Raw genomic sequence first — 57,671 nt, 5'->3', positions numbered from 1 at the left:
ACTGATTCAAGTTGTACCATGAATTGTCCCATTCTGTCACCACTCTCTTTAAGTGGACCATCCCAGAGAAGATCTTTGTCATCAAGTGCAAGAAGACCAGTTGCAAGAGCACCCCAGAGACCTGCTAAGAAGTGGATACCAAATGCATCAAGAGAATCATCATAACCAAGTTTTTTCTTAAGTGTTACAACACCGAAGAATGCAATGATAGCACCAACGATACCTACAATAAATGCTCCACCAACGCTTACAAAACCAGCAGCAGGTGTAATCGCAACAAGACCGGCAATGATACCTGAAGCAATACCAAGAAGTGTTGGCTTTTTAAAGACAAACCACTCAAGTAGCATCCAAGTTACAGCAGCTGCAGCAGTTGCAACCGTTGTTGTCATTACAGCAAGACCAGCGATAGCGTTTGCACCAAATGCAGAACCACCATTAAATCCATACCAACCGAACCATAATAATGCTGCACCTACAGCAGTAAGAAGGATACTATATGGTTTCATAGCTACTTTAGGGTAACCAGCTCTTTTACCTACTAAGATCGCAAGTACGAGACCAGCTAAACCACCATTCATATGCACAACAGTACCACCGGCAAAATCAAGTGCACCCGCATCAAAAAGAAGTGCACCGTCACCACCCCATACCATGTGTGTTATTGGTGCATAAACAAGAAGACCCCATAGAGCAACTATCACCATCCATGTTGAGAACTTCATACGTCCGATAACAGAACCTGAAGCGATAGCTACAGTAATAGCAGCAAATGTACCTTGGAATGCTATAAATACATAAGTAGGGTATGTACCAGAAAGATCAGTCCACTTAATACCACTAAGCATCACATCACCAAATCCACCAAATACATTTTGAAGCATAGCGCTTTCATTGGTTCCAAATGCGATAGAGTAACCTGCGATGACCCATACTACAAATGCAAGTACAAATGCACCCATTACCATTGCATAGGTATTCAATACGTTTTTACTTCTTGTCATACCACCATAGAAAAGTGCCAATCCTGCTGGTGTCATAAGAAGTACAAATGCTGTTGATACCATCATCCATGCTGTATCACCTGTGTCCAGTTTATCTTCTGCGAAAGCGAAGATTGGCAAAAACATTGCCATTAGAGCTGAAAGTTTTAATTTCATGCTATTTCCTTTTAAATTAATTTTTTACAAGACAATAGTAACATGATTGGGTTTTTTTTATCGCAACCGGATTGATTAATTTTTAATCAATCCGGTTGCTTATTGAACAAGAGGTATTTCAAGTTTAATAGAGTGTTCTTTAAGAATACATTTGATCTGACTTATTTCTGCATGCGTACATATCTCCTCATCTGTATCTGCGTAACGTCCATTGGCAAGTATGGCAAGTTGTGCGATGGCTACTTTATTATCTTCTATCATGACATGCTGACCAAAGAGTAGTTTAAGAGAAATATCAATGGAGTCAGAAGCTCTAAATGCATTCAGTGTTTTTCTTATAAGTTTGGAAAAATTATTTTGGTCTATTTTAAATGCAGGTAAATCCTGATCGGTTAAAAGCTTAATGGGATTGGAATTCTTTGTTCTAAAAAGTGCTATGTTCGCTTCAAGTAAGGTGTTGATATCTGTGGTTATGAGTTTGTCTTTTTCTATTTTACGCGCTGATTTAATACGCGGAGTGTTGTATAAGCGTAAGGAAATTTGCTCTTCATTCTCATATCCTACTGTAATAGCGTGAAATATGTAAGTATCATAATTCAGTGCCAGTGCAGTAGTCTTATAACCAAAAGTCTGAGGCGCATAAGATAAAGCAATATCATAAAGCTCTTTTTTAGTGACATATCCAAACAAGATCTCTGCAGCGTTATTGAGGTAGAGTATTTTCCCCTGATCACTGAAAAGTATGAAAGGATTGCTGTCCCATTCTATAAAAGATTTAAAATCAATCGATGTTGTGCTCATGTATCTTCTTTCTAAGTGTGTTTCTGTTTATACCTAAAACCTGTGAAAGTTGCAGTTGTGAACCAAATTTTTGAAGCCCCGCTTCTATAAGAGGCCTCTCATACAAGCCAAGATGTTCCCTGTATGCATCATTACCATCAAGGTGTTTCAGTAAATAGTGGTAAAGTATCTCTTCTATGTCTTGGGTATCCATACTTTGTTTCATCAGGTGTATATAGACAGATCTTTTGAGACTTTTAGTATTTTTTGTGAGGTTTAGTGGGATGTACTCAGGTTCAAATGTATTCTCTTCTATCATTAAAGTAGAACATGCCTCTTTAATGAACAGCTCTTTTAAATACTCGATGTCTTCAGGACGCTCTTGCAGTGATGGCATAGCATAAATAAAAGCAAAAAGATCATCAATGAGCTCTGAGTTACCCATATAATCTGCTGTAGCAATAATACGTTTATTGGTAAAATCAAGAGAGTTTTGATTACTGAGCTTTTCAAAATTTGTGATGATAAGCTCATCATTATGTTCAAGTGCATCTTCAACTTCTTTTTGATCATTACCCGAAACTACAGGGGTGTCTGGGAAAAGGTATCGTGCAAGTGATTTTTTACCAGTATGCGCTTCACCGATGATGATGGATGAAACAAAAAGTGTCTTTGTGAGGGTAAAACTCTTGATGATATGTTGTATCTTATCTGATTTGCTAAAAAATGTTTCCATAATACTCTTTGGTGTTGTTTAATTATTAATCATACAAAAATTCAAATAAAAGTATGTTAAAATAATTTAATTTATGTACAAAGGGACTTCATCAAAGCATCATTTCAAAGGTTTTACCGACATTTTTCTTACTTGGAGCTGGAACAGGCTGTTGAGTATTTTTCTATTTTGGGCGGTATTGGTAAAAATATAGAACTAGACTATTTTGATGATGTTTTTTCCATGGTAGAGTCAAATTTTGTGCAAAATTTCTCAAAATTTCAAGCACTTGTTTCTCCCTCATACCTTTTAGAAAGTCCGTATCGTGAAATACTTATGGCAGTGGCCAGAGGGGATGGAAAACTATATTCTGTACTGAGAAAAGCAAAAGTAAGTGAGGCTTTGGGAGAGAAGATCGTCCAAGAGTTGGTCGATTTAAATGTGCTGAGAATCGAAGCCTCAAGAGAATCTCCGTTGCGTAACCATCCCAAACATAAACTCAAAAAAGAGCAGCGTTCTTACCGTGTACAGGATAAACTGCGTTTTGTACAGCCATTTATGCGTTTCTGGTTCGGTTTTGTGATGTATTATAAAAAAGACTTGGCTGTAGGGAAAGGTGATGCATTTTTAAAGAACTTTGAGAAACACTATGAGCGTTTACGTTCTTTGGTCTATGAACAACTTTGTGATGCACTTTTAATACAGCATTATGCAGAGCATAATACGATAGTGGATAGTGGAAGTTTTTGGAATATTCACAGTGAATTTGACATTCTGGCAGTCAGTCAGGATAAAAAGATCATCTTGGGAGAGTGTAAGTATAAAGAGCGTAAAGTGTGTAAGAACGAATTGACCAAGCTCAAAGCCAAAGCCTTGGAATCTGGTATAAACGTAGATGTCTATGCACTGTTTTCCAAGAGCGGGTTTTCAAATGAACTGTTACAAACACAGGACAATGATCTGCTGTTGTTTGATCTGAATGATCTGAAAGCACTTACGTCTTAGTACTCTCAACTTTTTCCTCACTTATGACCTCTTCATTATAGACTTTCACGCCTTCTAGGTAACCTGTTATTTCGGGCTCTTTATAGACTATACCCTCAGGTACGGCTTCTGAGTGTAGTTGTACCGCACACTGTTTATAATTGGGTTCAAAGGATTTGGCATCAAATTCCGGGATGGTAACGTTGTTAATAAGCTGTTCGTTGAAATGAAAAGGAACAAAGACATGGCCTTCTTTGACTGTTTCACTTACTTTTACGATGACATCTTCGACACGGCCGCGTGACCCTGAAAGTGCGATGCGGTCACCGCTGTTGACTTGGAGCTTATGTGCATCTTTTGGACTCAATTCTACCCATGCTTCGGGCGCTAGAGCATCAAGTATACCTACGGTTCCTGTTTTTGTTCTTGTATGGAACTGTTCTACGGTTCTTCCTGTGTTGAGCATAAAAGGTAAGCCCTCACATGCCATTTCTGAGAGTGGTTTCCAGTCTACAGCCAGAAGGTTTGCTTTCCCATCAGCTGTGTTACAGGCCATCTCTTCAGAATAAAGACGTTTGGTCCCATCGGGTGCTTTATCATTACAAGGCCATTGTATACCGCCTAACTCTTCTATACGTTCGTAGTCCATACCGCTATAGTCACAAAGTTGACCCTTACTCACTTCTTTAATCTCATTAAATACATCTCTAGGTGTATGAAGATCTTTAAAAAGAAGATCGTACTTGCCGTCAAAGTATTTTGAAAATTCTTTGACGATGTCAAGATCGGCTTTACTTTCAGCCAAAGGTTCTACAGCTTTTTTAGCATAGTTACAACGTCTTTCAGAGTTGGTATAACACCCCTCTTTTTCGCTCCAGGTGGCCGCAGCAAAAAACACATCAGCGATTTGGGCAGTGTCTGACATAAAGGCATCTTGAACGACAAGAATATCCAGTTTTTTTAGTGCTGAACGTAAAGCATTTTGGTCAGGATAAGAGACTAAAGGATTGGTTGCAACCACCCATAAAGCTTTGATCTCACCGCGATTGATGGCATCTATGATTTGAGGATACGCATAGCCTCTAGCTGTAGGTATAAGATCTTCAGGTACATTGATAATATCTGCAAAGGCTTTCCTATCACTTTGACTCGCATAATTCCTATACCCAGGGATAGAAGAGGTAAATCCGAATTCCCTTGTACCCATAGCATTACATTGACCTGTAATGGACATGGGTGTAGCACCTTCACGACCTAGATTCCCGGTGATCAAAGCAAGATTACAAATAGCAGATACTGTATCTGTACCAATACTGCTTTGATTGACGCCCATGGTCCATGCACTCATTGCTTTGTCAACCGTAGCGTAAACCTTTGCCAGGTGATAGAGTTCCTTGACCTCGATACCGGTGATCTGGGAAACTTCCTGAGGAGGGTAGTTCGCCAGTATATGTTTTTTAAATTCATTATATCCGTTGGTACGTGAGTGAATGAACTTCTCATCTTCCCAACCTTGTTCCATAATGATGTAACATAAACCATTGATCAGTGCCAGATCACTCCTTGGCGCCAAAGGGACAAAGATATCTGCCATCTGGGATGTTTTGGATTTACGCGGATCCACAACAATGATGGTTGGTTTTTTCCCAGTGACTGATTCATTTTTTGCGATATGAAGTTTCAAGATGGGATGATTGTCTGCGATATTTGCACCTATAAGCAGTATGACATCTGCTTTTTCAAAGTCTTCATAACAGCCGGTCGGGCCATCAGATCCAAAGGTCTGTTTATACCCCATGACGGCAGAAGCCATACAAAGTGTGGTATTTCCATCGTAATTATTGGTTTCGAGTCCGAGTTGAACAAATTTACCTAACGTATAGAACTCTTCGGTAAGTAATTGACCAGTGGAGATGACCGCTACAGCACCTTTTCCATGCTCTGCTTGTATACGCTTGAACGTCTCAGAGGTTTTTTGAAAAGTCTCTTCCCATGTTGCTGGTGTAAGCATTCCATTTTTTCTGATGAGGGGAGCATGTACACGAGAGTCCGCTCCGACCATCTTGTGCTCACTGAGACCTTTAGGACAAAGTGTACCCATATTCACAGGATGCAGCGGATCACCTTTTGAGTAAACGGCTTTACCGTTTTTTACACCGATGTACATACCACAGCCTACACCACAATATCCACAGGTTGAACGTACCCATTTATCCGGGGCTTTGTTTTTGGCTACTTTCCCAAAGATAGGATCATCGACCAAGGCATATTTATCCTCTTTGATATCTGTACCCAGAAAATCTTTTATCTTTTTTATGATGCTCATTGTGTATTCCTTTCTAGTGTCTCTGGTTACCGGCAAAGAAATTTCCTGCTAAACCTAAAGGCACCACTGTTCTATAAAAGAGGTATCTTCCTGCTAATTCACTTGTCAATGCACCGAGTGTTGCGACCATGAGTGTTGTGATCGCCAAACTTATTAAACCACTTGCAGTAAACAAAATGGACAAAAGAGGTAAACTCAGTGCAAAGAGTGCCAAAGAGTAGACCCTGAATGTTTTTATCGAACCAAAATGTTCTTGAAGCAGTATACGGCTTCTGTTGTATTGGTAATAGAGTGGATCCTCTTGATTTAAGTGACGGTAGAACATTATTTCTTCAAGTATCACTAAAGCCTGACCCATACCGGCAAGAAGGGTGATAGACAAGAGTACTATCGCTCCTTCTTCCCCGTTTGAAACAAGTAAAGCAGTGGAAATAAGTAAAAAACCTATATAGCTTGAACCAAAAAAACGTTTGGTCGTAGATTTTCTGTTCCATGCAGGACGCGCTTTGATACGGTATATCATCGACTGCGCATAGATACCGTAAATCCCTACAGCCAGCGTGATGGCTTCAAGAAGAAGCAAAATGAAACCTTTTACTTCGAAATAATAAAGCGCAGAGACCATCGTAGCCAGTCCTGTAAATGCACCCAGAGCAATGGCTTCACGCGAAAGCCAGGAAGTTCTCCAGTTCTTCATCGCTGACATTGCCTTAATGGGACGTCCCAAGTGCAAGGCAGAAAGCGGTAAACCTAGAGCGGATGGTAAAAAGGCAAGTAACGCCATGACCAATGTCGGTTCTGGAAGATTAAAGCCTAAAGAGAAGAGCAGTTGTCCCAAAAAGAGTGCTAGGAATGCGCCTAAAGAGACTTGCGTGAGTACGGTCATAAAAACAAGAGGAAGTTCAGCATGTGCAGGTTTGAGTAAATGTTCATCAGCCACACGTAGTTCCTCTTCCTCTTTGAGTACAGGCAGTGTGTATCTTGTAGTGGGTTTGGTGATCTCTATATCCGGGAGGTGAGGGGCTATGCCTTCTTTTTCCATATCCTCTTCAAGCCATTGTTTGACATTAAAAGCCTCTATCTCTATGGCATTACTCGGACAGGCTTGTACACAGGCAGGACTTTGGCCTGCTTCAAGTTTATCCGCACACATATGACACTTGGTTACGATGCCTCTGTCTGCATTAAAGGTAGGTACTTCGTAGGGACAGTTCCATGTACAATATTGACATCCAATGCATGAAGGATCATCATGCCAAACGATACCATTGTCAAATTTTATATATGAGTTTGTAGGACAGCCTATGAGACATTCCGGTTCTATACAGTGATTACAACTCATAGAGTTGAAAAGCTGAAGTGTGTCAGGGAATGTACCCATTTCCATCTCTCCGACCCTTCTCCATTTGATCTCATCGGGATTTGCATTTTGTTCATTACAGGCAACTTCACAGCAGTGACAGCCCACACAGGCCGTGGCGTCAAAGTGAAAACGGTACTGTTCCCCCGCACCAAGTTCTGGCAGATCGATACTGTAGTTACCACACTGCATACCGGCATTGGTTTTATGCTCGATGAAATTCTCTAAAGGGGTATGCTTACTGAGTGCTTCTACCATTAGATCTCTTTGAGTGCTACAATCAGTTCAGAGAAGACCTGTGCGCGTTCTCTTTTCTCTTGATGGGTCATAGTGTAGATGACCTCTGAGAGTTTTTCTGGGATTTTTGGATTTAGTTTAGTGACTTCATTTCTTGTGATGCTTCTAGGTTTGGTCAGTACAGGTTCAAAGTTTTCTACCGATTCATAACGCTTTTCACCAGTAAGCAGTTTAAAGAGTTTCAACCCGAAAGTAAACAGTTCAAACTCTTCTTTTCTAAATGTTTTGGGTTCATTTTCAAGTTCAAACCAAAGATCCAATCCCAGTTTTTCATTCAGGATATAGTTTATCTTTGTGTAAAAGCCAAGGGCTTGAAACGAGTAATTCGCCGATAAAAATCTATCATCAAAGGCTTCATAGGTTTCGCCTCTTTGTTTAAATGCAGCATAGGTTTTAAGTAGATATTTCACATGGTATTTAGCTTCCGTTAACGGTAGGGCTTTATGTAAGGTATGTGCTTCTTTTGCCACACGTGTGATCTTACCACCGAGAAAAATGTGTACACCGTCTACACGGTTACCTTCATCATCTTTAGCCTTACACCCTTCAAATCCTATATCAGCAATACCATGTACTCCACACCCCTTAGGACAGGCAGACCAGTTCATGCGTACGGTTGCATTTTCTATAGGTATTTCAGAATTGAGAAAGTGTGCCATCTCTATGGCATCGGGTTTATTAGGGATGACACCAAAACTGCATGTCTTGGTTCCTGCACAGGCGATCATATCATGAAAATAAAGGTTGTTGAATTTTGCATACGCTTTGATGACATCTTCAGACTCAAGATCTTCAATATCTGTTGTGTCGATGTTGACTATATAGATGTTTTGATCATAGGTCAATCTGACATCTCCTGATCCAAATCTCTGAGCTGTTTTTGCTACTTCTATCATATCGGTACCCGTGAATATACCAGAAGGTACGATGAGTTTATAGGCATATTTCCCGTTACGCCCCAGTACCTTGTCCGAACCCAGGGCAATAGACTGAGACTGTACCATCGTTGTACCGGCAGTACTAAATAGGCAGCCTGCTTCTTTTTGCAGTGCTTCTACAAAGTTTTCCATACCTACATCATTAAGAAGGAAAACCAAACGGTTTTTATTTCGGTTATCTCTGTATCCATAGGTTTTGAAAAGCGTGAGAAGTGATTTGTAAAAGAGAGGGACTTCATCGATCTGTACAAATAAGTTTGCATCTTGTGCCTGCACACCTACACGTGCGCCTAAATAGACATTGAACCCAAACAGCCCGTCTTTTTGAGCCAAGACGAAACAGCAGTCATGCCCAAAGATATTACAGGAGTTGGAAAGTGAACCTAGTATTCCTGTATTGAATTTACGAGGCAAGACAGAGATCCAATCCGGATCTTCAGCAAATACCGCTTGCAGTTCGTCGATAATAGGTTTTGTCTTGATGATGTTATCGTAAGCGATACCATCTAATGGATCGGCTACGATGTTACGAGGATTGTCCACACCGGTCTGAAAAGTAGAGATACCTACTTCATGGAGCTCGGCCAGTACTTTGGCAATGTCTGCTATCTGCAAGTAACGCAGTTCGATCTGCATACGTGTCGTGAGATCTATATAGTCATTACCATACTTTTGAGCCAATTCACCGATACGTAAAGTTTGTTCGTAGTTTAATTGTCCTGCAGGTACACGAATGCGAAGCATAAAGTCGTCACCTTTATCAAAGAGTCCAAAACATTTTAAAAAATATGCACTGTCTTCTTTGGCTAAACCTTCATATCCGGCTGCAGCGATCTCTTCTAACTTATTGTAGACATCCATCGGCATCTTTAGTGCTTTGGTTGTCTCTACTTTATTGACTTTATTATTTCTTGCCTTAAAGGCTTTTTCTAAAATGCTCATTTTTGACTCTCTTTTAGTGTGTTTGTATAGTGTATGACATCTCCAAAGACCAATATAGAAGGTCTTGAAGCCCAAAGAGAAGCTTCTTCAAGATTCTCAAGTGTCGTGGTGAGTACAGTCTGGTTTTTTCTGCTTGCATTGGAGACAATGGCACAAGGTGTGTTCATCTCTATATTTAATGTTTTTGCCTGCTGCACGATCTCTTTGATACGTGTAAGCCCCATAAGTACGATGACCGTATGGTCTCTGTTTTCCAGCATCGGTACCCAGTCAAGATTGATGGAATTCCCTTTTAAGTGGGCTGATACTACCGTAAAGGCATTGCTGTAATCCCTTGCTGTGATTGGAATATCTGCCATCAATGGTCCGGATACTGCAGAAGAAATACCTGGTATCACTTCAGCTTTTATTCCTTTTTGTGCAAGGTAGAGTAACTCTTCAGCTCCACGACCAAAGATGAAAGGATCACCGCTTTTTAATCGTGCAACCGAGTAGCCTTTTTTGATATATTTGCGTATGAGTTTATTGATCTCTTCTTGAGGTTTGGTATGAAATCCTTTTTCTTTACCTACAAAGACTTTTTTTGTACGCTCCGGTACGATAGCCATGATCTCATCAGAGATGAGGTGGTCATACAGGACAACATCAACCTCTTTTATAATATTATAGGCTTTGAGTGTAAGCAGTTCAGGATCTCCTAGACCACACCCTACCAGATACGCTTTCGCTGTCATTTTTTCGATTTCTTCAAGCGTTTTTTGTATCTCTATGATACCTTTGTTTCTTTGTGCTTGCAGTATGTCTAAAAATGTTTCCATGTTATCAGGTATGAGTGCCTGACACCTATCTCTGAAGTATTTAGCCACAGTAGGGCTTGCACCCGAACTTGACACGGCTATCTGCAGAGGTGCATTTTTTGTCAATGCCATAAAGTAGAAATCACATACTTTAGGTTTATCTACCACGTTGAGTAAAAGAGGATGTTTGCGTTTATATTTCAAAAGCTTTTGTGTGACTTTTTCATTTCCTGTTGCATCTATCACGATGAGGTTATTCTGAATATCTTTGGTTTTGAAATTTTTGATTTGTATGTCAGAACACAATGCTTGGATCTTAGGATGCGCTTCTTTAGATATGACAGAAAAAGAGATATTATTCTCTGCCAATACTTCTGCTTTTTGTAATGCTACATTCCCGCCACCGATCAAAAGGATATGCTGTTCCTTCAGTAGTATGGGTAAAGTTTGTCTTTCTTTCATCTCTCTGTTCATCCTCTTTATGATTGTAAGGATTATATCTCCAAAAGGATAGATACGTATCCATTAGATTGTATATTTTTTAATCAATGTGTTTTAAAACTAAAATTTTAACATCGATTTCATCCCATTTTTAGGCAAAATATAATTGATTAAAAATTAATCATTAAGTCATTAATGTTGGCTCTCTTATCATTGTATACTTCAGCAAATATTTATCTTAAAGGAGAAAAAATGGCAGGATTCAAGGCATTAAAAGGGCAGGGACACACACCAACGTTGTTCATGGCCTTTTTATATTTTGATATGAGTTTTATGGTTTGGACCATGTTGGGTCCACTTTCTACAGAAATAAGTGAGGCATTAGCCGCTACAGGTTATATGATCACAGCAGGTGAAAAAGCTACTTTACTTTCACTTCCTATTTTATCTGGAGCATTGTTAAGAATTTTACTTGGTTTTGGGGTTGATAAACTCGGTGCGAAACTCACAGCTTTGATTGCACAGTCAGTGGTAATAGCAGCATTGCTTATGGCATATTTTATGGGTGAGAGCATTACTTATAATGCTTTACTTATTGTCGCTCTAGGACTTGGTTTTGCCGGAGCATCGTTTGCTGTGGCACTTCCGCAGGCAGGTCAATGGTATCCGCCTAAGTCTCAAGGTATTGTACTTGGCCTTGCAGGGGCAGGTAACATCGGTGTGGTCATTGACTTCTTATTTGCTCCAAAGATCGCAGAAAAATGGGGCTGGGAAACAGTATTCCTAGTAGGTGCAGTCATGGCTATAGTGGTGTGGATAGCCTATGTATTTCTCGCTAAAAATGCACCAGAATCCGTCTATAAAGCGAGACCTAAAAAACTCTCTGATTATGGAAAACTTCTTAAAGATAAAGATACATGGTGGTTTAACCTTTTCTATGCAGTGAGTTTTGGTGGGTTTGTAGGTTTTGCAGGATATATGAAAGTCTATTTAATGAACACTTATCAAGTAGACATGAGTGCCTTCGGACTTGATATATTGGATGAAAGCAATGTAAAAGTGGTTGCAGGTTATTTTGGCGCAGTGTGTATTTTTGCCGGTGCAGTACTTCGACCTGTAGGGGGTGCCATTGCAGATAAAATGGGTGGTGTAAAATCTCTTTATATTTTCTTCGGTACTGTTGCAACACTGGCTGTAGTGAATGCTACAATAGCATTACCGTTTGGACTAGCCATAGTGGTGCTTTTCCTTATCATGGCAAACCTGGGTATGGCCAATGGAGCAGTATTCCAACTGGTTCCGCAAAGATTTGGTAAAGACATTGGTATTATGACAGGAATCATCGGTGCAGCCGGTGGTCTTGGTGGTACCGCATTGATCAAGACACTGGGTTGGTCAAAAGGTGCTTTTGATGGGTATACCACAGGGTTTATGATATTTGCAGCCGTTGTTTTAGTAGCGATCGCAGGTATCTCACTTGTGAAGACCAGATGGAGAACAACTTGGGGAGTCAAAGCAGGTGGTATGATCTAAATCTCGATTGATGTAATAGAAATCACAAAATTAATATACATCATTGAGTCGAGAGCATTCACTAAAGATCATCGATTAGCTACAGCTAACCTCAAATTTTTAGCAAACATGCTAAACTCAAGCATGAACATTACGTTCATGCATCTATCACATCAAGCGAGATTACCTTTTCGCTATTATTTTAAATTATGTGATAATTTTTATCCTATAATTTAAGATAATCACAAAGGCAACGTATGTCAAAACAAAGTATCGAAACATCAGGACTCACACTTGCTAAAGGTACACAGCTCAAAGGGGATGATTTTTTTGAAGTGAAGGTGATGGAGAACATTACTGTCGCTGTTGTCTGTGATGGAGTAGGATCTGCTCTACAAGGGGCACAGGCCGCCAAACACACAACTAATTTTTTGATCAATGCGCTCAAAAATAGACCAAAAAGCTGGACCATGGAAAAGTCCATAAAACATTTTATAGAAAATATCAACAGAGTACTTTATCTTGATTCGATGGCAGAATATGATCGTGAAGAACTGGTTACTACTCTGGCATTGGTCGTGATAGAAGGCGACAGACTGTACGGTGCGAATGTAGGGGATAGCCGCATCTATTTACATAGAAATATTGATGGTGATACGAAACTCACCCAACTCTCTGAAGATCATACTATGGATGAAGAGGGTATGGAAAATGTACTGATGGCAGCTATGGGACTAGAGGAGAATGTTTCACCATATTATTTTGAAAATAACCTTTTGGCGGGTGACTTGATACTTCTTTGTAGTGATGGACTTTATAATGAACTTTCAGATGATGAACTTAGATCAGATATGAAAATGGGTGCTTCTTTTTTAGTAAAAAAAGCAAGTAAATTACATCATGCTGATCTTCCTGATGATACCACAGCCATTGTCCTTGAAATTAAAGAGGTAGATCCTCGGCTTAAGTTGAAGCAAAGTGATCTCATCGTACGTGAGCATTATAAAGCGGGTGAAGTTATTGATGGCTATACACTGCTTAAACCTTTGATCCAAAATGAACGTACTTGGCTTTGTGAAAAACGGGGATTTAATTATGTGATGAAGTTCATACCATATGAAGCGATGTATGATGAGATCATGATTGACCTGTTTGTCAAAGAAGTGTGGATGGCAAAGAGACTGAAGGCAGGTTTTTTCCCTAAAGCAGTGATCCCTAAAAACCGTACACATCGTTACTACATTATGAGTTTCATAGAAGGTCAAACACTCAAAGAGTACTGTGCAAAAAAACCGCTCTCTGTGGACTTGAGTGTTGAATTGGCTTGTTTTTTGCTCAAGATGTCACATTTTTTGATGAAATATGACTTAGTGCATGGTGATATCAAGCCAGAAAATATCATGCTGACAGAACGTAAAGGTAAGTTGGTATTTAAAATGGTGGATTTTGGAAGTATTACTGAAGCTTACTCCAATGTGACACGCGCAGGAACACCTTCATATCTGGCACCAGAACGTTTTAAACAGGCACCGGTCAATGAACAGACAGAGATCTATGCCATAGGTGTGACACTCTATGAAGTACTGACACAAAAGTATCCATTTGGAGAGATAGAACCTTTTCAAAACCCATCTTTTGAAAAAAGTATCAAAGCACCCTGTAAATTAAACCCTAAAATACCTGCATGGTTTGAGAGTATTATTTTAAGAGCTCTTGAGACTGATACAGACCAACGTTACAGAAACTACTCAGAAATGCAGTATGAAGTCAGTAATCCTTTGAAAGTACAACCGTACTTTGATAAAAGTAAATCTATTATAGAGAGAAATCCGCTTCTTGTATGCCGCGTAGGTTTTGTAGGGATGCTGGTGTTAAACATAGTACAGCTTTTTTGGTTCTAGATCAACGCGCTTTTCGAATATTTTTACGATGCGTTCTATAGCTGTGCGTAAAATCATGTACCCCTTGTGCATTTTTCATGAAGTAGAGGTAGTTCGTTTTTGCCGGTTTGATCGCTGCAATGATCGCATCAAAAGAGACAGCACCTATGGGCGAATCCGGTAAACCTTTGTATTTGTAGGTATTAAACCTGCTTGTGTCATTTTTGATACGTTCAGGGGTCACTTTCATATGTGAATATTTACCATAATTCAGTGTGCCATCCATTTGCAGACGCATATCTTTTTTAAGTCGATTGTAAATCACAGATGAAACAAGGGGCATCTCTTTTGTATTGGCCGCTTCTTTTTGGATGATAGAAGCAATGATGAGTATATTTAACCACTGTTTTTTGCTATAGTTTCCATAGATCTTTTCAGAGATCTCTTTATATTTGTTCTCAGACTCCGTAAGCAGAAAATGGATGAAATGTTTTTCACTGATACCATAAGGTACATAATAGGTATCTGCATAGATGCCAGCCTCAGGATAGTTCGAAAATTCTTTATAATAGGTTTCTAATTTAGTTTTATCAAGTTCCAAGTCTGTGGCTACTGAAGTGAAGAAGAGTTCTGTAGTTTCACCGGGGATGAGTGTGATCTCTTCCATTTTAGCTTTTGCCGTAGTAAGTCTATATAAAAAATCGATACGATTTAAACGTGTTCCTCCTATATCTACCCATCCACTTTGAGGTTTTCCAAGAAAGACTAATATATATTTATCAATAGGGCTTAAAGCATACCCTTTTTGTGTCAGCTGTGATATAATATGAGTAATAGAGCCCTGTGGTACTAAAAGTGTACGCGTTGTATGAATGGGTAGTGTTGTATAAAAGGCAAAAGAGATGATCAAAACCAGTGTAATATTTTCTGCCCATGCTATCCATGTGCTTTTACGTAATACACTCATCTTCTTGGTTGTCCTTTTTATCGCTTTTTTTATATGGCTTATGGCAGGTATCAAATTGGATACCGTTAAAGTTGCTGACTACAATGTAGAGGGATTATACATTAAACTCGATAAAAAGCTTATAGTAAAAGCAGACCATGTCATTCTCCCCAAACGTAAAGCCGACCCCTCTTTTAACAGTGTACATGATACATTTGAACGTATCAAATATATACTTACATTTTTTCAATCTATTGAACTGAAACATATTGTGTTTGACAATAACATCATGGGCATTGAGTTTCGTAATGATTTTTTAAAATTATCGAGTAAAGATTATGAGATTATAGGGGCAGTAAGACGTGAAGGGAAAATGTTAAAAGCAGACATACCCTTACTGAATCTGAAAGAACATAATCTGATGTTGAGTGGAACGTTAAGGTATGATCTGCATGAGGCTAGTTTGTCTACAAAAGGTTATTTCACTTTATATAACGCATCGGGACAATTTAATGCAAGTAAAAAAGGCAGCCAAATAGATTTTGGATTCACTAGTGATACTTTTTCGGACTTGAAAAGCATCATTGATATGTTTGATCTTGATGAAGGTGTGCGAAGTTGGGTGGTGGAAAAGGTCAAAGCGAAGCATTATAAACTCCTCTCTTTAACGGGTAAAGGCACCATAGAGAATAATACATTTAAAATGGATTTTGATGCACTGAACGGAGAAATTCTCTTTTCGGATACGCAAATACATTTTAAAGAAAATCTGCCACCGGTTTTGGCCCCAAGTTTTATCTTGAGCTATCACAATGGAGGGCTTTATTTTGATCTGAAAGAACCGACCTATGAAGGGATAAGTTTAAATGGCAGCAATGTTAAGATACTCAATCTGCTCAATACTGACACGAATTTAAAACTTAAGATCAAAGCGAATAATCGCTTTGAGAGTACCATGCAGCATTTACTCAAAGGCTATGATATTGTTTTACCACTCGATCAAAAAAGTGGGAAAGTCAATGTGCTGTTCATGGCAGATATCAGTTTGAAAAAGAGTTATCAGGATTTCTTTGTGAATGTTGACTTTAGCAAAGGAGATGTGTCCCTGGGAAAAATCAAACTTCCTATTGAAAAAGGGAATGTACAGTATAAAAAGGGACGGATCACTTTAAAAGATATCACTCTAAAAGATACGTTCTATGAAGGGTATTTAAATGGTAAGTTGGATGTGCAAAAGAAAAAGGCAGGTTTCATAGTTAATGCTAAGCGTATCACACTTGGGGATGAAAAAGAGAAGTTTTTTATTTTAACAAATGAAACATTGCCTTTTACATTAAACTATGAAAAAAATATCAATATCAAGATACCTAAACTCTCTATGAAACTTACAAATGATGGAAATGAAACCACCATCCAAATCAATGATCTAAATAAAATAAAAACATATTTACCTGACCCAGGCCCTCTTGAAGATGGAGGCAAGGTTACGATGAAAACGAAAGATTTTAAAACCTATACATTTCAAGGCATGTTGAAAAGAAAATCATGTTTTTTCTATGAAAAAGATGATCAATGTAAAACAAGAGTTCCTTTTGAAGGAGAGGTAACGGATAAAGATTTGAATTTTTATGCCTTTGATAAACGTTTTTATTATAATAAATCCAATTCACGTATTAAACTTACCAATCTAAACTTTGATCTTGAAAAATTTTTAACGATTGAAAAGCAAAAAGCAAAAAGTGTAGAAGGTAAGAAGAAAGGTGAATCGAAAGAAGCTAAAAGTTTGATCATTTTGGGTAAAAACAGTCAATTAAGATATGGTGATTATAGTTTAGTAACTGACAGTTATGATGTGGAAGTGAAACCCAATGGAGACATTCAAGCCATAGGAAGTTCATCCGGAGACATTATAAAATTTTCTAAAAAGAAGAAGATCTTGGCTATACAGGCATTACGTATACAAGATAAAGCACTCCATCCTCTTATTGATTTTAAGGGGTTACAGCATGGTCGGTATACGTTAAAAGTCTCAGGTGATCCTGAAAAGACAATGAAGGGTGAGATCATTGTTGAAGGTGGGGTGATGAAAGATTTTAAGGCTTATAATAACACTTTGGCCTTTATCAATACCATACCCGCTTTAGCCTCATTACAGAATCCCGGTTATTCCGACAAAGGTTTTACGATAGAAAAAGGGCTGGCCGAATATAGAGTGATAAAACAGGAAAAAATCATATTCGATTCTATTTATATTAAAGGAAGATCAGCAACGATCGCAGGTACAGGAGAAATTGATCTTCAGAAAAAAACCATCGATATCAATCTTGCTATCCAATCAGCAAGAGAGTTGGGTAAGCTGGTAGGCAGTTTACCTCTTGTGGGTTATATCATTATGGGAAAAGACAAGAGTATGACTTTTGGACTCCAAATTACAGGCACGTTGGATGATCCTAAAGTCAGTACCTCCGCCGGAGGAGATATCCTCTCATTACCTCTAAAAATACTCAAAAGAGCACTTGAATCACCAGGGCATATTATAAACGAATAAGAATAGTGTATAATGAAAATATGAGTCAGATCATAAGGAAGAATGAAACGATGAAAAAAATTCTTTTACTCACACTGGGATTGAGTGTATATATTTGGGCTGATTTGAAGAAGCATGAAGATAGCGCTTTAGAAGATATGAAGATTCCCTATACGATACAAGAGGAAAGTCCAGCAAGTTCTTCTGAGTTGGACAGTGAACTCATACCCATAGAAAAAGCATTGACGGCCCCTGAAGAAGATGTTCTTCACAAGATGAAGAACGTTGATATTATAGAAGATAAAGCAGAGAAAAAACCTCAAAATGTAGATCCAAAACATAGTGAAAAGAAGATAGAATCTATAAAAAGCCATCAAATGACACATCAAGAGAGTGAAATAGAAAAAATACGTAGAGAGTTACATATACAGGCACCTAAACTTAGTGCAAAAGAGAAGAAATTAAAAAAAATAAAAGAAGAATTACATATTAAAGAACCCCGTGCTGCAGTGAAAAAATTAGACAAAATAAGAGATGAATTAAACATCGACTACCAGGTCCCAAAATATGAAAGTGTGCTGGATAAAAGAGTGAATGATGTAAAGGAAAAACTTGGCTTAGAGGATGGTCTAGACATAGGCAATGCACTTTTAACTGTCAAACAAACATTACGTTTGGAAGATAAACCAAAAAGGGATGAAGGTTTTTCTTTCAATAAGAGCCTGAGCTCCTTTGAAGATACCATAGGTATGGATTTGGAACTGCCTAGCTTCTTTGGTTCTACTGAGAAAAATGATGATAGCTTTTTGGCATCGACCCCACTGGGGACTATGATGGATACAAGCACTAAATTCTATCAAGGAGCCAAATATTCCGGCCAATCCGCACAATTGATGTCAGGGATGATGTATAACTCTTCTAAAATGTATAACACCATGTTCGGTGTGTTTGATGACTCGCCTTTTAATATTTTTGAAAAGGAAGAGGAAGCCTCTCTTTTTGATGTGTTTGAACATGGAAACTCGGTGATGGATATGTTTGATTAGCTGTACTCTCTACTTACTCATTTCTGAGTACAGTTAAAGGATCCGTCTGAGATGCTTTTTTCGCAGGATAGAGGGAGGAAAGAAGTATAATGATACTTGTACCTAAAATGATTAATCCAAAATCACTGAACGTGAGATCCACAGGCAATTTTGAAGTACCGTAAACATCTGCAGGCATAGAGATAATGTCAAACGTGGTGAGTATCCAGATACCAAGTCCACCAAGCAGTGTACCCGCTAGGATGCCGGCACTTCCTATGATCAAACCTAATCTAAAGAAGATCGCTTTGATCTCTATCTTTGTGGCACCCAGTGTGCGCATAAGGGCTATCTCTCTTCTTCGGCTCATCACTGTCATAAGCAAAGAAGAGATGATATTAAGTGAAGCTACAAGGATGATGAGCAGTAAAACCAGGAAGAGTGCTTTTTTCTCCATTTCCATGGCTGCAAAGAAATTCCCATTTTGCTGCCACCAACCCTCTATGACGACCATTTCAGGCAAAGCACTTTTGATTTCGGCTATTTCATCAAGAGGATTTTCAGTATAGATATGCAGACCATCATAACTTCCATGTTCACGTCCAAGCAGTTTTTCAAATGCCTCTAAAGAGGTGTACATGATCGCTTTGTCATAGGCTTTAAGACCAGATTTGAAAATACCGTCTACGATAAAACGTTTTTGAAGCGGCATCGTCCCAAAACCGATAGCCTGTTGTTCTGAAAAGTAAAGTGTGACCTTTTCACCTTTAGGGGCATTCATTTCAAAAGAGAGTCCTTCACCGATCACCACCCTGAACTTACTTGTTTCATCGCCTGTTGCTTCTTTAAAGATCGAGTTGATCTTGCTCTCTTTATCAAAATTAACACCATAGACCAAAGAGCCTTGCACGGCACCATCATTTTTCGTGATGACCTGAGTGGTGTAATAAGGACTGAATTGAAGATGAGGAAATTTTTCTCCCAATGAAGTGATCAGTGCATCATTGACGGCATTTTCTTCCAATGGAAGTACGGTAAGAGGATAATTCATCACAAAAAGTTTTTTGGTAAACTCTTTTTGTGTCCCGTTCATGATCCCCATGGCGATCATCAGTACCATCACACCTGCAGCAATACCCAAGAAAGCTAACATTGCAGAGATAAAGATAAAAGGGTTTTCTTTATCGTACTTAAGATAGTGTTTTATGATATGCCTAATAAACTTTTTATTAGGCGAGGTGATTCTGGCAGGTGTGGACATTATGCCAAGAGACCTTTTTTAGGCCCGCTCTGTCCACAACAGTTTTTATATTTTTTACCCGAACCGCATGGACACGGATCATTTCTTTTAGGTTTTTTCGTTCCTGTGATAGGACTAAGCTTTGATGAATCTTCAGCAATAACACCTTCTTCAAAAGACTGATTAAGTGTCGTATTTGCAACATCGCTCTCTAACTCTTCTCTGATGTGCTCAACTGCAGCTTCCTCTTCCTCCGGAGATTCAAAGTCAAACTGTACAAGCTGAAGTACCTTCACGGCTTCCAGTTTGATACGGCTTACAAGATCGGTAAAGAGTTTATAACTGTCTTGTTTGTACTCAGTCAATGGATCTTTTTGATTATATCCTCTAAGTCCGATACCTGTTTTAAGTACATCCATTTCATACAGATGGTCTCTCCACTGAGGGTCTAGCACTTGAAGGTATAAGATACGTTCTATCTCTTGTCTTTGTTCCGGATCGATCTGGGACATTTTTCTTTCGTAAAGATCCTCCATCATTTCTGTGATCATAGAATGTATCTCTTCTACCTCTTTGTCTTTGAACTGTTCACTTTGCACTTCAATACGCAGCTCTTCTTTGATCAAGGCAGCAAGTCTCTCTACATCATAATCTTCTGTCGGCATACCTGCAAAGATCTCGGCTTCTGCTAAAAGATGGTCTACATACTCAGCACGATTCTCTTTGATCTTGGCAGCAATGTCAAACTCCGGGTCAAGGAGTTGATTTCTAAATGCATAGATCGCTTTTCTTTGGTGATTGGCCACATCATCATACTCTAAGATATGTTTTCTTGACTCATAGTGTTGGTTCTCTACTTTTTTCTGTGCTTTCTCTACAGAACGTGTCACGATCTTAGAGTCAATGTATTCACCATCCTCAACCCCAAGTCTGTTCATGATGTTTCTGATCTTCTCTCCGCCAAAGATACGAAGCAGGTTATCATCAAGGCTGAGGAAGAATTGACTCTCTCCCGGATCACCCTGACGTCCTGAACGGCCTCTGAGCTGATTGTCTATACGTCTACTCTCATGACGCTCTGTACCAAGTATCATCAGTCCTCCAAGGCTTCTTACTTCATCATCTATCTTGATGTCAACCCCACGTCCTGCCATATTCGTAGCAACTGTTACCGCACCTTTTTGTCCGGCATTGATGATGATCTCTGCTTCTTGTGCGTGATTTTTCGCATTGAGAATATTATGAGCGATCTTCTCTTTTTTCAGTCGTTCATGGATCATTTCAGATTTTTCGATGGAAGCCGTACCTATGAGTACCGGCTGTCCTTTTCCATTGAGTTCTTTTACTCTTCGTACCACAGCATCCATTTTTTCACGTTCTGTGTTGTAGATGAGGTCATTTTTATCTATTCTGGCGACAGGTACGTTCGTAGGGATAGAGATAACATCAAGGTTATAGATCTGTGAGAATTCCGTGGCTTCGGTTTGTGCTGTACCTGTCATACCGGCAAGCTTATCGTAGAGTCTGAAGTAGTTTTGGTACGTGATCTCTGCAAGCGTTTGTGACTCTTCCTGCACTTCTACACCTTCTTTGGATTCAAGTGCCTGGTGCAACCCTTCTGAATATCTGCGGCCTTCGGAGAGTCTTCCCGTAAATTCATCAACGATAATGATCTCATTGTTTTGTACGACATAGTCAACATCTTTTTCAAAGATATAGTGTGCTTTGAGTGCTTGGTCAAGGTGATGAGAAAGTACAGCATTTTCAAGACTGTAAAGATTTTCCACCTCAAAGAGGTCTTGTGCTTTTTGAAGTCCATCTTCTGTCATGACAATGGTTCTATTTTTCTCATCAACGATGAAGTCACCAGTCGTTTGCTCCGGTTCACCCGGTTTTGTTTCTATCTTTTCTCCACGTTGCATCTGTTTAGCGATCGCATCAGCTTGGGCATAATGGTTGTGGTCACGCTGTGTTGGTCCTGAGATGATGAGCGGTGTTCTGGCTTCGTCAATGAGGATGGAGTCTACTTCATCCACGATGGCATAATGGTGTTCACGCTGGACTTTCTCTTCAGCTCTTACTTTCATATTGTCACGAAGGTAGTCAAAACCGTATTCATTGTTAGTTCCATAGGTGATATCAGCATCGTATTGTGCTTTTCTCCCCATATCATCATGGATATCCGCTGTGATACATCCTACAGTGTAGCCTAGAAATTCATAGAGTTTACCCATCTCCTCTGAGTCTCTTTTTGCAAGGTAGTCATTGACTGTCACAACATGTACACCTTTGCCTGTCATAGCATTGAGGACTACAGCAAGTGTCGCTACAAGTGTTTTACCTTCACCTGTTTTCATCTCTGCGATGTTACCGTCGTTGAGTACCAGCCCTCCGACCATCTGTACATCATAATGTCTCATGCCTAAAGCACGTTTCGCAGCTTCCCTTGTGATTGCAAAAGAGTCATCAAGTACATCATTTAAAGTTTTTGTACCACTTTGTACTTCACTTTTAAGTGTTTCAAATGCAGCTTTGAGTGCTTCATCATCCAAAGCTTCATATTTTGGTTCAAGTTGATTGATATTTTTTACTTTTTTGAGATAGTTTTTTACGATCTTGTCATTTTGTGTGCCAAAGAGTTTGAGTACGCTTTTTATCATTGTAGGTTTTGCCTTTGCATAAATTGGAATTATTTTATCCAAATAGACATTAATATTCCGTTAGGAAAGGGTGAGTGCTTCACACGCTTGTTTCACAATTTTATGACAATATGACAGATATTAACACACTGCAAGTGCTATTTTGGTATATTTCAAGTTATTAAAGGAAAAAGAATGAGACTATTATCGTTACTGTTATTGGCATCTTCCCTGCTATCTGCGAGCATAGAACTACCAGGAAATTTCCAAGCAGATTTTATACAGAAAATAACCAATACAAAAAACAAAGTGATCACATACAGCGGCAAAGTACGTTTTACTAATGAAACACTTTTTAAATGGAGTTATAAAGAACCTACACAAAAAGAGGTATGTACCGATGGTTCGGAACTGCTGGTGGTAGATCATGATCTGGAACAGGTTTCTGCCTATCGTATATCAAACGGTATCAATATCGCTAAAATATTAAATAAAGCAGTGTTGTATAGTAAAAATATCTATGTAGCTGAGTATGACAATAAAACGTACACGATACAAGTAGATAAGAAACAAAAACTTCACAGTATCGCCTATTTTGATGACTTGGATAACAAAGTCCAGATACTCTTTAAACAGATGAAATATGGAAAAGGAAATTTACCTGCACAAAGTATGAAATGTAATTACCCTATACACTATGACATGATACAAGGATAAGTATGCAAGCGTTATTGATGAAAATACAGAATGATTCTACGTTAATGCTGATGGTAGGTTTGGCATTGGTCGTACTCTTGGTCATTGTGCTTGTCGTAGTGGTTTCTGCTATGAAAGTCAAGATCTATAAAGACAGATTTTGGAACACTAAGATTGATAATAAAGAGAAAGCAGAATATATCTCTACATTGGAGCAAGAGCTCCAAGCCTATAAGATCAAAAATGCAAGTAATGAACAGGAATTGCAACAGTTTGCAGAGACAAAAGAAAGACTGATATCCACCAATGAAGCACTTCTTTCCCTGCAGGGTAAATATAATGAATTAGAAAAAGAGCTCAGCCAGGTCAAGGCTAAACTTGAGAGTGCAGAAGAGATACATGCAGCACTCTTAGAAGAACATAACACGCTTAAAGCACGCCAGGACAGTATACTCGAAGACAACAGCAGATACCGTACAAACAATGCACGTTTACTGATGAAGCTTGAGAGTGAAGAGCGGCATGTGTCTTCACAAAAAGAGATGATGCTCAACCATAAAAAAGAGATTAAAGATGAGTTGGAAGCTCTGGCTAAAAAAGTGTTTGAAGGAAATTCTCAAAAGTTTGCAGAATTCTCAAAAGAAAACCTGGACAACATGATAAAACCGCTTCAAACACAGATCACAGAGTTTAAAAAACAAGTAGCTGATACCTACAACACTGAAAGTCAAGACCGGGCAGTGTTGAAAAATGAGATCAATTCACTCAAAGAGCTCAATAAAAAGATCAGTAAAGATGCGATCAATCTGACCAATGCACTTAAAGGTGACAGCAAACAACAGGGAGTTTGGGGTGAAATGGTACTTGAAAATGTATTGGAAGCTTCAGGACTCCGTAAAGGGTATGAATTTGAACGTGAAGTCAGTCTGCGTACAGACGAAAATGAAATTTTACGACCTGATGTAGTGGTCCATTTACCTGACAATAGAGATGTGATCATTGATGCTAAAACATCGCTTGTAGCCTATGAACGTTTTGTGAATGCAGGGGATGATGATGCAAGAGCACTGCATCTTACTACACACTTAAATTCCATCAGGACACATGTAGAGGGACTCGCAAACAAGAACTATGAACGTCTCAAAGAGGTCAATACCCTGGATTTTATCTTTATGTTCATGCCTATCGAAGGTGCATTGGCTGTGGCATTGGAACACGACAGCAGCATTTATGACAATGCCTTTAAAAATAAGATACTTCTTGTCGGACCTACAACACTGCTTGTAGCGATGAGAGCCGTTGAAAATGTTTGGAAATATGAACGTCAAAATCAAAATGCCCAAGAGATAGCCAGAAGAGCAGGTGCCATGTATGACAAGTTTGTCGGTTTTTCTGAAGATCTGATGAAGATATCCAAGCAGATCGACGGCATTCAGGGCAGTTTTTCTGCAGCACGAAACAAATTGAGTGACGGTAAAGGAAACCTTGTAAGACAGGTAGAGCAACTCAAAGAACTGGGTGCACAGACAAACAAGAATATCCCGAAAGGCTTGAGCGGTGATAAAGATGACTAAACAAAAGATCAACTATACAAAAGACCTTGCAGAGTATCAAAAGAAGCCTTCTAAAGTCTTCAAAAAATCTGGAAAGATTGAACGTGAGTTTTATGAAAAAGAGTCTCTTAAACTGCAGTATGAACTGGTCAAACTTCAAAAATGGGTGATCGATAACAAGAAAAGGCTTTTAGTGATCTTTGAAGGTATGGACACGGCAGGCAAAAGTTCAACCATTAAAGAGTTTAACAACTATCTCAACCCAAGAGAGGCTCGCTCGGTCGCTCTGCCCAAACCCAACTCAAAAGAGTTGGGACAGTGGTATTTCCAGCGTCACTTAAAGCAGATACCCAATGCCGGTGAGATCGTATTCTTTGATAGAAGCTGGTACAACAGAGCCGGTATAGAACAGGTTTTTGGTTTCTGTACACAAGAACAGCATGATCACTTTTACGCACAGGTGAACGGTGTAGAAGAGATGCTGATAGATGACGGTGTGCTCATTTTCAAGTTTTATTTGAACATTACACATGAAACAGAAAAAAAGCGTCTCAAAGACAGAGAAAATGATCCTTTGAAAAGTTGGAAACTCTCTAAATTGGACTACCTGTCACTGGATGCCTATGATACCTATGCAATGCTGCGTGATAAAATGTTTAAACTCTCCGGTACAGACCATGCACCTTGGTGTGAGCTTGATGCCAACGATAAAAAAAGAGCACGCATCAATGCTGTCCGATACTTACTCTCAAACATAGAATATGATGGTAAAGATACCAGTCTCATTACCGGTGTAGATAAAAAAGTAACTAAATTACATAATAAAGGAAAATACTATGGCAAATGTAACCATATGGCATAACCCAAGATGCTCTAAATCAAGAAATGCAGTGACACTTTTAGAAGAAAAAGGTGTTGAAGCAGACGTAGTGAAATACCTGGATACGCCCCCAACCAAAGAAGAACTTGTTGCAGTGCTTAAAATGCTGGGTATCTCTGCTAGAGAACTTATGAGAACCAAAGAATCCATCTATAAAGAATTGAATCTTAAAGAAGAAACTGATGAAGATAAACTTATAGATGCAATGGTACAAAATCCCAAGCTCATAGAGAGACCTGTTGTCATCAAAGACGGCAAAGCTGCCATTGGTCGTCCTATCGAGAATATTATCGATCTGCTTGTTTGACCATAGAGTTTATCTATTTATTGAATTATATTTAGAATTTTTTTCAGATATAGAAGTCGGATATAATATTTCTAAGCACTAGCATCAGAAAACAGTATAAAACTAAAAGCAGTTGTTGCAAATTTATTCGGATGATAGAGTCAAGATTTTATCGTGTATATGTACAATAGCTTAAAATGAACTTAATTATAAGTAATCTATGTTATTCTTTGAATTAATAAAAAATTATTAAAAATAGGGATAGCTTAGTAATGAAAATTTTTATTTTTAGTCTTATTACGGTTGTAATTATTTTTGGAATACATATTTTATTTTTTTCTCATTACTTATTGTTGGTTCCATTTCTATGGTCTTTTCTTTTTATTTATTTGTATGGAAAAAATTATTTAAATATAGCTATTAATTCATTTCTGTTATTAATATTAATATTTGCTGCTGATTACCTAAATTTTGGCCCTATTGATGTTAGACATGAATTTGCCTACTCTTCATTAGTGCTCTTCATTACATTTCTTTTTGTATTTGTCTATCAAGAGTTGGCTACTAAACGGCTCAAGATAGCGACTGTTTTTAGTTATACTATTACTCTAGCTTTATATGCTATTTCAATTTCATATATTATCTATGCCATCAGTTTTAATACCATAAGCATAGAGGAGATACTTTATTCTATTTCACAAACAAATTTAAAGAAATCTATAGAATTTATTACGGATTCATTATCATTTCTGTGGATAATGACAGTTTTGTTTACTGCCATTTTCATGGGTTATCTACTCTTTAGACAGGAAGAAAAAGAGACACCCAGAATAGAAAGATCATTACTGCTTTTTATTATTATTATGATTTTGGGTGCAACAGGAGTACAGCGTCGTGATATTAGGCTTCTTTCCTCTGTAATTTTTCTTAAAGATAGTGCAAAGCATTACGCGGAAGAGTTAAATCTTTTTCGGAAGACTCAGCTCAAAAGAAAAACAGGAGCAATAAAATTTGAAGCCAGAAAAGATAAAAAAGGAGAAACTTATATTGTCATCATAGGAGAAGCACTCAACAAAAAGCATATGGGTATTTATGGTTATATGCGGAACACAACTCCACTTTTGTCTGAAAAAACTAAAAGTGGTGAATTATTATTATTTACAAATATTTATTCTAATCACACACATACGATGCCTGCGATTTCTTTTTCTCTAACAGAAGCAAATCAATATAATAATAAAAGTTATTATAACTCTCTTTCTATTGTTGATATTTTAAATAGGTCTGAAATTGAGACACACTGGATCACTAATCAGGCTATTGATAAAACCTTGAATAATCCAGTCTCTATTATTGCACATGAAACAGATAATCTTGTAGTTCTCAATCATACTGCAGGTAAAAAAAGAAATATACAAAAACATGATGGTGTGCTCATAGATGAAGTCAAAAAAGTTTTAGCTCAAAAAACAAATAAAAATAGAGTGGTTTTTATTCATCTTATTGGAAATCATTGGAGCTATTCTTCAAAGTATCCCAAAGATGAATATACAATCTACAAAGAAAAGTTAAAACTTGGTGAATTCGGAAGAAAAGCTTCTAAAAATAGCAATATTAATAATTATGATAATAGTGTACATTACTATGATTATGTTATTAACTCTATTCTTGAAGAGCTTCAAAAAGAAAAAGGTGTAGGTGGTTTTATATACATGCCGGATCATTCAAATGACACAATAAGGGATCTAGGCCATCTCTCTAGAGAGTTTACCTATGAAATGACACAAATTCCAATGATAGCTTGGTTCAGTGATGATTATAAAAAAGTGTATAGCGACAAATATAATATATTTGCAAGACATAAGAACACACTTTTCTCAAATGATATGTTCTATGATACAATGATAGGATTATTGGATATCAAGACAGATAAATATAACTCCAAATATGATTTCACCTCCAAAGATTATAAGCTTGATCCGAAAGATGCTTTGGTTCTTTATGGAAAAAAATACTATACAGATAAAAGTAATTATATCTATTGGCAGACAGTCAATACACAATATCTTGTAGATAGTAACCAATCAAACCGGATTATTCCTCATAGAGTTGACTCTCTTGGAAAATTAAAAGATGTATGGAATGATGGGTTTAGATCATTTGAATTAGATGCTCGTTTTGGGGATAATAATACTACATTTTTTCAGATAGGACATGATGAAGATTTTATGGGACTAACGATAGAAGATTTTTTATCGTCTTCTGATTTCCAAAAGATTAAAAAAGTGTGGTTGGATTTTAAAAACCTTAATCAAAATAATTATAAGCAAGCTCTTGAGAGATTGGAGTATTTAGATAAAAAATATAACATTAAGAGAAAGTTCATTGTGGAATCTCCTACAACATCATCATTTTTTAAAGAAATTGGAAAAGCTGGTTGGCATACTTCTTACTATATGCCTACTAAAAAAATTCTAAAACTTTTAAAAGAAGATAATAAAGATGAAATGCAAAAATTAGCTATAAAAATAGCTAATCAAACTAAAATACAAAATCTATCTGCTGTTTCATTTGACAATGGGCTATATCCCTTTGTTAAAAACTATTTGGAATCAAGTCTTTCAAATGACATAGTATATCATACTTGGTGGGAAGCACCAGCTCTTTATCATGTGGATTTTAAGGAGCGGCTACTAAAGAATAAGCTATATTTAGATAGCAGAGTTAAAACAATCTTGCCTAATTATAAATCAGAATTTGATTTATAATTTTAAAACAGAGTTATTCTGATTGGACTCATTTTCTGAAAAGGAGTACCATAGTGTTAAAAAAAATTAAAAATGAAATAAATGAAAATAGAAAATATATATATTTAAGTTATCTAATAAGCATTTTAACAATGATTCCACAGCTTATTGCTTCTTTTCCATTAAGTTTTACACATCTTGCTTTTCTATTTTTAGTTCTATTTACACTTTTATTTATTTCAAAATTTAGTAAATTATTATTTTCTATATTTATTATTTATATAAATTTAACAAATATTATTATTGGTCATATTTTTATACACTGGGGATATAGTGGTGATATCCAATCCAGAATTGAGGTTGCTTTTGCATCACCAAATTATGAAAGTTTAGAATATTTAAAGACTTATATAGACTATAGAGATATATTTTTAGTATTATATACGATATTCATTCTAGTGCTTCTATATAAATTTTTAGTTCACGTCAAGCATTCATTTAAGGTTATTAAGTTTTTAGGATTTACACTGTCTATTGCTATTTTGTTGCCTGTAAATTTTTATAAAAATCCGATAGAAAATATTGAACCATTTTCGATACCATATGAAGCTGAAAAAGCTAAAGAATTTTTCTTATATCCTAGACTGAGACTAGAGTATTTAAAGACTTTACCAAATGATTCTATAGATGATAAAAATAAAATATATGATATAGTTGTAGTGATCCAAGGGGAAGCTGTTAATAAGCATCATATGTCAATATATGGATATGATAAAAATACAACACCTTTTTTCACATCTTTACAAAAAAGTAATGATTTTTATATATTTAATGCTATATCCCCTGTTAATGAAACCAGATTTTCAGTACCAATCCTTTATACAAATGCAACTGTAGATAACTTTTTTAATGCCTATATGCAATCAAGATCCATTATCGGAGATTTTAGAATACGTGGCTATGATACTCATTGGCTCTCATCACAAGCAACGTCTGGACTATATGATTCCACTACTGCTTCTATGAGTGCAGAAGCAAATACGAAATTTTTTGTCAATGATGGATATGATGTAAAAACTATTGAATCTAGTACAAAAACTGATAAATTATTGGTAGATTATCTTAGTTCTTGTAAAGATATAAATATTTCCCGCCCTCAAATGTATTTTATTCATTTTATTGGTTCACATTTTACATACGAAAAAAGATATACACAAGATGTAGCACTCTTTAAAAATACTAAAAATGTTCAAGAACAATATGATAATACTATTTACCATACTGATTATATTTTAAAAAATCTCTTTAATCATTTTGAAAAAAACTTTATAGATAAAAAAATACTTTTTGTTTATACTTCTGATCATGGGCAGGTGGTAAGTGAAGAGAAATATGGGCATGGATTTTTCCCAGCTTTTAAAGATGAATATGATGTACCTTTTGTTATATACAGTAATATAAAAAACAATAGAATTAATAAACTTTATAAAAAAAATCAAAAAAGTTTTTTTAATTTAGAAAATTTAAATCATATGATTAAGTATATAACTGGCATTAATGATGATGTAAATATATCTTATTCAAGTGAAGTATTCTCGGTAGAACCCAACAATATATTTAATTACAATACACTTAATTATTATAAAGATACAAAAAGACCTAAATAGATATTTAAAAGAATCATTATAATGAGTGGACAAATAACATTAGAGATTCATCCCTAAAAATAGGTAATAATTGATTGTACTTATTGGTAGAAGTAGCATAGGATTATGAGTAAAACTTTCTTAATTATAAATTTCCCACTTTCAGTACATTATGCTAGAATCTCATTCAATAATATAGATACAAGGATTACAGATGCTTAGTACAGTAAATTTAACACAGCGCTATGGAAAAAGAGTGCTTTTTGATAAGATCAATATCACTTTAGATGCAGGGAAACGTTATGGCCTGATCGGGGCAAACGGAGCAGGGAAATCAACATTTATGAAGATACTTGCAGGTGAGATAGAACAAAGTGATGGTGAAGTACAGCTTCAGCCGGGACTAAAACTGGGTATGCTTAGTCAAAACCAGTATGCCTTTGAAGATTATACACTTAAAGATGCCGTACTGTATGGAAACAAAAAACTTTTTGATGCACAAAAAGAGAAAGAGAAGCTCTATATGGAAGGTGACTTTGAGAGTGATGAGGTCAATAACCGTTTAGCTGAACTTGAAATGATCTGTGCAGATGAAGATCCTACCTATGAATCTGATGTCAAGATAGAAAAACTGCTTGAATCTCTAGGTTTTCCTGCATCACAACATGATGACCTTATGTCTTCGCTTACAGGTGGTGACAAATTCAAGATATTATTGGCACAGGTACTTTTCTTGAAGCCAGATGTATTGTTACTTGATGAGCCTACGAACAACCTTGATATGGAAACGATCGCTTGGTTGGAAAATGAACTGAAACGTCATGAAGGTACATTGCTTGTTATTTCTCATGATAGACACTTCCTTAATGGTGTCGTGACACACATTCTTGACCTTGACTTCCAAAACATCCGTGAATTCACAGGGAATTATGATGAGTGGTATATTGCTGCTAACCTTATAGCTAGACAGGCAGAAGCAGATAGAGGTAAGGCACTGAAAGAGAAAGATGAGCTTGAAAAGTTCATCGCCAGATTTTCTGCGAATGCCTCTAAAGCGAAACAAGCGACAAGCCGTCAAAAGCAATTGGACAAACTGGATGTCAGTGAGATAAAACTTTCTTCAAGACGTGACCCTTCCATTATGTTTAAGGCACACAGAGAGATCGGTAATGAAGTACTTGAAGTAGAGGGTCTTTCTAAAAGCTTTGATGGAGAAACAGTATTTGAAAATCTTACTTTCAAGATAAATAAAGGTGACAAAGTTGCCCTTCTTGGTACAAATGGTGTAGGTAAAACAACACTCCTTAAAATTCTTATGGAAGAGATAGAGGCAGATAGCGGAACTTTTAAATGGGGACAGACCATCACTCATAGCTACTTTCCTCAGAATACGACAGATCTAGTTACAGGTGATGAAGAGTTGCCACAGTGGATTCAAGGATTTGATCCAAAATGGCACATTGATGATATTAGAAAAACATTGGGTCGTATGCTTTTCTCCGGTGAAGAGCAGAAAAAGAAAGTGAATGCATGTTCAGGTGGTGAAAAACACCGTGTTATGCTTTCTAAGATCATGATGGATGCTTCAAACTTCTTGGTGATGGATGAGCCAAACAACCACCTTGACCTTGAAGCAATCGTTGCTTTAGGTGAAGCTTTACATAATTACCAAGGCGGTGTGATCTGTGTTTCTCACGATAGAGAACTCATCGATGCATTTGCAAACCGCATCATCAAACTCAATGAAGATGGAACTGTGATCGATTTTGAAGGTGGATATGAGGAATTCGTGGAGCAGCACGGAGCGCATTAACCATTCTTTTCTAAACTGATTACGGCTTTTCGTAGCCGTAATTATTCCAGTAAAATCTACTCAATATAACTTCACACTTTCTTCATACTTTTATTTTATACTTCCTCATCTTTAAAAAAGAAAGGATTCAAATGAAAAAATTAACAGCAATTTTACTTTTAGCGGCTGCTTTGGTATCAAATGTATCAGCGCATCACATGGCACAATCAGATACGGCAGGTATCTATATCGATGAAGATTCTCCACATCTTTTGATGACATTTTAATTAAAAGAAGAAAGGATTAATATGAAAAAATTACTAACACTATTACTATTGGCTATCGGTTTAGCATCAAGTGCATCAGCACATCACATGGCGCAGTCAGATACAGCAGGTATCTATATAGATGAGGACTCACCGCATCTTTTAATGACATTTTATTAATAAATAAAGTATTCTCCAAGAGCATATCCTACATTGAGGATATGCTCTTTCCCTATAATACAAGACTATTCTCTAACGTACTTTTTAGGCGATGTTTGTAAAGACAGATTGAACATCTTCATCTTCTTCGAGTTTATCGATCAGTGTATCTATCTCTTCCATCTGCTCGTCATTGAGCTCTATAGGTGTATTGGCAATATACTCTAGTGTCGCTTTTTTCACTTCTATCTGCATGTCTTCCAATGCTTTACTCAGTTCGCCAAATGCAGTAAAATCACCATATACTCTCACGATATTGATATCATCACCTACCTCTTGAGGCTCTACATCTTCTTCTATTTCTTCTAAACCAAAGTCAATGAGTTCTAATTCTAACTCTTCCAAGTCCATCTCATCGGTTTTGTTAAATACAAAAACACATTTACGTGTAAACATAAAGTTTAGAGAACCGGATGTAAGCATCTCTCCACCGTTTCTGGCAAGTATGGCTTTGACATTGGCAACCGTTCTTGTATTGTTGTCTGTAGCACACTCTACGATCATCTGCACACCATGTACAGCCTTGACATCGTAAGTCAGCTCTTTGATGTCTGCAGCATCTTTTGCAGATGCTCTTTTGATCGCTGCATCGATGTTGTCTTTAGGCATATTTTGCGCTTTGGCATTGAGAATAGCGGTACGAAGTTTAGGGTTCATATCAGGATCTTGACCGCCTTCTTTGGCTGCCATAGTGATGATCTTTCCTAATTTAGGGAAAAGTCTAGACATGGTTCCCCATCTTTTCATTTTCGCTGCTTTACGGTATTCAAACGCTCTACCCATTAGTGATTCCTTACAAATTTAATTATGTGATTATACTCTATTTGGCTTAAGTCGCATCAAAGCCATGCTGTGTAGAATTTAACTATGAAACTAAATGAAATAAAACTGACCAATCCCTATTTGGAATTACCAGAAGAGTGTTATACAAGAGTAAAGCCCACACCACTGGAGAATGTTTTTCTGATCCATGCCAATGAAGAAGTAGCAAAGCTATTGGATATAGATATTGAAGAACTTTACAGTGATGCTTTTGTAGAATTTGTCAATGGTGCATGGGAACTTAAAGGGTCAGATCCTTTTGCAATGTGTTATGCCGGACATCAGTTCGGTCATTTTGTACCCCGTTTGGGAGACGGACGGGCTATCAATATAGGTACGATAAAACATTGGCATCTACAGCTTAAAGGTGCAGGTCAGACACGTTATTCTCGTTCAGGTGATGGACGTGCAGTACTTCGCTCTTCCATTCGTGAGTATCTTATGAGTGAAGCGATGCATGGGCTTGGTATAGAAAGCACAAGAGCATTGGCGCTCATAGGTTCAGAACACAAAGTCTTCAGGGAATCGTGGGAAACCGGGGCCATCGTGCTTCGTGTCTCTCCTTCATGGATACGTTTTGGTACCTTTGAATACTTTGCACACAAAAAAAGATATGAAGAGTTGGAAGCATTGGCTGACTATGCTATCGCAGAGAGTTATCCGCACTTGGTAGATAAACCGAACAAATATCTGCTTTTTTTTACAGAAGTCGTAAGCAAAACAGCCATACTCATGGCCGAATGGCAGGCAGTAGGGTTTAACCATGGAGTGATGAATACAGACAACATGTCCATCGCAGGGCTTACCATAGATTATGGCCCCTATGCATTCCTGGATGACTATGACTTTCAGTACATCTGTAATCATACAGACCAAGGCGGACGTTACAGCTTTGGAAACCAGCCCAATATAGGCGAGTGGAACTTGCAGGCGCTCATGCATGCTTTGTCACCGATGGTACAGATATTTAAGTTGGAAAAAGCATTGGCAGAGTATGCAGAGCACTACACCAACCGATACCTTCAACTGATGCGTCAAAAGTTAGGTTTGGATGTATTGAGAGATGAGGACTTGGAACTTATCAAACAATTACTGGGAATGATGCAGGGACTTCAGATAGACTACACACTATTCTTCAGAACACTGAGTTGTTATGACGGAGAGAGAACGGCACTGTTGGGCCTGGGTCTTTATCACAAGCCGATGAATGAGTGGTTAGACAGCTATGATGAGAGACTTAAAGCAAATATCTCCACTACAGAGAAGAGACACAGCGTTATGTTACAGACAAACCCAAAGTTCGTACTTAAAAACTATATGCTGCAAGAAGCCATTACTGCAGCAGAAAATGGTGACTTTGACGTAGTTGACGCATTATTCGAGATCGCTCAAGATCCGTATGCCGAACATGAGGCACATGAAAGATGGGCCGGTGCGACACCGGATGAATTTAAAAATCAGAAGCTGAGTTGTAGCTCCTAAGCGTTATAATTTTAAAAATCATTCAAGGATCATATATGACACTGGAAGAACTGCAAAATACGATAAGAAGTGAAGTAGGCGTTTTACTTTACTTCTCCGGAGAGCACTGCAATGTATGTCATGCATTAAGACCCAAGTTCAAAGAAGTGTTTGATGCGAACTTTCCTCTGCTTAAACAGATATATCTTGATGCACACGAAAACCCGGAGATCTCTGCACATTTTCAAGTCTTTTCTGTACCTACAATGATCGTATTTATGGATGGACGAGAGTTTGCCAGAGAAGGACGCTCTGTCAGTATGCATCAGTTAACGGAGAAACTGAAACGTCCTTACGGGATGATGACGGAGTAATTCAAAAGTGCGTCATCCTCGTACTTGATGTGTGGATTCTCCTGCTAAGCAATTCAAGATTTTTGAACGCTTCCTAAATATTCAAACTGCGGTGGTGTTCTTCTCTTTACTTTTCTAGAAAAAATGATGAGAGAAACAACGCCACAGTCTAGATGAATAGGAAGTTCAGTTAAAATGTCAGAAATAGATCCCCGTGCCTGTCACTGGAATGACGGGTATAGGCCTGATTATTTTTTCGTAATAATAGAGATATTCTCAAACCCTTTGTTTTTGAGAATATCTATGATGCTCACAAAGTATTGGAATGCACTCTCTTTGTCCATATGCAAAGAGACCAAGTCTTTTTTAGGATCGAGTTTCATCAGTCTCTCTTCGATGAGTTCAATGCTCAGAGCCTCTTTGTCATAAAAGTATTTTCCATCTTTATCTACAGCGATATGGATGCTTTTTTTCTCTTCACTTTTCTTAGAACTGGCACTTGGCAGATCTACCTTGATCGTTTGATTGGTGACAAACGTAGCTGTGGCAAGTACGATGACCAGCAGTACCAGTACAATGTCGATGAAGGGAACGACATTCATTTTGTCAAAGCGTTCACGTCTCATACTGCGTTCGTATCCTGTGCTATTTCCCATCGGGCCAAGATCGTATCTACTCTTGTAAGCAGTGCATTGTAAATGACAGTTGCAGGGATCGCTACAACCAGGCCGGCTGCGGTAGCTTTAAGTGCGAGGGCCAAGTGCTTCATGATCTCACCAGGGTTGATCGTATCTTGTTGATCACCTATAATATAAAAAGTAAGTATAATAGCAAGTACCGTACCAAGCAGTCCTATATAGGGTGCATTCGAACCGATAGAGGCAATGGTTGCCAAACGTTTTGAAATGTCAAGTTCCAAAGCGGTTTTATTTTTATAGTCTGTCAGTTTGATCCCACGGTAGAAAAGTACTCTCTCGATCGCAAATGCAAAGGTAATAAAACTCAAGAAAAAGAGTAATCCTATGATCCCATAATCTACGATATCTTTTAGTTGTTCAATTGGCACTATTTTTCCTCATCTGTTAATTTAGCCTGCATTATATAGAATATAGTGTTAAAACTATGTTAAATCCATTTTAAGACACCTAGCGTCGATTTTAAGCGCTTTTTAGCCTTTTTATTTAAGCCGATGTTGGATACAATCAAAACAATTTTTTACACAATAAGGAAATGCATGAGCGATCTGTTTGAAGAGCAAAATAATACCGGGCAAGTGTTAATCGAAGATAGTATGAAGTCAAGTTACCTTGACTACTCTATGAGTGTTATCATTGGTAGAGCATTACCAGATGCAAGAGACGGGTTGAAACCTGTACATAGAAGGATCCTCTATGCGATGAATGATCTTCATCTTGCACATAGAAGTCCTTATAAAAAATCCGCACGTATCGTCGGTGATGTAATCGGTAAGTATCACCCGCACGGTGACTCCTCAGTGTATGATGCACTTGTACGTATGGCACAAGACTTCTCTATGCAGGCACCGCTTGTGGATGGCCAGGGAAACTTCGGTTCAGTTGATGGTGATAACGCTGCAGCGATGAGATATACTGAAGCACGTATGACAAAGATCGCTGAAGAGCTTTTATCTGATCTTGACAAAGACACGGTTGACTTTGTACCAAACTACGATGACTCTATGCAAGAGCCTGATGTACTCCCTTCACGTGTACCAAACCTGCTTCTTAACGGTTCAAGCGGTATCGCGGTTGGTATGGCTACGAATATTCCTCCGCATAGATTGGATGAACTTGTCAATGCCCTTGTATCACGTATAGACAATCCGGCTTGTACAGTAGAAGATATGATGAAGATCGTACAGGGGCCTGACTTCCCAACAGGTGGTATCATTTTTGGACGTAAAGGTATTACAGATGCTTATACGACAGGACGTGGACGTATCAAAGTACGTGCGAAGACGCATATAGAGCAAAAAGGTTCTAAAGAGATCATTATCATCGATGAACTTCCTTTCCAGGTCAATAAATCAAGACTCATAGAAAACATTGCACAGCTTGTGCGTGACAAACAGATAGAAGGTATCTCTGAACTTCGTGATGAATCTGACAGAGAAGGTATCCGTGTGGTGATCGAGCTTAAGCGTGATGCGATGAGTGAGATCGTTCTTAACAACCTTTTCAAAAGTACACAGATGCAAGTGACGTTCGGTATTATCATGCTAGCGATCGCGAACAAAGAGCCAAAAGTCTTTAATCTTATGGAACTGTTCGACCTTTTCTTGAAACACAGAAAAACAGTGGTGATCAGAAGAACGATCTTTGATCTTGAAAAAGCAAGAGCAAGAGCACACATCTTGGAAGGTCTCAAGATCGCTGTGGACAACATCGATGAAGTGATCAAGATCATCCGTGCCTCTGCAGATGATGTAGAAGCCAGAGAAAACCTCATGTCTCGTTTCAAACTTTCAGAGATTCAGGCAAAAGCTATCTTGGAGATGAGACTTAGACGTCTTACAGGTCTTGAGATAGAGAAGATCGAGAATGAGTTAAATGAATTGCTCAAACTCATTGCAGAACTTGAAGCGATCTTGAAGAGTGAAGAGAAGATCAATGCGATCATCCGTGAAGAGCTTGTAGAGATAGGTGATAAATACACAACACCACGCCGTACAGAGATCGTAGATGATTATGATGATATAGACATCGAAGACCTTATTCCAAATGAGCCAATGGTTGTGACCATCACACACCGTGGGTACATCAAACGTGTACCAGTGAAGCAGTATGAGAAGCAACATCGTGGTGGTAAAGGCAAGATCGCCGTTACTACGTATGATGATGACTTTATCGAGAAGTTCTTTACGTCAAATACACATGATACACTCATGTTCGTAACAGACAGAGGGCAGCTCTACTGGCTCAAAGTCTATCGTATCCCAGAGGGGTCTCGTACAGCTAAAGGTAAAGCAGTAGTGAACCTTATCAATCTTCAGCAGGATGAGAAGATCATGGCGATCATCCCTACCACTGATTTTGAAGCGGATAAAGGATTGGTATTCTTTACCCAAAATGGTATCGTGAAGAGAACAAACCTCTCAGAGTATTCGAACATCAGAAGCAACGGTGTAAGAGCGATCAACTTGGATGAAGATGATGCTTTAGTAGAAGCGAAGATCGTCAAACCAGATACAAAATGGCTTTTTGTTGCAACGAAAAAAGGTCTCTGTATCAGATTTAAAGTAGAAGATGCAAGAGAGATCGGTAGAGTGGCACGTGGTGTGACTGCAATTAAATTTAAGATAGCAGGTGACTACGTTTGTGGTGCTACGACCATAGAAGATGAGAATGATGAATTGCTTATGATGAGTGAAAAAGGTCTTGGTAAACGTACCACTGCAAGTGAATATCGTGAACAGAACCGTGCAGGTAAAGGCGTTATCTCTATGAAGCTTACACCTAAGACGGGTGATGTTGTGGGTGTCGTATTTGTAGAAGAAGACAAAGATCTGATGTGTCTCACTAGTATCGGTAAGATGATACGTGTGGACATGGAAACCATCCGTAAAGCAGGACGTAATACTTCAGGTGTGAAGATCGTCAACGTAGATGCAAAAGATAGAGTGGTAAGCATTGCAAAATGTCAAAAAGCAGAGACACCAGATGAAGACAATGGTGAAGAAACAGATAATACACTAGGATTAGAATAACGTGAGAAAGTATAACGTAGCAGTAGTCGGTGCAAGCGGTGCCGTAGGTGAAGAGCTTTTTAGAGTCTTGGAAGAGGTAAAATTTCCTGTAGGAAACCTATTGCCTTTGGCAAGTGCTAAATCTGCAGGCGACACTATTGAGTTTCAAGGGAATGAGTACAAGATAGAAGAGTTGACGGAAGAAGTATTTGATGGACGTGATATAGATATCGCGTTCTTCTCAGCGGGTGGGAGTATTTCTGCACACTATGCACAGTATGCAGTAGAAGCAGGTGCAGTGGTCATTGACAATACCTCTCACTTCAGAATGGATCCAAATATACCACTTGTGGTGCCTGAAGTCAATCCTGAAGACATCGCACTTTGGAAACAATCAGGGATTATTGCTAACCCTAACTGTTCTACCATCCAAATGGTACAGCTTCTTAAGCCTCTTCATGACTTTTACGGTATAAAAAGAGTGGATGTAAGTACCTATCAGGCAGTAAGTGGAGCAGGTAAAGCAGGGATGGAAGAGCTAGTGCGACAAATGCAGGCTTTCTTCAACTTTACACTGGATGATGCAAAAGTAGAAGCATTTGCCCACCGTATAGCCTTAAATGTCATTCCTCATATTGATGTACCGCAGGAAAACGGTTACACGAAAGAAGAGATGAAAATGGTCAACGAGACCAATAAGATCATGCACAGCAACTTTGCAGTCTCTGCAACATGTGTACGTGTACCGGTTTTAAGAAGCCACTCTGAATCCATCACGATCACTTTTGATGAGAGTGTCGATGTGAATGTAGAGAAAGCAAGAGAAGTTTTGGGTGATTTTGAAAATGTGACCGTAGTAGATGACATGTCTAAAAATGAATATCCTATGCCTCTGACTGCGACAGATACAGATGAGACCTATGTAGGACGTATCAGAAAAGATATCTATGCGAAGAATATTTTACACCTTTGGGGTGTAGCAGACCAGGTCAGAGTAGGTGCTGCGACCAATGCAGTAAGAATCGCACAAAAATGGATAAAACTAGAGGAAAATGCCTAATGTTGGAAAAACTATTTGAAGGGGTGATCTGGAGAAGTAGATTTATCGTACTTTTGGCTGTTATTTTTGGTTTAGTCGGAGCGGTGATACTTTTTGCTGTAGCTTCACTTGATATTTGGCATGTGGCAACCCATACCTTTCATGTGATCACAACTGGTGCACATCCTGATACTTTCCATGAAGATATCGTAGCAGGGATCATCGGTGCGGTAGACCTCTACCTGATCGCTGTGGTGATGTTCATCTTTGCGTTTGGTCTGTATGAGCTCTTCATCTCAGATATTGATGAGGCAAGCGGGAAGAACGGATCTAAATTACTTGCTATAGACTCTCTGGATCAACTTAAAGACAAGATAGCCAAAGTCATCGTGATGGTACTTGTCGTGAACTTCTTTCAAAGGGTTTTACACACCAGTTTTGCAACACCGTTAGAGATGCTGTATTTTGCACTGTCTATTGCAGCACTTGCTGTAGGATTATATTTTTTAGGAAAAGTAGGTAAACATTAATGGGAAAGATATTTGTAGACGCATGTCTAGGTAAAGAGACACCATACACACCGGTATGGATGATGAGACAGGCAGGGCGTTATTTGCCGGAGTATATGAAAGTACGCGCGGAAGCAGGAAACTTTCTTAACTTGTGTCATGACCCTAAAAAAGCAGCAGAAGTCACGATCCAGCCACTGGATATCGTGGGTGTGGATGCGGCTATTTTATTTTCAGATATTCTGGTGATTCCTGACGAAATGGGAATGGACTTGAGCTTTGTAAAAGGAGAGGGACCAAAATTCTCTGACCCCCTTACATCACAAGAGGATCTGGACAGACTCATCGGTGGTGAAGAAGCGGCAAGTAAGTTGACCTATGTTTATGATACGATTGCACTGCTCAGAGAGCAGCTGGATGCAAGAGGCGATGAGAAAGCACTGATCGGGTTTACCGGTGCGCCTTGGACCTTGGCAACCTATATGATAGAAGGACAGGGAACCAAAACCTATAATATCTGTAAGAAGATGATGTACTCAAACCCTGAACTTCTCCATAATATCCTTAGAAAAGTCACGGATGTCGTCAAACTCTATATGGAAAAACAGATCCAAGCGGGTGTAGATGTCGTACAGATCTTCGATTCCTGGGCAGCAGCTATCGAACCTGGTAACTATGATGAGTTCTCATGGAAATATATGGTAGAGATCGCCGAGTATCTGAAAGAGAAGTATCCGCATATTCCTGTGATCATGTTCCCTAAAGGTGTGGCAGCCTTTATCGAGCGTGGCCTGGTGTATGGAAACTTTGATGTCTTCGGTGTAGACTGGGGAACACCTATGGCATTGGCTAAAGAGAAACTGGGTGACAAGTATGTGCTTCAAGGAAATATGGAGCCATGCAGACTCTACTCTAAAGAGGCAACAACGAAGTGTGTTGAATCGATCCAGGAGACTATGGACGGTAAAAGACATATCTTTAATCTTGGACACGGTATCCTTCCGGACGTTCCGGTAGAAAATGCAAAACACTTTGTCAGTGAATGCCAGAGAGTGAGTAAAAAGTAATCCCTGAAAGGGCATGATGAAGAGAGAACATTATCACATTGGAGTTGAGGAATGTGAACTCGGGATCGTAGGACACAAAGTATTTGTGCGTCTAAAAGATATCCCGATGTATCTCTCTAAACGTACCAAAGACAGCATTCGAAACCGCTACAGCCACTCTGTTGAAGTAGGCTTAAGCACAGAGTATATACTGAGTCATGTGAGTAGACAACTCGGTAATAATGTGGACCTGAATTTTTTCAAGATAGGAAAGATCGTAGGGCTTTTGCATGACATCGGTCATACGGCATTCAGCCATGATGGAGAAACTATCTTGGACGGCATGCTGCAAAAAGCTTCTGAATCCTTTGCAACACCCCTCAGATTCAACGCTAACCTCAATAACTTCAGACGTATCTTCAAGTATGAATTTTATGATAACCTTCCAGAAGATGTAAGAGCGTATGCTTTGGCTTCTTTGGTCAAGCGTGTGCATGAACTGGAAGAGTATCCTGAGTATCTTTATTTAAAACAGTATGTGCTGGATGCCATTACTTTGGAAGAGAAGTATCTTGGATCCAAAGGCATCACGATTCAAAATATTACTGGCAAAACAATCCTGTGCCAAGCGATGGACCTGGCGGATGAGAACAGGTACCGCGTGACAGATATCATCGATTCGCTCAACATTTACACCAAAGAAAAACTGCAGGAGATACTGCTGCGTTCCATCAAGAGTGAAGTGCGGGTGAAAGATATACGTAAACTGGTGTATTTGAAAACACTCACTGTGCCCGGCTATGAGAGAGTGCACTATGACAAGATGAAGATCAAAGAGCTGCTGATAGCACTGCTGAACCGTTCAAGCAATGCTAAAACGGAATTCCAAAATACTATGAACGCTATCTCCATGGCTTTTAACAGGAACTTTAGACTACGAGAAGACGGAAAACTTGTACCTGTGGATGCAGAGATAGAAGCTTTAAGAAAAGAGTTCCAAAAAGTCGCGGCAAAGTATCTCTGGGGTTCCAAAAAAGTGCAAAAGATCAAAAAGCCTTTCAGCCATTATTTTACGACTGTGGCAGACTACTTCATCAATAAAGAGTTTGACATGGAGCTGATCGACAGCAATACCTACAAAGAGAAGCTGACAGCGTTACGTAACAGTGAGTTAAGCAAGGAAGTTTATCAAAGAGAGAAGTTGAGTCTCATGCGGAATTTTCTGGGTGGATTGACCAACCTGAAGATCATTGAACTCTATAAAAAGATCGCCCTCTTGAAGTTTGAAGCAACATTGGGGTATAAACTGGAAAACCGTGATAAACTGGTCGATAAGAACACCGTAGCCTCTTTAGAAAAGAAGTTGAAAAAACAGAGTGAAAGATTACTGGGAAAGAGGTAGCAGTGAATATTATATTTGGTCCCATACATTCCAGACGTTTTGGAAAATCCTTAGGGGTTGACTTGAGTCCTGGTAAAAAGCAGTGCAACTTTGACTGTCTCTACTGTGAACTGGACCCAGCTAAAACGATGGAGTCCTATGATGATGTAGTCAGTGTGGAAGAGGTAACCACTGCACTAATAACTGCACTGAAAGAGCATAGCGATATAGACTTTATCACGCTCACGGCCAACGGTGAACCCACACTCTACCCGTATCTCTCAGAACTCATAGATGAGATCAACAGTTTTAAAGGTCCCACCAAGACGCTCATCCTTTCCAATGCAGCCAACATCGATGATGTGAAGGTACAGGATGCGCTTTTGAAACTGGATGAAGTGAAACTATCTCTAGACTGTGCCACCCAAAAATGCTTGCAAAAACTTGACCGTTCCCATAAGGGTATAGAGGTTGAGAAGATCAAAGCAGGGATGTTAGCGTTCAAAAGCAGATATGATGGTCCCCTTGTCATAGAGATACTCATCGTCAAAACACTCAATGACTCCGAAGAAGAGATAGCCAAACTCGACGAATACCTGCTGAAACTGCAACCCACACGTATAGACATAGGCACCATAGACAGACCGCCTGCATTTGATGTAAAGCCTGTAAGCTATGAAAAACTGCTGGAGATCAGCCATCTTTTTGACAGTTCGTTACCTGTCTACATAGCCTCGCGAAAAAAAGCAGAGATATCGGCTTCCAGCTACAGTGATGAAGAAATATTGGAGACTTTATCGAAACGTCCTTTGACCGCAGAAGACATCGAAGCACTTTTTGATGAAGAGAGTCAAAACAGGGTACAAAATCTTCTACGAAAAGACAAAATAAAGCGTGTTTCAACAAATGGCGTAGAATTTTACAAAAAAGCCTAAAATATCCTTGACTTTAAAAAACTTTTTTACTATAATCTCACCCACGAAACAAGCACTCGCTTATTTCAATCATTGTTCCGGCATAGCTCAGCGGTAGAGTAGATGACTGTTAATCATTTGGTCCGAGGTTCGAATCCTCGTGCCGGAGCCATTCTTCAATATAAAATAATCTCATATAATCTAATAAAGCCCTAAAATACGATACAATGTACACTATATCCCCATTATTTTGTCTAATACAGTCTAATGTAATTTAATAGAATCTAGGACTTTTAGGGGCATTTTTGGGGCTTAAATAAGAAAAGTACCCCCAAGTATGAAAGGAAATACCCCTATGGCAAGAAGAACATTACCCCTAACAGATACTGAGATAAAGAAAGCAAAGCCTAAAGAGAAGGGATACAAGCTATTTGACGGAGAAGGTCTATTCCTTTGGATAAATACCGCTGGTGGTAAACTTTGGAGACTTAAGTATATTTCACCAGTTTCCCAAAAAGAAAAAACATATTCTATAGGCAAGTATCCAGATATAACACTTGCAAAAGCAAGAACAGAACGTGAACGTTTGCGTCAACTTATTAAAAGTGGAATAGATCCCTCGCAAGAAAAACAAGAAAATAAAAAAGTACGTATTACAAAAGAGATTAACAAAGCAGATACCTTTAGTAAAATAGCCGAAGACTTTCTTGAGCATAAAACAAAAATCTCAGATGATTATAAAGATATGCAGAGACGTAGGCTGGAAAGGCATATATCCATCTTTAAAAAACGTTCCTATAAAAAGTATTGCTAGAGCTGATATTATTGAACTTATTAGATTAATAGAAGCAAATGGTACACTTGAAATTTCAAAGAGAGTATTTTCACTTTGCAATGAAGTATTCAGATATGCTGCAGCAAATGATAAAATTCCCTATAATATTTTACAGGATATTGATAAGAAGAGTGTTTTTAAACAACCAGATGAAAAACATTATCCTGTTATACTTGATGAAAAAGAGATAAAGATTCTATTAGATGTGATTGATGATTACAAAGGTGATATTTCTACAAAATATGCTTTAAGACTACTTCCTCATCTTGCATCTAGACCAGGAAATATAAGAGTAGCAGAATGGAAGGAGATAGACTTTGAAAATTCTGAGTGGATCATACCTGGGAAAAAGATGAAAATTAAAGTTACATATAAAGGTACTAATGAATTACAGCCTCATATTGTACCTCTCACAAAACAGACAATGAAAATTATTAAAGAACTAAAAAAGTTCACTGGGGATGGCTCATATCTATTTCCTAGTCCATTACATAAAGATAGACCTATGTCTGATAATACACTTTCATCTGCAATGAAAAGACTTGGCTATAAAGATAAGATGAATCCTCACTCTTTCAGAGCTATGTTTTCGACTATATTACATGGTAAAATTGAAAAACATGGTTATCATAGTGATATTATTGAGAGACAGTTAGCTCACAAAGAAAGTAATAGAGTTAAAGCAGCATATAATCATGCTCAGTATCTGCCGCAGAGAAAAAAGATGATGCAATGGTGGAGTGATTATTTGGATAAGGTTAAAAATGGCAGCACCAACTAAAGTAGAACGTGAAAAACGTGAAAAAATAAAAGAGCTTGATCTATTTGTAAGGGATAGTGATATATACACTATTTTTGAAAATGAAACAAAAGATATGAGTGTTTTTGAAGCATCTCATGTTTTCAATGCTGAATGTGGCTACCGGGATATACACTGCAACCTATACATTTTCAATACTAAAAAGTTAAATGAAATATATAACAATATTTCTGGGCTTATAAAAATGCTAGATAGACAAACATTTCAAGGATTTTTTGACACCTATATTGAACGCATAAAAAAACTACACAGTATAGATTTAGAAGTCTTTGCTTTATACTACAACTTAATCAAACATGCTAAATTTTTAACATTTTCTAATGAAAAACCTTTTAACTACAAAATAATCAACCTTGTATATCGTCATGACTTTGTCAATATTTTAGGCGAGGAACGAGCCAATGCTTTATTTGGCAATTACAAAACAATTAACATAAAACAAATACTTCCAACAAACATTAATACATCTACTGAATATTTTGATAAAGATAGACAATGGGTTTTAACTGAAGAAGAACTAGAACTAGTTCGTAAATTTTATTTTACTGTTAATCAAGATGAATTCAGAATAACTCCTCATAGTACCCTTATAAAAAGAGATTATATTACAAGTAGTATTCCTTTATATAATAATCCTTATGCATTATCTGATAATGATGAAAATGACTTTTTCATTGATTATGGTGTGACTAAAAGTACATCTACATATGTGGAACTAGACCTTACAAAGCCCTTGGATGAATTAAAAGAATATATTACAAAAATTAAAAATGACTTTGAAGAAGATTCAACAAGAATACTCAATATTTATGATCTATTAGGCGATGAAAATAATATCTTTAAATGCGATTTTGGAGAGTGTGAGATTTACAAGAAAGATAAAAGAAAACCAATTGGAGGACGTTTTGCAGATGCACTCTTTGTATATGATTGTAAAAAAGCTGGTTTTGATAATGCTTTTATTGCTGATGAGATTAGTCGTTACTGGACAGATACCAAGCAACTCTTTCCTGAGAAGTTTGAATCTAAAACCGTAGGAACATATCATAAATTTGTAAAGGAACAAATTGATAATAAAAAGTATCAATGCTACTTTAGCGGTTATAACATAACAGAAAAATAACCATGTTCTCAAATGCAGTATTCATAACATAGTTGTCAATGGCCCTCTATACAACCTTGTTAACCTATCTTCAACTTTAATATACTTCTCTCATAAGCTTATACAAAACAACACCATATAACAAAGGTTAATACTATGAGAGAAGCACAATACTACAAACAAAACTACAGAGCAAAAGAAGCCGCGGAATATCTTGGGATAGCCCTCTCAACGATATGGCTATATGCTAAACAAGGACGGCTTACACCTATCAAACTTTCACCACGCATCACAATATTCAAAAAAGAAGAGTTGGATAACTTGGGAGCAACAGCATGATGTTAGTTAAAGTAGATAATCCAACAATTGAGCATATAACAAAAGCAATGTTATTTCACTCAGGGGAACCTTTTGCATCATCAATACAAATCTCTAAATATTTCGAAATAAACCATAAAGATTTATTAAGGAAAATAAGAGACTTTCACAGTTTTGAAGCAATGATTGGTGGCGGAAAATTGCGCAATCAAACTAGAGTGGTAAAAGGACGAGAATATCCGTATTTTGAACTTGATGCAGATGCTTTTACTTTTATTTGTATGAGTATCACGGGTAAACAAGCAGAAGAATTTAAGTGGGGCTTTATACAAGCATATAAAGTTGCAGCTACAGAAGCAATATCTGCAAGGGTAGCAAGTCAGACCAATAGGTTAAATCAAGAATGGCTTGAAGCAAGGGATCAGGGAAAAGATACTCGAAAACTTCTTCAGGATAAGATAAAAGAGTTTTGTCAATATGCAGAGTTACAAAGAGGTAGACCATATAAGGTATGTCCTTATTACAAGCTCGTAACCGATGCTATTTACTCTTATATTGGAGTAGTTGCACCAAAGTGTGGGAAAACACTTCGAGATATATATTCAGGTGATATAGTAGAAGCTATTGAATCTTCAGAATTAGAAGTAATAGAGTTACTTGATGAGGTAATGGCTACGAATGGAAGTCGAAAAGGGATTAAGCCATTGATCTTGGAAAGACTTGCGAATGAGTAACTTATCTGTAAAGTACCACGGAGAGAGTATTAAGCTTGATGAGTTTTACAAATCTCTATTGTTCCAACGTATTATGGATGGTAATTTCAATAGAGATGAAAGAGATGTACTTCTTGTAGTATTTAGAAAAACCATCCACTTTGACAAATGGAATGATCGTTTGGCTATATACAACTTTTCTCAGTTAGTAGGGATATGCCAATCAAAACTTAGACGAACCATCACTCAACTTGAAGCCAAAGGACTTATAGATGTAGAGAGGTCATCAGGTGGACGAAGTGACAGTACTCTTAAATATCACCAGTTTTCATTGTCTGATGAACTTATATTCATAGTTTCGGATAGATGGCTAGAGATAAAAGAGGAGAATGGCTATGACTTATAGCCTATCAGATTTAAGAGTCTTATTTTAAGAGGCTTAGATTTAACACTCTTAGAAATGATAGACAACAAAGTTATAACTATACACAAAGTAAAAACTACTCACAAACTCAAAACTAAATACAAAGGTACCACACTCCTAATTGAGATGTAGTACTCAGTTCTTCTCTACCAGATTTAAAAGGAAACTAAATGGCAAGATGGAAACTAACATCAGAGATACTTGAAAATATAGAGGTGTATGCAGAAGATCATTATACGCTTGAAGAGTTGTTTGATGAACTAAATATATCGAGTAAGCTGATGAAAGATGAACAAGTGATACAAGCATTTGAAAAAGGGCTGAATAGAAGAAAAGATGCTGAAGAACTTGCAACAAAACAATTCAGTAGTCCTATGCACAGGGGAATGGTAAATATACTTGAACAAAATGGGAAAGATATGCCTCCTATCTCACAGCAAGTTTTACATGATGATATTGTGAAGATAATAAATGAGGTTCAAAGTGGTGATTCAAAAGCACTTCTAACTATGCTGACTACCAACATCATGCAATTACAGCTCTTTAATGGCACTGTAACACGTAACTTAATGGGTGAGGCAGGTAAGCAGTTGGATAACTTCACTAAGCTCTCTAATATGCAATTAAAAGTCATGCAGGAGACCCGTAAAAGTATTATGGCTATCAATGAGATAACTAACCCAAAGCGAACTACTTTCATTAAGGAGGCAAATCAGCATAACCATCTTCACCAAAACTCAGAAAAAAAAGATGAAAATGAAAACGAAAAACGGATTGAATATAAAGAAGTGACCGAAGCAGAGGTATATGAAGCAAAGGAGACGGTACATGAAAACAAGTAGTCGAGAGTTTAGACAAATGCAGCGTGAACGTATAATGAAAACAAAACCTTGGTTAAAAACAAAGGGGCCTATAACACCTGAAGGTAAAGAAAGATCAAAGATGAATGCTTTAAAAGTCAGTCCTGAACTTTATACTCTAATGAAAGAGTATAAGCAGTTAATAGCACAGCAAAAAGAGATATGCAAAACAATTAAACATTTCGAATAAAAATAGTGATTTAAATTGCTCCATTGAAAAATAGGGGTACCTTAAGGGGTATATTGATTACTTATATCATTAAGTAGACTATTTTATTATTAATATGAATCCTTATATCGGATAAATATTAATTAATACTCCTATTACTTATAACCAAACAGAATGACTTTTTAATACTAGAAAAATCACTGAAGGTTTATATTAAATGAGTTATATGGATGTTTAGATTTTTATATTAGATACAAATATTACATAAATATGACATCTTTATACTATAATCCCATCAAAATAAGTTTGAGGTGAGATTTCACTGAGATCCTTATAAGGTGTTAGGCGTCGTATCACATTATGTTCTAACCCTCATTTAGATATAATACTAGTAATTTAAGAGCAGGATTTTTATATGGCACATAAGATAGCAATAATCGGACTTGGATATGTTGGTTTGCCTTTGGCACATGCATTTTCGGAGAAGTACCAAGTAGTTGGGTTTGATATCGCTCAGTGGCGTGTTGATGAGCTTAATTCTGGTGTGGACCGTACATTGGAACTAAGTGAAGATCAAGTGAATGAGGCGTTGTCTAACGGTATGAAATTCACCAATGTTTTAGATGAGATAGCTGATTGTAATATATATGTGGTCACTGTACCTACGCCAATAGATGATCATAAACGTCCAGACCTAACACCACTGCTTAAAGCCAGTGAATCCATCGGTAAAGTACTTAAAAAAGATGATATTGTCATCTATGAGTCAACTGTATATCCTGGAGCAACGGAAGAAGATTGTGTACCTGTACTTGAAAAGTTCTCTGGACTTAAATTCAACGAAGATTTCTTTTGTGGATACTCACCAGAACGTATCAACCCGGGAGATAAAGAGCATACGGTGACAAAGATCTTAAAAGTGACTTCAGGCTCTACTCCTGAGATAGGTAAAAAAGTAGATGAGCTTTATGCAAGTGTGATCACTGCAGGAACACATTTGGCTCCTTCTCTTAAAGTGGCTGAAGCAGCAAAGGTCATCGAAAACTCTCAAAGAGATATTAACATTGCTTTTGTCAATGAACTTGCGATCATCTTCAATAAACTTGGCATAGATACTGAAGCTGTACTTGAAGCAGCAGGAACGAAGTGGAATTTTCTTCCTTTCCGTCCGGGTCTTGTAGGAGGACATTGTATCGGTGTTGATCCATATTACTTGACACATAAAGCACAGGAAGTAGGGTATAACCCTGAGATCATCCTTGCCGGTCGTCGTCTTAATGACAACATGGGTATCTATGTGGCAAATCAAGTGATTAAACTGATGATCAAAAAAGGTCATAAGATTGAAGGTTCAAAAGTTTTAGTATTGGGTATTACCTTTAAAGAAAATTGTCCAGACATTAGAAACTCTCGTGTGATTGATGTTATTAAAGAGCTTCAAGAGTTTGGAACTGACGTTGAGGTCTATGACCCTTGGGCAGATCCTGCTGAAGTGAAACGTGAATATGGAATTGATCTTCTTAAATCACCAGATTCAGGGTATGATGTTGTTGTACTAGCTGTTGCACATGATAAGTTTAACGGATTAGATATCGATAAACTTAAACATGGGAATAATACTGTTATTTACGATATCAAGTCAAAGCTTGAAGAGAGTGATGGGAAACTTTAATGACAGCTTTTGAAGACCTTTTAGAACATTTTAAAACGGAACAGAAAACGTGGTTAGTAACAGGGAATGCTGGATTTATCGGGTCTAATTTAACAGAGTTCTTACTTTCACATAACCAAAAGGTAGTTGGGTTAGATAACTTTTCTACAGGCTATCAGCATAACATCGATGATGTATTGGCTCAGGTAGATGAAGAGGCTGCGAAGAACTTTACTTTCATAGAAGGTGACATAGCTGATTTTGACACCTGTGTCAAAGCATGTGAAGGTGTGGACATTGTACTGCATCAAGCAGCACTTGGTTCAGTACCACGTTCTATAGCAGATCCTGTAACTTCCAATCGTTCCAACGTCACTGGTTTTTTAAATATGCTTACAGCAGCTAAAGATGCAGGGATCAAACGATTTGTCTATGCAAGTTCAAGTTCCGTTTATGGTGACTCATCAGAGCTTCCTAAAGTAGAAGAACGTACAGGTAATCTTCTTTCTCCTTATGCAGCTACGAAAATGACAAATGAACTCTATGCCGGTGTATTTAAACGTACGTATGACATGGAAACATTAGGTTTACGTTATTTTAACGTTTTTGGTCGTCGACAGGACCCTAATGGTGCTTATGCAGCGGTTATTCCTAAATGGGTTGGATCACTTCTTGAAGGTGAAGAAGTCTACATCAACGGTGATGGTGAAACGAGCCGTGACTTTACTTACATAGACAATGTTATCCAGATGAACCTTCTAGCTGGAACTACAAATAATGTAGAAGCATTTGGTGAAGCATTCAACGTAGCAGTAGGTGGGAGAAACACACTGAATGAACTCTATGCACTGATCAATAAAGAGTTAAGTACCCATATAAGTTCTTTCTCGGAAAAAGAGGCTATCTATAGAGATTTTCGAGCAGGGGACATTCGTCATTCCAATGCAAACATTTCAAAAGCACAGAACTTTGTGGGTTATTCTCCAACACATGACATTTACCAGGGTATGGAAGAAGCTATTGAGTGGTATATTGAGAATATTGGTAAGAAGGAAGATAAGTAGTGCATATTCTTGTTACAGGTGGTGCGGGCTACATAGGTTCTCATGTGGTAAAGTTGTTACTTGAAAACGGTGATCATCAAATTACAATTCTTGATAATCTTGTTACAGGATTTCAAGTGACTATTGATACATTAATGGTTATCGCAAAAGAAAACAGTGTAAACTTGAATTTCATTAAAGAAGACCTTTCTAACTTCAATAAGATCGAAAGTATCATGAGAGAAAATAGTTTTGATGCCATTATCCACTTTGCCGCTTCGCTTGTGGTACCAGAAAGTGTTGAAAACCCTTTAAAGTATTACCTTAATAACACTGCCAATACTGCGAATCTCATAAAGTGTGCTACAGAGAATGGAGTAAAGAAATTTATCTTTTCTTCAACAGCAGCCACGTATGGAGAGCCTGATGCTACTGTTGTAAATTTGGAGACAGGGCTTAAAGAGAGTGATCCAACAGATCCTATCAACCCTTATGGGATGAGTAAACTTATGAGTGAAAGAGTGCTCAAAGACACAGCCTTGGCTTATGATGATTTCAAGTATGCAGCACTACGTTATTTTAATGTTGCCGGTTCTGACCCTGATGGTCATATCGGTCAGTCCACTGAAAATGCCACACTGCTCATTAAGGTAGCTGCAGAAGCTGCCACAGGCAAGCGTGAAAAGATGTATATTTTTGGAGAAGATTATCCTACCCATGATGGTACAGGTATACGTGACTACATCCATGTTGTAGATCTGGCTCAGGCACACATAGAAGCTTTGGAGTATCTTGAAGATCATGATAGCGATGTGTTCAATGTAGGGTATAGTCGAGGCTTCTCAGTCAAAGAAGTTATTGATACCATGAAAAAAGTCTCCGGCGTTGATTTTACTGTGGAGATTAAAGAAAGACGTGCAGGAGATCCTGCCATCCTCATCTCTGACAATACAAAGATCAAAAATGCCATGCATTGGCAACCAAAATATGATGATCTAGAAGTCATCTGTCAAACAACGTTAGACTGGGAGAAAAAAATTTGAGAATCAGAAAATGTCTATTCCCTGCTGCAGGATACGGTACCCGTTTCCTTCCCGCGACCAAAGCCACACCAAAAGAGATGCTACCAGTCCTCACTAAACCACTCATCCAGTATGGTGTGGAAGAAGCACTGGAAGCGGGTCTTAATACAATGGCTATCATTACAGGTCGTGGTAAACGTGCCATAGAAGACCATTTTGATATCTCTTATGAACTGGAACAGCAGATCAAGGGTACGAGCAAAGAGCATCTTCTTGATGAGATCCGTTCTCTGATAGATCAATGTACTTTCTCATACACAAGACAAGTAGAGATGAAAGGTCTTGGACATGCTATCCTCACAGGAGAAACACTTATAGGAAATGAACCATTTGCTGTGATCCTGGCAGATGATCTCTGTACCAATGGGAATGAGGGTGTACTCAAGCAGATGATTGAAGTCTACGAAAAATACCAATGCTCTATCATTGCCATAGAAGGAGTACCTATGGATCAGACGCATAAGTATGGTGTGATAGCCGGAAACCTGGTCGATAATACAGAGAATACCTATAGAGTGACAGATATGGTAGAAAAACCAGACCCGAAAGATGCACCAACCAATATGGCTATTATCGGACGTTACATTCTTACACCAGATATCTTTGATATACTCAGAGAAACAAAGCCAGGCAAAAATGGAGAGATCCAGATCACTGATGCCCTTCTTGAGCAGGCGAAGAATGGTAAAGTGATCGCTTATAAATTTGATGGTCAACGTTTTGACTGTGGTTCTATAGATGGGTTTGTTGAAGCTACGAATTATTTTTATGATAGAGTCGAGGCATAATGCAAAAAATACTCATCGTTTTTGGTACCCGTCCTGAAGCCATTAAAATGGCACCACTGGTAAAAGAGTTTCAAAAGTTTCCACATACTTTTGATACAAAAGTATGTGTGACGGCACAACATAGAGAAATGCTTGATCAGGTTTTGGAGTTGTTTGATATCATCCCTGAGTATGATCTTGACATTATGAAGCCTGGACAAGATCTTTATGATGTGACTTCAAATGTTCTTCTTGGCATGAAGCCTGTACTTACAGAGTTCAAACCTGATGTGGTTTTTGTACATGGTGATACATCTACAACATTTGCTGCTTCTTTGGCAGCATTTTACCAACAGATCTCTGTGGCACACATCGAAGCAGGTTTGAGAACGGGTGACATCTACTCTCCTTGGCCTGAAGAGGCAAATCGTCAGCTTACTTCGCAGATCACAGCGTATCACTTTGCACCAACGCAAACAAGTAAAGAGAATCTTTTACGTGAAAATGTTAATGCACAAAGTATTGTCGTAACGGGTAATACGGTCATTGATGCACTGTTCTTAGCCTTAGAGAAGATCAAATCTAACAAGCAACTTGAAATAGAAATCGTTCAGCATTTAGAAACGCTTGATTATCATTTATCAGATGAAAAAAAGATCATTTTGGTCACAGGACATAGAAGAGAAAACCATGGTCAGGGCTTTATCAATATCTGTACCGCACTTAAAGAGATCGCTGTCTCTAATCCGGATATCGATATTGTCTATCCGGTGCATCTTAATCCTAATGTGCAACAACCAGTAAAGGAACTTCTTTCAGATGTAGCAAACATCTACCTCATAAAACCATTGCAGTATGAACAGTTTATCTATATGATGGACAAGTCTTACTTTATCATTACTGATAGCGGTGGTGTACAGGAAGAGGCACCGTCTCTTGGTAAACCAGTACTTGTCATGAGAGAGACCACAGAACGCCCAGAAGCCTTGGCAGCAGGTACAGTTATGCTGGTAGGTACAGATATAGAACTGATCAGAAATGAAGCACAGAAGCTGATCGATGATCAAGATGCGTATAGCCATATGTCCCAAGCAAGTAATCCTTATGGAGATGGTACAGCTTGTACACAGGTAGTTGAATTTATGAAGGAAAGATAAATGGATAAAAAAGTATGTGTGGTTGGACTAGGATATATAGGACTACCAACTGCAGCGCTGTTAGCAAATAGGAGTTATGAAGTACGTGGTGTTGATGTCGTACAAAGTACTGTAGATATCATTAACCGTGGTGAGATCCACATTGTTGAACCTGAGCTTGATACCTTTGTGAGAGCTGCAGTTAACAGCGGTAAGCTCAAGGCTGATATTAAACCGGCACAAGCAGATGTCTTCATCATCGCTGTACCAACACCGTTTCATGAAGGGTACGTGCCAAATATCGACTATGTTATCTCTGCAACCAAATCTATAGCCCCTTATGTACAAGAAGGTAACATTGTCATTCTAGAGTCCACATCACCGGTGGGTACAACAGACAAGGTTGCAGAAGTACTGGCATCACATGGTATCGACACAAGGAAGGTGCATGTTGCACACTGTCCTGAGCGTGTCCTTCCAGGACATATTATGCGTGAGTTGGTAGAGAATGACCGTATCGTAGGAGGAACTACTTCAGAAGCCACTGAGGTGACAGTAGCCTTCTACCAAACTTTTGTAGAGGGCGAAGTACTGGCAACCGATGCTAAAACAGCAGAGATGGCAAAACTAACTGAAAACAGTTTTAGAGATACGAATATCGCTTTTGCCAATGAACTCTCCATCCTTTGTGATAAATTCGATATCGATGTATGGGAGCTTATCAAGCTAGCTAACCGTCACCCAAGAGTCAACATCCTGCAACCGGGTGCTGGTGTAGGTGGACATTGCATTGCCGTGGATCCTTGGTTCATCGTCCATGCTGGTGGAGAAGATGCAAAGATAATCCGCACAGCGAGAGAAGTTAATACTTACAAAACAGAATGGGCCATAGAGAAAATCAAAAATGCTGCTTTAGCATTCGAAAATGAAAATGGACGAAAAGCGAAAATCGCTTGTATGGGGTTGGCTTTTAAGCCAGATATTGATGATCTTAGAGAATCACCAGCACTTTATATTACTAGAAGACTTATAGCTGATGGTCTTGAAGTATTGGCAATTGAACCAAATATCTCTGAGCATAAAGATTTTGATGTAGTAAATTACAATGAGGCGGTAGAAAAAGCCGATGTGATAGTTTTTCTTGTGGCACATAAAGAGTTTAAAGACCTTAAGATATTTGGTAAAGAAACTATAGATTTTTGTGGGATTACTGTATAAATAATAGAAGATTGTAGATAATAAAATTAAGTAAGCAAAAATCATCAAAAAGAGAATATAGATTTGATGTACTAATAGTTATTTCTATATGGTATATCTATTACCTACCTATTTAAAGAAGGGATTATAATTGAATAATCAATATGAAATTAAAATTTTTACCAATATTAATGATGAAGAGTTGAAAAACGCTTGGAATGAAATTTATGATGAAGGTAATACTTTTGTTCAAAGTAGTTATTATTGGCTTAGTTCTTGGTGGAATGTAAAAAATCAAAATAAAGACGCTTATATAATCACTGTAATATCTGATAATAAAATTATTGGTATTGCACCTTTTTTTTATCAGAATATTTTTTATGTGAAAGGATTACATTCTTTTCCTATACATTTTGGGGATTTTATTTCCTATATTACAATTACAGAAGATAGAAAAAATATAATTAAATTAATTAATCAACATTTAAAAACCTTTAAAAGCTGGTCTTTTTTCAAAATTGATAATGTAAATGAAAAAGATACTTTATATACAAGTTTGGTTAAAAATAATATAAAAAATAAATTAATGACTACAGTTTCTATCTTGAATTTTGAAAGTGACTTTGAAACTTATTTAGAGTCATTATCAACAAATAGAAGGCAAAAAACCAAAAAATATTTAAGAAACTTAAAAAAGAATCATCAAGTTGATTTTAAAGTAATTGATACGTATGAAGACTATATGACTATTTTTCCACAAATGAGACAAGTATATATAAATAGATGGGGAAAAGATATTTCTGAAGAAATATATAAATATAGAAATCTTGCATTGAAAGATCACTTTAAAAGATCTGAGGTAATACTTTTCGTTCTATTTGTTGATAATCAGTTAATTGGATTTCATCTTTCTTTTTCATTTAATAATTATTTGTATTCATGGAAAGAATCATTCATTTCAACTTATGACAAATATTCTCCTGGAAATTTATTAAGAATTTATTTAATTCCAGAATATTTACTTAATAATGGTTTTAAAGGCATAAATTATATGGCTGGAGATTATGAATATAAACGTGCTCAAGTTGGCGAAAGTGGTTTTTATTTAAATAATTGTCAATTTATTAAAGGAAAAGGTTTAATGGGAAAGATAGTGGAGAATTATTATTTATATTATAGAGATAAAATAAAGAATATGAGAAACAAGTTACAAGAAGTATTAAAATGACGCTTAAAGACATCAAACAGTTATATGATTTCAAAGTAGGTGCAAAAGTAAAACAATATGGGATACTATATGTGTTACGTCAAAGTTTTTTTATTTTAATTAGGGCTATCTACCGTACAGATTCCTATGTAATATTATCTACAGATACGAAAACGACAGCTATTACTCCTGATATCAATATTATAAAGTTAACATCTTTAAAACAATTTAAAAATTTATTAGTATATAACCAACTAGTATGGGATATAAAAAGAAATGTTATAGAAGCAATGTTAAAGCGTGATGAGATTGTATTTATTGTTATAGATAACAATATGATATGTGCATATGCAGGTATACAATTAGAGGGTAAATATAAATTTGGTATCAATACAATGATGGATATTCCAAATGGATTTATAATGTTTAAAAATTTATATGTAAGCATTGACTATAGAGGTAAGGCATTAGGTAAATATTTAAATATTGTTAGGATTAATGACTCTCATGATGAACGAAGAA

At 37.6% G+C, this 57,671-nt stretch carries 51 protein-coding genes and 1 tRNA gene (2 of these 52 cut by a window edge); 39 read left to right on the top strand and 13 right to left on the bottom strand.

All coding sequences use genetic code 11. The features are described from left to right. The 3 genes from LDM93_RS05495 to LDM93_RS11370 form a co-directional block, all read right to left on the bottom strand. Positions 1-1,160 carry the 5' portion of an ammonium transporter gene (locus tag LDM93_RS05495; protein ID WP_223891160.1) on the bottom strand. 148 nt of this gene lie to the left of the window's left edge, so only the first 1,160 of its 1,308 coding nucleotides appear in the window; it begins with the start codon at positions 1,158-1,160; its stop codon lies beyond the left edge, outside the window. 99 nt (positions 1,161-1,259) lie between these two features. Then, entirely contained in the window at positions 1,260-1,961 is a 702-nt protein-coding gene (locus LDM93_RS05490) for a hypothetical protein (protein WP_223891159.1), read from the bottom strand. Beyond that, a complete protein-coding gene (locus LDM93_RS11370; RefSeq protein ID WP_276571367.1) occupies positions 1,942-2,676 on the bottom strand; it encodes a helix-turn-helix domain-containing protein in 735 nt (244 codons plus the stop codon). The genes LDM93_RS05490 and LDM93_RS11370 overlap by 20 nt, the downstream gene beginning before the upstream one ends. A 132-nt stretch (positions 2,677-2,808) precedes the next feature. On the opposite strand from LDM93_RS11370, the gene LDM93_RS05480 reads away from it, so the two are divergent. Beyond that, positions 2,809-3,660, top strand: coding sequence for a DUF234 domain-containing protein (locus tag LDM93_RS05480; RefSeq protein ID WP_223891158.1), 852 nt, complete (start codon positions 2,809-2,811; stop codon positions 3,658-3,660). Here the strand turns inward: LDM93_RS05480 and LDM93_RS05475 are convergent. From LDM93_RS05475 to cobA, 4 genes are read right to left on the bottom strand one after another with little or no spacing between them, the layout of a single operon-like run. After that, positions 3,650-5,965 (bottom strand): molybdopterin oxidoreductase family protein, encoded by a 2,316-nt coding sequence (locus LDM93_RS05475; protein WP_223891157.1) that lies wholly within the window; start codon positions 5,963-5,965, stop codon positions 3,650-3,652. The genes LDM93_RS05480 and LDM93_RS05475 overlap by 11 nt on opposite strands. A 13-nt stretch (positions 5,966-5,978) precedes the next feature. Continuing rightward, positions 5,979-7,583, bottom strand: a complete 1,605-nt coding sequence (locus tag LDM93_RS05470; protein WP_223891156.1) for a DmsC/YnfH family molybdoenzyme membrane anchor subunit — start codon at positions 7,581-7,583, stop codon at positions 5,979-5,981. Next, on the bottom strand, positions 7,583-9,502 hold the full coding sequence (locus LDM93_RS05465; protein ID WP_223891154.1) for a nitrite/sulfite reductase: 1,920 nt from the start codon (positions 9,500-9,502) through the stop codon (positions 7,583-7,585). Before LDM93_RS05465 ends, LDM93_RS05470 begins: the two co-directional genes overlap by 1 nt. Next, the gene (cobA, locus tag LDM93_RS05460) at positions 9,499-10,761 is read right to left on the bottom strand and encodes a uroporphyrinogen-III C-methyltransferase (protein WP_223891152.1); all 1,263 of its coding nucleotides are present in this window, start codon (positions 10,759-10,761) and stop codon (positions 9,499-9,501) included. Before cobA ends, LDM93_RS05465 begins: the two co-directional genes overlap by 4 nt. A gap of 231 nt (positions 10,762-10,992) precedes the next feature. Here cobA and LDM93_RS05455 point away from each other — a divergent pair, with 231 nt between their 5' ends. Next, positions 10,993-12,273 (top strand): nitrate/nitrite transporter, encoded by a 1,281-nt coding sequence (locus LDM93_RS05455; protein WP_223891150.1) that lies wholly within the window; start codon positions 10,993-10,995, stop codon positions 12,271-12,273. A 236-nt stretch (positions 12,274-12,509) separates the two neighbouring features. Beyond that, complete coding sequence (locus tag LDM93_RS05450; protein WP_223891148.1) at positions 12,510-14,153, top strand: protein phosphatase 2C domain-containing protein; 1,644 nt, start codon at positions 12,510-12,512, stop codon at positions 14,151-14,153. A gap of 1 nt (position 14,154) precedes the next feature. Here the strand turns inward: LDM93_RS05450 and mltG are convergent, their stop codons facing one another. Further along, entirely contained in the window at positions 14,155-15,099 is a 945-nt protein-coding gene (mltG, locus tag LDM93_RS05445; RefSeq protein WP_223891147.1) for an endolytic transglycosylase MltG, read from the bottom strand. Here mltG and LDM93_RS05440 point away from each other — a divergent pair. Beyond that, complete coding sequence (locus LDM93_RS05440) at positions 15,035-17,626, top strand: AsmA-like C-terminal domain-containing protein (RefSeq protein WP_223891146.1); 2,592 nt, start codon at positions 15,035-15,037, stop codon at positions 17,624-17,626. The genes mltG and LDM93_RS05440 overlap by 65 nt on opposite strands. A 20-nt stretch (positions 17,627-17,646) precedes the next feature. Further along, positions 17,647-18,651, top strand: a complete 1,005-nt coding sequence (locus LDM93_RS05435) for a hypothetical protein (protein WP_223891145.1) — start codon at positions 17,647-17,649, stop codon at positions 18,649-18,651. Positions 18,652-18,664: 13 nt separating this feature from the next. Here the strand turns inward: LDM93_RS05435 and LDM93_RS05430 are convergent, their stop codons facing one another. Next, entirely contained in the window at positions 18,665-19,891 is a 1,227-nt protein-coding gene (locus tag LDM93_RS05430; protein WP_223891144.1) for an ABC transporter permease, read from the bottom strand. Continuing rightward, positions 19,891-22,530 (bottom strand): preprotein translocase subunit SecA, encoded by a 2,640-nt coding sequence (gene secA / locus LDM93_RS05425; RefSeq protein ID WP_223891143.1) that lies wholly within the window; start codon positions 22,528-22,530, stop codon positions 19,891-19,893. Before secA ends, LDM93_RS05430 begins: the two co-directional genes overlap by 1 nt. Positions 22,531-22,704: 174 nt before the next feature. On the opposite strand from secA, the gene lolA reads away from it, so the two are divergent. The 9 genes from lolA (at position 22,705) to LDM93_RS05385 (ending at position 32,555) form a co-directional block, all read left to right on the top strand. Beyond that, positions 22,705-23,226, top strand: coding sequence for a LolA-like outer membrane lipoprotein chaperone (gene lolA / locus LDM93_RS05420; protein WP_223891142.1), 522 nt, complete (start codon positions 22,705-22,707; stop codon positions 23,224-23,226). Between the two features lie 2 nt (positions 23,227-23,228). Further along, positions 23,229-24,779, top strand: coding sequence for a DNA recombination protein RmuC (gene rmuC / locus LDM93_RS05415; protein ID WP_223891140.1), 1,551 nt, complete (start codon positions 23,229-23,231; stop codon positions 24,777-24,779). Further along, positions 24,772-25,620 (top strand): polyphosphate kinase 2, encoded by an 849-nt coding sequence (ppk2, locus tag LDM93_RS05410; protein WP_223892050.1) that lies wholly within the window; start codon positions 24,772-24,774, stop codon positions 25,618-25,620. Before rmuC ends, ppk2 begins: the two co-directional genes overlap by 8 nt. Then, a complete protein-coding gene (gene arsC, locus LDM93_RS05405) occupies positions 25,595-25,945 on the top strand; it encodes an arsenate reductase (glutaredoxin) (RefSeq protein ID WP_223891138.1) in 351 nt (116 codons plus the stop codon). The genes ppk2 and arsC overlap by 26 nt, the downstream gene beginning before the upstream one ends. 251 nt (positions 25,946-26,196) lie before the next feature. After that, positions 26,197-28,692, top strand: a complete 2,496-nt coding sequence (locus LDM93_RS05400) for a phosphoethanolamine transferase (protein WP_223891136.1) — start codon at positions 26,197-26,199, stop codon at positions 28,690-28,692. Positions 28,693-28,745: 53 nt separating this feature from the next. Continuing rightward, on the top strand, positions 28,746-30,338 hold the full coding sequence (locus tag LDM93_RS05395; RefSeq protein ID WP_223891134.1) for a phosphoethanolamine transferase: 1,593 nt from the start codon (positions 28,746-28,748) through the stop codon (positions 30,336-30,338). Positions 30,339-30,531: 193 nt separating this feature from the next. Next, complete coding sequence (locus LDM93_RS05390) at positions 30,532-32,130, top strand: ABC-F family ATP-binding cassette domain-containing protein (protein ID WP_223891132.1); 1,599 nt, start codon at positions 30,532-30,534, stop codon at positions 32,128-32,130. 131 nt (positions 32,131-32,261) lie between these two features. After that, positions 32,262-32,396, top strand: coding sequence for a hypothetical protein (locus LDM93_RS11335; RefSeq protein ID WP_255586209.1), 135 nt, complete (start codon positions 32,262-32,264; stop codon positions 32,394-32,396). 21 nt (positions 32,397-32,417) lie between these two features. Then, the gene (locus tag LDM93_RS05385) at positions 32,418-32,555 is read left to right on the top strand and encodes a hypothetical protein (RefSeq protein WP_223891131.1); all 138 of its coding nucleotides are present in this window, start codon (positions 32,418-32,420) and stop codon (positions 32,553-32,555) included. A gap of 84 nt (positions 32,556-32,639) precedes the next feature. Here the strand turns inward: LDM93_RS05385 and LDM93_RS05380 are convergent, their stop codons facing one another. Continuing rightward, entirely contained in the window at positions 32,640-33,377 is a 738-nt protein-coding gene (locus tag LDM93_RS05380; protein ID WP_223891129.1) for a YebC/PmpR family DNA-binding transcriptional regulator, read from the bottom strand. 84 nt (positions 33,378-33,461) lie between these two features. Between LDM93_RS05380 and LDM93_RS05375 the strand changes: the two genes are divergently transcribed. Both LDM93_RS05375 and LDM93_RS05370 read left to right on the top strand, forming a co-directional pair. After that, a complete protein-coding gene (locus LDM93_RS05375) occupies positions 33,462-34,898 on the top strand; it encodes a YdiU family protein (protein WP_223891127.1) in 1,437 nt (478 codons plus the stop codon). Positions 34,899-34,933: 35 nt separating this feature from the next. Further along, the gene (locus LDM93_RS05370; protein ID WP_223891126.1) at positions 34,934-35,251 is read left to right on the top strand and encodes a co-chaperone YbbN; all 318 of its coding nucleotides are present in this window, start codon (positions 34,934-34,936) and stop codon (positions 35,249-35,251) included. A 227-nt stretch (positions 35,252-35,478) separates the two neighbouring features. Here LDM93_RS05370 and LDM93_RS05365 read toward each other — a convergent pair whose 3' ends face one another. Together LDM93_RS05365 and exbB are read right to left on the bottom strand one after the other, a co-directional pair. After that, positions 35,479-35,856: a biopolymer transporter ExbD gene (locus tag LDM93_RS05365; protein WP_223891125.1), complete on the bottom strand. Its 378-nt coding sequence runs from the start codon at positions 35,854-35,856 to the stop codon at positions 35,479-35,481. Next, the gene (exbB, locus tag LDM93_RS05360) at positions 35,853-36,296 is read right to left on the bottom strand and encodes a TonB-system energizer ExbB (RefSeq protein ID WP_223891124.1); all 444 of its coding nucleotides are present in this window, start codon (positions 36,294-36,296) and stop codon (positions 35,853-35,855) included. Before exbB ends, LDM93_RS05365 begins: the two co-directional genes overlap by 4 nt. A gap of 168 nt (positions 36,297-36,464) precedes the next feature. On the opposite strand from exbB, the gene gyrA reads away from it, so the two are divergent. The 23 genes from gyrA to LDM93_RS05245 form a co-directional block, all read left to right on the top strand. Then, positions 36,465-38,957: a DNA gyrase subunit A gene (gyrA, locus tag LDM93_RS05355; RefSeq protein WP_223891123.1), complete on the top strand. Its 2,493-nt coding sequence runs from the start codon at positions 36,465-36,467 to the stop codon at positions 38,955-38,957. Position 38,958: 1 nt separating this feature from the next. Then, the gene (locus tag LDM93_RS05350) at positions 38,959-39,996 is read left to right on the top strand and encodes an aspartate-semialdehyde dehydrogenase (RefSeq protein ID WP_223891122.1); all 1,038 of its coding nucleotides are present in this window, start codon (positions 38,959-38,961) and stop codon (positions 39,994-39,996) included. Further along, positions 39,996-40,505, top strand: coding sequence for a YqhA family protein (locus LDM93_RS05345; protein ID WP_223891121.1), 510 nt, complete (start codon positions 39,996-39,998; stop codon positions 40,503-40,505). Before LDM93_RS05350 ends, LDM93_RS05345 begins: the two co-directional genes overlap by 1 nt. Further along, a complete protein-coding gene (gene hemE, locus LDM93_RS05340) occupies positions 40,505-41,551 on the top strand; it encodes a uroporphyrinogen decarboxylase (protein ID WP_223891120.1) in 1,047 nt (348 codons plus the stop codon). The genes LDM93_RS05345 and hemE overlap by 1 nt, the downstream gene beginning before the upstream one ends. Before the next feature lie 16 nt (positions 41,552-41,567). Next, complete coding sequence (locus LDM93_RS05335; RefSeq protein ID WP_223891118.1) at positions 41,568-42,932, top strand: HD domain-containing protein; 1,365 nt, start codon at positions 41,568-41,570, stop codon at positions 42,930-42,932. Positions 42,933-42,934: 2 nt separating this feature from the next. After that, the gene (locus LDM93_RS05330) at positions 42,935-43,846 is read left to right on the top strand and encodes a radical SAM protein (protein WP_223891116.1); all 912 of its coding nucleotides are present in this window, start codon (positions 42,935-42,937) and stop codon (positions 43,844-43,846) included. A gap of 76 nt (positions 43,847-43,922) precedes the next feature. Next, positions 43,923-43,997, top strand: a tRNA-Asn gene (locus tag LDM93_RS05325). A gap of 183 nt (positions 43,998-44,180) precedes the next feature. Further along, positions 44,181-44,639 (top strand): integrase arm-type DNA-binding domain-containing protein, encoded by a 459-nt coding sequence (locus tag LDM93_RS05320; protein ID WP_223891115.1) that lies wholly within the window; start codon positions 44,181-44,183, stop codon positions 44,637-44,639. Then, on the top strand, positions 44,557-45,441 hold the full coding sequence (locus tag LDM93_RS05315; RefSeq protein ID WP_223891113.1) for a site-specific integrase: 885 nt from the start codon (positions 44,557-44,559) through the stop codon (positions 45,439-45,441). Before LDM93_RS05320 ends, LDM93_RS05315 begins: the two co-directional genes overlap by 83 nt. Continuing rightward, the gene (locus LDM93_RS05310; RefSeq protein ID WP_223891111.1) at positions 45,425-46,603 is read left to right on the top strand and encodes a hypothetical protein; all 1,179 of its coding nucleotides are present in this window, start codon (positions 45,425-45,427) and stop codon (positions 46,601-46,603) included. The genes LDM93_RS05315 and LDM93_RS05310 overlap by 17 nt, the downstream gene beginning before the upstream one ends. A gap of 135 nt (positions 46,604-46,738) precedes the next feature. Next, on the top strand, positions 46,739-46,921 hold the full coding sequence (locus LDM93_RS05305; RefSeq protein WP_223891109.1) for an AlpA family transcriptional regulator: 183 nt from the start codon (positions 46,739-46,741) through the stop codon (positions 46,919-46,921). Further along, entirely contained in the window at positions 46,918-47,634 is a 717-nt protein-coding gene (locus LDM93_RS05300; RefSeq protein ID WP_223891108.1) for a Rha family transcriptional regulator, read from the top strand. The genes LDM93_RS05305 and LDM93_RS05300 overlap by 4 nt, the downstream gene beginning before the upstream one ends. Further along, on the top strand, positions 47,627-48,019 hold the full coding sequence (locus LDM93_RS05295) for a replication protein (protein ID WP_223891107.1): 393 nt from the start codon (positions 47,627-47,629) through the stop codon (positions 48,017-48,019). The genes LDM93_RS05300 and LDM93_RS05295 overlap by 8 nt, the downstream gene beginning before the upstream one ends. Positions 48,020-48,207: 188 nt before the next feature. After that, positions 48,208-48,879, top strand: coding sequence for a hypothetical protein (locus LDM93_RS05290; protein ID WP_223891106.1), 672 nt, complete (start codon positions 48,208-48,210; stop codon positions 48,877-48,879). Beyond that, positions 48,866-49,087, top strand: a complete 222-nt coding sequence (locus tag LDM93_RS05285) for a hypothetical protein (protein WP_223891105.1) — start codon at positions 48,866-48,868, stop codon at positions 49,085-49,087. Before LDM93_RS05290 ends, LDM93_RS05285 begins: the two co-directional genes overlap by 14 nt. Positions 49,088-49,481: 394 nt before the next feature. Continuing rightward, on the top strand, positions 49,482-50,738 hold the full coding sequence (tviB, locus tag LDM93_RS05280) for a Vi polysaccharide biosynthesis UDP-N-acetylglucosamine C-6 dehydrogenase TviB (protein ID WP_223891104.1): 1,257 nt from the start codon (positions 49,482-49,484) through the stop codon (positions 50,736-50,738). Continuing rightward, positions 50,738-51,781: an NAD-dependent epimerase/dehydratase family protein gene (locus LDM93_RS05275; protein WP_223891103.1), complete on the top strand. Its 1,044-nt coding sequence runs from the start codon at positions 50,738-50,740 to the stop codon at positions 51,779-51,781. The genes tviB and LDM93_RS05275 overlap by 1 nt, the downstream gene beginning before the upstream one ends. Then, on the top strand, positions 51,781-52,803 hold the full coding sequence (gene galE, locus LDM93_RS05270; RefSeq protein WP_223891102.1) for a UDP-glucose 4-epimerase GalE: 1,023 nt from the start codon (positions 51,781-51,783) through the stop codon (positions 52,801-52,803). Before LDM93_RS05275 ends, galE begins: the two co-directional genes overlap by 1 nt. Further along, positions 52,800-53,630 carry a UTP--glucose-1-phosphate uridylyltransferase GalU gene (gene galU / locus LDM93_RS05265; protein ID WP_223891101.1) on the top strand — a complete coding sequence of 277 codons (831 nt, stop codon included), beginning with the start codon at positions 52,800-52,802 and terminating at the stop codon, positions 53,628-53,630. The genes galE and galU overlap by 4 nt, the downstream gene beginning before the upstream one ends. Continuing rightward, a complete protein-coding gene (gene wecB, locus LDM93_RS05260) occupies positions 53,630-54,766 on the top strand; it encodes a non-hydrolyzing UDP-N-acetylglucosamine 2-epimerase (protein WP_223891099.1) in 1,137 nt (378 codons plus the stop codon). The genes galU and wecB overlap by 1 nt, the downstream gene beginning before the upstream one ends. After that, on the top strand, positions 54,767-55,963 hold the full coding sequence (gene wecC, locus LDM93_RS05255) for a UDP-N-acetyl-D-mannosamine dehydrogenase (protein ID WP_223891098.1): 1,197 nt from the start codon (positions 54,767-54,769) through the stop codon (positions 55,961-55,963). Positions 55,964-56,093: 130 nt separating this feature from the next. Continuing rightward, the gene (locus LDM93_RS05250; protein ID WP_223891097.1) at positions 56,094-57,170 is read left to right on the top strand and encodes a GNAT family N-acetyltransferase; all 1,077 of its coding nucleotides are present in this window, start codon (positions 56,094-56,096) and stop codon (positions 57,168-57,170) included. Continuing rightward, positions 57,167-57,671, top strand: the 5' portion of a protein-coding gene (locus LDM93_RS05245; RefSeq protein WP_223891096.1) for a GNAT family N-acetyltransferase. Its footprint extends 182 nt past the window's final position; only the first 505 of its 687 coding nucleotides appear in the window; its start codon is at positions 57,167-57,169; the stop codon falls past the right edge of the window. Before LDM93_RS05250 ends, LDM93_RS05245 begins: the two co-directional genes overlap by 4 nt.

This window comes from Sulfurovum sp. TSL6 (genome assembly GCF_019972115.1).
In the GTDB taxonomy this organism is placed as follows: Bacteria; Campylobacterota; Campylobacteria; order Campylobacterales; family Sulfurovaceae; genus Sulfurovum.
The sequence above is the reverse complement of the archived record's forward strand: the minus strand, read 5'-3'. Positions and strand labels throughout refer to the sequence as shown.

Coding starts and splice junctions, on each gene's coding strand:
- LDM93_RS05490 (WP_223891159.1), bottom strand. CDS start 1,961: ATGAGCACAACATCGATTGATTTTAAATCTTTTATAGAATGGGACAGC.
- LDM93_RS11370 (WP_276571367.1), bottom strand. CDS start 2,676: ATGGAAACATTTTTTAGCAAATCAGATAAGATACAACATATCATCAAG.
- LDM93_RS05475 (WP_223891157.1), bottom strand. CDS start 5,965: ATGAGCATCATAAAAAAGATAAAAGATTTTCTGGGTACAGATATCAAA.
- LDM93_RS05470 (WP_223891156.1), bottom strand. CDS start 7,583: ATGGTAGAAGCACTCAGTAAGCATACCCCTTTAGAGAATTTCATCGAG.
- LDM93_RS05465 (WP_223891154.1), bottom strand. CDS start 9,502: ATGAGCATTTTAGAAAAAGCCTTTAAGGCAAGAAATAATAAAGTCAAT.
- cobA (WP_223891152.1), bottom strand. CDS start 10,761: ATGAAAGAAAGACAAACTTTACCCATACTACTGAAGGAACAGCATATC.
- LDM93_RS05455 (WP_223891150.1), top strand. CDS start 10,993: ATGGCAGGATTCAAGGCATTAAAAGGGCAGGGACACACACCAACGTTG.
- LDM93_RS05450 (WP_223891148.1), top strand. CDS start 12,510: ATGTCAAAACAAAGTATCGAAACATCAGGACTCACACTTGCTAAAGGT.
- LDM93_RS05440 (WP_223891146.1), top strand. CDS start 15,035: ATGATCAAAACCAGTGTAATATTTTCTGCCCATGCTATCCATGTGCTT.
- mltG (WP_223891147.1), bottom strand. CDS start 15,099: ATGAGTGTATTACGTAAAAGCACATGGATAGCATGGGCAGAAAATATT.
- LDM93_RS05435 (WP_223891145.1), top strand. CDS start 17,647: ATGAGTCAGATCATAAGGAAGAATGAAACGATGAAAAAAATTCTTTTA.
- LDM93_RS05430 (WP_223891144.1), bottom strand. CDS start 19,891: ATGTCCACACCTGCCAGAATCACCTCGCCTAATAAAAAGTTTATTAGG.
- secA (WP_223891143.1), bottom strand. CDS start 22,530: ATGATAAAAAGCGTACTCAAACTCTTTGGCACACAAAATGACAAGATC.
- lolA (WP_223891142.1), top strand. CDS start 22,705: ATGAGACTATTATCGTTACTGTTATTGGCATCTTCCCTGCTATCTGCG.
- rmuC (WP_223891140.1), top strand. CDS start 23,229: ATGCAAGCGTTATTGATGAAAATACAGAATGATTCTACGTTAATGCTG.
- ppk2 (WP_223892050.1), top strand. CDS start 24,772: ATGACTAAACAAAAGATCAACTATACAAAAGACCTTGCAGAGTATCAA.
- arsC (WP_223891138.1), top strand. CDS start 25,595: ATGGCAAATGTAACCATATGGCATAACCCAAGATGCTCTAAATCAAGA.
- LDM93_RS05400 (WP_223891136.1), top strand. CDS start 26,197: ATGAAAATTTTTATTTTTAGTCTTATTACGGTTGTAATTATTTTTGGA.
- LDM93_RS05390 (WP_223891132.1), top strand. CDS start 30,532: ATGCTTAGTACAGTAAATTTAACACAGCGCTATGGAAAAAGAGTGCTT.
- LDM93_RS11335 (WP_255586209.1), top strand. CDS start 32,262: ATGAAAAAATTAACAGCAATTTTACTTTTAGCGGCTGCTTTGGTATCA.
- LDM93_RS05385 (WP_223891131.1), top strand. CDS start 32,418: ATGAAAAAATTACTAACACTATTACTATTGGCTATCGGTTTAGCATCA.
- LDM93_RS05380 (WP_223891129.1), bottom strand. CDS start 33,377: ATGGGTAGAGCGTTTGAATACCGTAAAGCAGCGAAAATGAAAAGATGG.
- LDM93_RS05375 (WP_223891127.1), top strand. CDS start 33,462: ATGAAACTAAATGAAATAAAACTGACCAATCCCTATTTGGAATTACCA.
- LDM93_RS05370 (WP_223891126.1), top strand. CDS start 34,934: ATGACACTGGAAGAACTGCAAAATACGATAAGAAGTGAAGTAGGCGTT.
- LDM93_RS05365 (WP_223891125.1), bottom strand. CDS start 35,856: ATGAGACGTGAACGCTTTGACAAAATGAATGTCGTTCCCTTCATCGAC.
- gyrA (WP_223891123.1), top strand. CDS start 36,465: ATGAGCGATCTGTTTGAAGAGCAAAATAATACCGGGCAAGTGTTAATC.
- LDM93_RS05345 (WP_223891121.1), top strand. CDS start 39,996: ATGTTGGAAAAACTATTTGAAGGGGTGATCTGGAGAAGTAGATTTATC.
- hemE (WP_223891120.1), top strand. CDS start 40,505: ATGGGAAAGATATTTGTAGACGCATGTCTAGGTAAAGAGACACCATAC.
- LDM93_RS05335 (WP_223891118.1), top strand. CDS start 41,568: ATGAAGAGAGAACATTATCACATTGGAGTTGAGGAATGTGAACTCGGG.
- LDM93_RS05320 (WP_223891115.1), top strand. CDS start 44,181: ATGGCAAGAAGAACATTACCCCTAACAGATACTGAGATAAAGAAAGCA.
- LDM93_RS05315 (WP_223891113.1), top strand. CDS start 44,557: ATGATTATAAAGATATGCAGAGACGTAGGCTGGAAAGGCATATATCCA.
- LDM93_RS05310 (WP_223891111.1), top strand. CDS start 45,425: ATGGCAGCACCAACTAAAGTAGAACGTGAAAAACGTGAAAAAATAAAA.
- LDM93_RS05305 (WP_223891109.1), top strand. CDS start 46,739: ATGAGAGAAGCACAATACTACAAACAAAACTACAGAGCAAAAGAAGCC.
- LDM93_RS05300 (WP_223891108.1), top strand. CDS start 46,918: ATGATGTTAGTTAAAGTAGATAATCCAACAATTGAGCATATAACAAAA.
- LDM93_RS05295 (WP_223891107.1), top strand. CDS start 47,627: ATGAGTAACTTATCTGTAAAGTACCACGGAGAGAGTATTAAGCTTGAT.
- LDM93_RS05290 (WP_223891106.1), top strand. CDS start 48,208: ATGGCAAGATGGAAACTAACATCAGAGATACTTGAAAATATAGAGGTG.
- LDM93_RS05285 (WP_223891105.1), top strand. CDS start 48,866: ATGAAAACAAGTAGTCGAGAGTTTAGACAAATGCAGCGTGAACGTATA.
- tviB (WP_223891104.1), top strand. CDS start 49,482: ATGGCACATAAGATAGCAATAATCGGACTTGGATATGTTGGTTTGCCT.
- LDM93_RS05275 (WP_223891103.1), top strand. CDS start 50,738: ATGACAGCTTTTGAAGACCTTTTAGAACATTTTAAAACGGAACAGAAA.
- wecB (WP_223891099.1), top strand. CDS start 53,630: ATGCAAAAAATACTCATCGTTTTTGGTACCCGTCCTGAAGCCATTAAA.
- wecC (WP_223891098.1), top strand. CDS start 54,767: ATGGATAAAAAAGTATGTGTGGTTGGACTAGGATATATAGGACTACCA.